The sequence below is a fragment of the Tenacibaculum sp. E3R01 genome (genome assembly GCF_003318185.1).
GTDB lineage: Bacteria > Bacteroidota > Bacteroidia > Flavobacteriales > Flavobacteriaceae > Polaribacter > Polaribacter halocynthiae.
In genome coordinates this window covers 57,672-115,342 of record NZ_QOCC01000018.1, presented here as the reverse complement: position 1 = coordinate 115,342, position 57,671 = coordinate 57,672, and the positions used below count along the sequence as shown (strand labels likewise).

Sequence of the window (57,671 nt, the reverse complement as noted above, 5' to 3'; positions counted from 1 at the left end):
AAAAGCAAAAATGCACATTACAGGAGGTGCTAAAAAAGTAGTTATTTCTGCACCATCTCCAGATGCTCCAATGTTTGTAATGGGGGTGAATAATAAAGAATTAAAAAAAACTGATACTATTTTTTCAAATGCATCATGTACTACAAATTGTTTGTCTCCAGTTGCTAAGGTATTAAATGATAATTTTGGAATAGAAGAAGGGTTAATGACTACGGTACATGCTTCAACTGCTACACAAAGAACAGTTGACGGACCTTCTTTAAAAGATTGGAGAGGTGGAAGAGCTGCAATGCATAATATAATACCTTCGTCTACAGGTGCTGCAAAAGCAGTAGGGAAGGTGATACCAGAACTGTCAGGGAAACTTACAGGAATGGCTTTTAGAGTTCCTACAATGGATGTTTCAGTGGTAGATTTAACTGTTAGGTTAAAAAAAGAAGCAAGTTATAATGATATTAAAAAAACAATGTTAAAAGCATCTGAAAATGAAATGAAAGGTGTTTTAGGGTACACAGAAGAAATGGTGGTTTCTCAAGATTTTGTAGGTGATACTAGAACTTCTATTTTTGACGCAAATGCAGGGATAGCTTTATCAGATAATTTTGTAAAAATAATCTCTTGGTATGATAATGAGATAGGATATTCAACTAAAATAGTTGATTTAGTAGAGTATTCTGCATCTTTATAAAGTATTATTAAATCTTTTATTAAAAACTGATAGGAATTTAACTCCTATCAGTTTTTTTATTTTTATAAGCTTTATATTTGTAATAGTTAAAAGCAAAAGAATTTAAAAAAAACTTTTCACTTTGTTTTTAAGTGAATAGATAAATAAAGTAGAATGATAAAAATTGGAATTAATGGATTCGGAAGAATAGGAAGGTTAGCGTTCCGTTCTGCCGTTCAAAGAGATAATATTCAAGTAGTGGCAATAAATGATTTATTAGATATAGATTATTTAGCATATTTGTTAAAATATGATTCAGTTCATGGTCGTTTTAATGGAACTGTTGAGGTTAAAGACGGTAATTTAATAGTTAATAATAAAGTTATACGTGTAACAGCTGATAGAAACCCTGAAAATTTAAAATGGGATGAAGTAGAGGCTGATTATGTAATTGAATCAACAGGTTTTTTTACAGATAAAGATAAAGCAATGTTGCATATTAAAGGAGGAGCAAAAAAGGTTATTATATCAGCGCCATCCAAAGATGCTAATATGTATGTTATGGGAGTAAATCATGCTGATTTAACCAATGATGAAATTGTTTTTTCAAATGCCTCATGTACTACAAATTGTTTAGCTCCTTTAACAAAAGTAATTAATGATAATTTTGGGTTAAAAGAAGGTTTAATGACTACCGTTCATGCTGCAACATCAACTCAGAATGTTGTTGATGGACCTAATAAAAAATGGCGTAGAGGTAGGTCAGTTGTTAATAATATAATACCAACAACTACTGGAGCAGCAAAAGCAGTAACTAAAGTAATACCAGAATTAAAGGGAAAGTTAACAGGAATGGCAGTAAGAGTTCCTGTAGCTGATGTATCTTTAGTAGATTTAACTTTTAGAACAGAAAAAGCAACCTCATTAAAAGATATTTTAAAAGCTTTAAAAGAAGCTTCTGAAGGAGATTTTAAAGGGATTATCGGTTATACCGAAGATGAAGTAGTTTCTCAAGATTTTGTTTCTGAACCTAGAACTTCTGTTATTGATGCTGATGCATGCTTAGAGTTAAATGAAAACTTTTTTAAAGTGATATCATGGTATGATAATGAATTTGGATACGCTACTAAAATAGTAGATTTATTAGAGTATTCTGCATTACTATAAGTTTTAAAGAAAGTATTAAAATAAAAAAAAATTCCCTTATTTGAAGGGAGTTTTTTTATTTTAACTGTAATTATTTTATAGCAATCATACTGATTTCTACATTTACAAATTTAGGTAAATTAGCTACTTCTACTGTTTCTCTTGCAGGTGCAGTTTTTTCATTGAAATAAGTAGCATACACTTCGTTAATTTTAGAGAAATTGTTCATGTCTGAAATAAAAATTGATGTTTTTACAACATTTTCAAAAGTCATTTCAGCAGCTGTTAACACTTCTCTCATATTTTCCATTACTTGTTTAGTTTCTAGTTCAATAGAATCTAAAACTAGTTCGCCAGTTTCTGGATTGAAAGCTATTTGACCTGATGTATATAAGGTGTTTCCACTTAATACTGCTTGATTGTATGGGCCAATAGGAGCTGGGGCTTTACTTGTTGTTATTATTTTTTTCATGAAATTATATGTGTGTTTGTTTAGTTTTAAAATAATACCCTATCTGGTGGTTTGTTTTTGTCCCATTTTAAGTCTCTTAATACAGATGACTTAACACCAATAAAAAAGTTGTAAGAAGCAAATTGACCGAAAGGAGTCCAAGAAAAATTAAAATTCCAACTATCTAAATCTCTAGCAAATCTTAATGTGGTATTAGTAAAGGCATTTCTTTTTATGTCATAACCAGAATTGATTCCTACTTTCCATTTAGGAGATAATTCCACATTACCGCTAAACATTAATGAATTATTCCCAATACCACTAACTATACCATTATTACTGTAATTAACGGCATATACTATATTAAGATTCCAAGGAATGTTTGCTTTATATAAGTTAGCTTTTTTTGTAGTATTTTCAGAATTTAAATTGTTTTGAGTATTGCTAGGGTTAGAACTGAAATCATTTGTAGCGGGAAGGTTTTCTCCAAAAACATCAGGAGTGTTTTGAGCACCATTTCCAGATTTATTTTCACCTTTTTTTTCTTCTTTTTTGTCAAAATCTCTACTAGAAATAGAATAGTTTGCACTAATTCCAACATTTGTAATTCTAAATATATCAGAATTAAATTTGTCAATTAAATTCCCCTTGCTGTCTACTTGATATGGGTTTAGAGTAGCGTTAAGGTTTACTGCTAATTTATCTTTAAAAAGACGAGTACCTGCACTAGCTTGTACTGGGCTCCAGCGTAAACTATCGGCGGCAATATTATAGCTACTACTAAAATTCAAGTTATTTAAAATAGTAATTTTTTGGTCTTCTTCATCACTGTCAGGATCTTTGGGGGCTACTTTAGCTTCTAATACATTGTTTAAAGAAATACCTATTGAATTTGATACACCGCTTGCTGGAGTTCCATAAATCCCTCCCTCAAAAGGAGAGTAAGTTAATAAGTCGTTAGGGGTGCTACTTTGTTGTACTTGTAGGTTATGATTTCTAGCAAAATCTGGTCGGTAACCATAAGAAATTGAAGGTCTAAACGTATGTCTAATAGCTTTTAATCTTCCTTTTTTAAAGTTAAAAGTACCATATACATTAGTAGAAAGTGAAACTCCAAAATTATAATCATTAAAACGATTAAATCCACTTATAGTATCATTAACAACTGCACCTTGATTACCATTTGAATTACGTATATTAGGGTCAAAACGTTTATTAATTTTTCTAAAATACCAAACATCTTTATAATTTACACTTGGTGATAAAGTAAAATATTTAAAAGCTTTTATATTAGTATTTGCACTTGTGTTATGTTGAATTCCGGCATTTGCTTTTTTAAACATCATAGGTTTAAAAAACTCTGCATCTGTAGTGTTAATTCTATATTCTCCACTCATACTATAACCAATTCCCATTTTTTGAATTGGGTTATCTTTTAAACCACCTTTACCAGTAAAAGGATAAATTCTATCCATGTTTACTTGTAGTGAAGGAAGTGTCATAGTAATAGAATTATTGTTGGTGTTTTGAGAATGTGTAGCTGTAACATTCATATTAAAAGGAGTACCAACAAAGTTTTTAAAATATGATATAGAAGAACTTAAAGTGTTTGTTAATCGTTGAGAGTTATTTAACTCGTTAATAGATTGATTGTAATATTGACTACTACCAACATTAACAGAAGCTGAAAATCGAGAATTTGGACTCGATTTTGAATCTTGACTATGGTTCCATCTAATATTGAAATTAGATCGTTTACTATAGCCGGTTAAACCTCTAACTCCTTCAATAATATTTTCAAATCGAACACTGAAATTACCACTGAATTTGTAGCGTACGTAATAATCAGAGTCACTGCTAAGTCCCCAACTACCATTAGTATATATATCACCTAAAAGAGTTAAGTCAAAATAATCACTTAAAGCAAAATAATATCCTCCATTAGATAAAAAGAACCCTTGGTTAGAACGTTCACCATAAGATGGAATAATAAATCCTGAAGAACGTTTATCTGCTAAAGGGAAATATGCAAAAGGTAAAAATAAAGGAGTTGGAACGTCTGCTATTACTAAATGACTTCCTCCAACTATAATTTTTTTACCAGGTACTAGCTTTGCTTTATTTGTAGCAATATAAAAATCAGGATTTTTCTTTTTAGAAGTTGTAAAGCGAAGTTTACGCATAAAAACCGTTGAATCATTAACCCGTTTGGTTTTTTCACCATAAGTAATTATACCACTTTGAACAGTTTTAACTCCGTAAACTAAAGCCTTTTTTGTTTTAAAATTAAAAAGGATAGAGTCTTGTTCACTTTCTTGATCTCCTTGTTTAAAAACAGGTCTTTGATGGTAGCCTAAACTATCTTTTATACCTTTAGCATACAAAGTGTTTTTCTTGTAATCTAAAATAATAATACCAGCTTTTAAATCTATATCGGTGTATGTAACTCTAGCTTTATTGTATAAAGTTACAGTTCTGTTTTTTGCATTTTGTATCGTGTAATCTTCAGCGTCATGGGTAATAATACCATCAATAACCTCTTTGGGTTTTATTGAATCAGTAACGGTTGAGTCTTTGATTTTTTTTAATTTACTTTCTTTTTTGACATTAAAAAGAGTGTCTTTAGAAATTTTTAACTCCTTTTTTTGTTGAGGTTTCTGAGAGCTAATCCCTTTTTTACCAAATTCTTGAGCGTTACTTAATTGAAAACAAAAAAGGTAGAAAGCTAAAAGTATGTAAGTTAGATTTGTTTTCAATATATTAAATACTATTTTTGTGTTTAATTAAATATATGGCTTACTATTTGCGTTAACAAATTTTAAATGTCAAAATTACTTAAAATTTATTGATGAAAATCTTAAAATTCACCAAAAATAATATCAAAAATTTAACTTTTATATTTTTTATAGGAATTACTTTTTTTACGTGCGTTACATCGGTAAACGCTCAAAAGAAGTATGTTGTTGTTCTTGATGCTGGGCATGGAGGGAAAGATCCAGGTAATCTAGGTAACGGATATAGAGAAAAAAATATAGCACTGCGTGTTGCGTTAGATGTAGGTAAAGAATTACTAACATCTAGAGATATAAAAGTTGTTTTTACTCGAAAAAAAGACGTTTTTGTAGAATTACATAACAGGGCGAAAATAGCAAATAACAAAAAAGCAGATTTATTTGTTTCTATTCATTGTGATTCATATTCTAAAGATAGAGCACATGGAGCAGGAACTTTTGTTTTAGGATTAAGAGGTAATAGCGGAAATTTAGAAATAGCAAAAAGAGAAAATGCTTCTATTTTATACGAAGATAATTACGAACAAAATTATGACTATAATCCAAACTCTCCTGAATCACTAATCGGTTTATCAGTGTTACAAGAAAAAAACTTAGATAATAGTTTAGCGATAGCTGGTCATATTCAATCTAATTTTTCTAATTTAAAAAGGTTTGACAGGAAAGTAAAACAAGATAACTTTTTAGTATTAAGAGAAACGATTATGCCTAGTGTTTTGGTAGAACTTGGTTTTTTAACTAATAAAGCTGAAGGCCGTTTTTTAAATACTAGAAGAGGTCAAATAAAAATGGCAAAAGCCATTGCTGATGCAATAAAGAAGTATGTTAATCAATTAAAAATTAATACAGTTGGGGGTAGTCTACCTGTAATTGTTGAAAAAACTAAAAAAGAAATTGTAGCTAAAAAGAAGCCAGCACCAAAAGAAATAGTTACTGAAAAAATAGTTACACCAAAAAAGAAAGTTAAAAAAGATAAAAAGAAAACTCAAAATATTGTTGTAAAAAAGCAAAAGATAAATAAATCTTTAATAGAGTTTAAAGTTCAAATTGCAGCTTCTAAAAGAAGTCTAACAAAAAATAATTTTAATTTAAAAGGATTGAAAAACGTAAAATCATTATTTATTGATGGGTATTATAAATATTATTATGGTAATACTGTTGTTTTTCAAGAGATTAAAAAGTTTTTGTCTGAAGCAAGAAAGGCAGGACATAAAGATGCTTTTGTTGTAGCCTTTAAAGGAGGAAAAAAGATTTCAATAAAAGAAGCATTAAAAACAAAGTAAATTAAATACTAACTGCCCAATAACTCCAAAATAATTGTTATTTTCGCTTGTAATAATTTTTTTAGATGTCTAAGGAGTTAAAAACAGGAATTGTAGCAGTTGTAATCATAGCATTATTTGTATGGGGGTATAATTTTTTAAAAGGACAAGATCTTTTTAGCCCAAATGCAAGACATTTTTATGTTGAATATGATAATATAAATGGACTAAATCAAGCTAGTTTAGTAACCATAAATGGATTAAAAGTAGGTAAAGTTGCAGAAATAAACTTTAGCTCTAATCCTGAAAGAAAAGGAAAAATAGTTGTTAAAATTTTTCTTGAAAATAAATTTAAATTTTCTAAAAATAGTATCGCCAAGATTTATTCAGCTGGTTTAATGGGGGGGCAAAATTTAGCTATTGTACCATTTTATGATGGCGAAGAAGCAAAAACTGGAGATTTTCTAAAAGGAAAAGTAGAGTCAGACCTTATAGCTTCTTTAAGTGAAAAGTTAAGCCCTAAAATAGAAAGTACATTGGTTGGTGTTGATACCTTGGTAAATGCTTTAAATCAAGTTCTTAATACTAAGTCAAGAGAAAGTTTAAATAGAAGTATTTTAGGACTTGAAGGAACTATTTCTGATGTTCGAAAAACTTTAGCATCAGTAAATCATTTAGTAACTAGTAATAGATCAAATTTAGATTCTACTCTAAATAATGCTAAAAAAATAACAGATAATTTTTCTAAAGTGTCTGAAGAATTAGCTAAAGCTAATCTTTCACAAACGGTAAAGAAGCTTGAAACGGTATTAGCCAGTGCTAATGTTATATTATCAAATGTTAAAAGTGGTAAAGGAACTCTTGGTAAATTAATGACAGATGAAAAAATGTATACTAACTTAACAAACGCTTCTAAAGAAATGGAAGAGTTGTTACGTGAGTTAAAATTAAATCCAAAACGATTTGTACATTTTTCATTATTTGGAAAAAAAGCTAAGCCATTTAATAAAGAAAAAAATAAGAAAAATATAAGTAATACTAAATAAATATTATCTTTTTAATGAGTTGGATTAAAATAATTTCGTTTAATGAAGCGCAAGGAAAATTAAAAAGGTTATATTCAAAAGTAACTGGACCTAATAATAATGTAGACAACATTATGTTAATTCATGGCTTAAGACCACATACAATGGTAGGTCATATGTCATTGTATAAAAACGTACTACATAATAGTAATAATACACTTCCTAAATGGTATTTAGAAACACTAGGAGTTTATGTTAGTATATTAAATAAGTGTGATTACTGTATTGAGCATCATTTTTTAGGATTGAAAAAGTTATTAAAGGACGACGAAAAATCTGACTCTATAAGAAAACAACTTGAGTTAAATAGTTATGAGTCTATTCTAGATCATAAGTATATTGAAGGATTAAAGTATGCTAAGAAATTGACTTTAGAACCTAATAAGTTAATAGAAGAACATATAGAAAAACTGAGAAATAAAGGATTAACTGATGGAGAAATTCTTGAAATAAATCAAGTGGTTAGCTATTTTAATTATGCTAACAGAACGGTTTTAGGACTAGGAGTTTCTACAAAAGGAGATGTTTTAGGTTTATCACCTAACAGCTCTGAAGACGATAATTGGAATCATCAATAAAACTAACAAATAATACATGGAAAATTACGTACCAAACATCTTTTTTGCAATTATTTTAATAGCAGGTATAGGATATTTTGTAATGAATGTTCGAAAGCTGATCAGAAATATTAAATTAGGTAAAGATATTGACAGAACTGATAGAAAACCAGAGCGATGGAAAAATATGGCTAAAATAGCTTTAGGTCAATATAAAATGGTTCGCCGACCTGTATCAGGAATTCTACACGTAGTAGTTTATGTAGGGTTTATTCTGATTAACATTGAAATGCTTGAAATAGTTATCGATGGATTATTTGGAACGCATCGTGTTTTTCAACCAATATTGGGTGATACTGTATATGGTTTTTTAATTGGGAATTTTGAGGTTTTAGCACTTTTAGTTTTTGTTGCTGTTATTGTTTTTTGGTTCCGTAGAAATATTGAAAAGGTAAAGCGTTTCTGGAGTAAGGAAATGAAAGGATGGCCAAAGAATGATGGGAATATCATTCTATATTTTGAAATGGTTTTAATGTCATTATTTTTAATAATGAACGCAACTGATGTTGCTTTTCAAGAAGCAGGAACCGGAAATGTTATTTCACAATTTATAGCACCTTGGTTTAATGGTTTTTCACATGAAGAATTACACACTATAGAAAAAGTTTCATGGTGGTTGCATATTGTAGGGATTTTAATATTCTTAAACTACTTGTACTATTCAAAGCACTTGCACATATTATTAGCATTTCCAAATACATTTTTTGCTAATTTAAAACCTAAAGGACAGTTTACAAATGTAGAATCTGTTACTAAAGAGGTTAAAATGATGATGGATCCTGATGCAGACCCTTATGCAATGCCAGAAGAAGGAGAAGAAGAAGGTGAGCCTGAAAAGTTTGGAGCATCAGATGTTACTGATTTAAATTGGGTACAATTAATGAATGCTTATACTTGTACCGAATGTGGTAGATGTACTTCGTCTTGTCCAGCTAACTTAACAGGAAAAAAATTATCTCCTCGTAAAATAATGATGGATACTCGTGATCGATTAGAAGAGGTTGGAAAAAACATAGATGCGAATGGAGGTACATTTAAAGATGATGGAAAACAATTATTAAACGATTATATTTCCCCTGAAGAATTATGGGCTTGTACAAGTTGTAATGCATGTGTACAAGAATGTCCTATAGGAATTGATCCATTGTCAATTATTATGGAAATGCGTCGTTATTTAGTTATGGAAGAGTCAGCGGCTCCTCAAGAGTTGAATATGATGATGACCAATATTGAGAATAATGGAGCACCTTGGCAGTATAGTCAAATGGATAGACTTAATTGGAAAGATGAGTAAAGTTTTAACTTAATTAAAAACTTTATAATAATGAAAAGGAGCATTTAAAATTAATAATAAAAACTAATAATTTACAATATGAACGTACCAACAATGGCAGATATGATGGCTCAAGGGAAACAACCAGAAGTGTTGTTTTGGGTAGGAGCAGCTGGAAGTTACGATGATAGAGCAAAGAAAATAACAAAAGCTTTTGTAAAAATATTACACCAAGCTAATGTTGATTTTGCAGTATTAGGTACAGAAGAGAGTTCAACTGGTGACGCTGCTAAACGAGCTGGAAATGAGTTTTTGTTTCAAATGCAAGCAATGACTAATATAGAAGTGTTGAATGCTTATGAAGTTAAAACTATTGTAACATGTGATCCTCATTCATTTAATACCTTAAAAAATGAATATACAAGCTTAGGAGGCAATTATGAGGTTTTTCATCATACTCAATATATAAGTAAATTAATAAAAGATGGTCGCTTATCAATAGAAGATGAGATTTTAAAAAATAAACGTTTAACATATCATGATCCTTGTTATTTAGGAAGAGCAAATGATGTTTATGAAAGCCCTCGTGAATTAATTCGTCGTTTAGGAGTTAAAATGACTGAAATGAAGCGTCATAAATCTACAGCATTATGCTGTGGTGCAGGTGGAGCACAAATGTTTAAAGAGCCAGAAAAAGGTGATAAAGACATTAATATTCTAAGAACAGAAGACGCATTAGAAACTAAACCACAAATAATAGCTACTGGATGTCCTTATTGTAACACAATGATGACTGATGGAGTTAAGTTTAAGGAAAAAGAAAACCAAATAGAGGTTAAAGACATTGCAGAGTTAATTGCTGAAGCAAATAAATTATAAAAATATATAACCGTTAATATAAAAAAGGCTGTCTTATAAATGAAGACAGCCTTTTTTCTTGGGGGACTTTTAGAAATTTAATAGCTATAAACTTTTGAATCTTGTAATATTAAAAAATCAGATAAGTTTGATTTAATAAAATTTTTAAGTTTATTAGAAAATTCATAAGTAGGAACAATATCAAACTTCTTGAGTTTTGTGATATAACAAAAAGTAAGTGCAATATCTTTATCTTTTAATAAGGTGTTACTTCTCGATCTAAAAACTTTAATTAGCATGTCATCTATGCTCCCTTTTTTAATAATACTATCTTGATTAATTGTAATGTTTGCCATATAATAAAATTTGGTTAATACTTATGTTAAAAAAATATATATCTAATTTACTGATAATTAAGCGTTTGTAAAATAGGTGTATGCCCCTTAATTCATTTAAGGGGTTTCCCGTAGATTTTTAAGGGAAATCCATTAAGTGTCTGTTAATCTAGTGTTTACCTTTTTTTGTTTTTTTATAAATCAGTAAAACTTAAAACAAAATACTCTTGAAAAGAATATTTTGTGAGTATTTTTAAGTTACAAACTTATGTATGTTTTTGAAATACTATTTAAATAGATTTGGTAGCTTGAAAATTTATAGAGTCTAACTTTCCTATTAAAAATAACTCTTTTTTTGTTAAAAAATAAGTTCTACGATACTAATATTTAGTGTGAGAATAATTGTAAATAAATTGATTTTTAAATAATTAGCACAATGTTTTTTTGCTAATTACTTTATTTTAAGTATATTCATAATATTAAAGTTATATATTTTATGTTTAGAATAATTGATTTATAGGGGGACGTTCGGTTTGTTTTATTATTAACCAAATGCTTATAAATAATTTATGAAACTAGCAATTATAACTGCTTATCCACCAAGTAAGGTAACTTTAAATGAATATGGTTACTATTTGGTGAAAAATTTTAGAGTAAAAAAAGAAATAACGGAGCTTATTTTGCTAACAGATGTTACCAAAGAAGCTAAGATTATTGATTTTAAAGAAAAAGGATGTAAGATATCTGTAGTAGAATGTTGGAAGTTTAATAAAATTTCTAATTTTTTAACTATATCTAAAGCTATTGAAAAAACTAAACCAGATGCTATACTGCTTAATTTGCAGTTCATGAAATTTGGTGATAAAAAAATACCTGCTGCATTAGGCTTAACGCTACCTTATATTTTTAAATTAAAAAAAATACCTACTATAGTATTATTACATAATATTTTAGAAAAGGTAGATTTGAATAAAGCCGGTTTTACTGGTAATAAAACACTTGCTTCTATATATAATTATATTGGTACAGTTTTAACAAAGCTCATTTTAAAAGCTAATGTCGTTACGGTAACTATTAATAAATACGTTGGAATAATAGAAGATAAATATAAAGCTACTAATATTAAGTGTATACCACATGGAACTTTTGAAGAACTAACTGAGCCTTCTTATAGCATTCCTAAAGGACCAAAAAAAATAATGACCTTCGGAAAATTTGGCACATATAAAAAGGTAGAAGTATTAATTGAAGCTGTTGAGAAATTAAGAGCAACAGAAGAAATAGATTTAGAAATTATTATAGCTGGTACTGATAACCCAAATGTTCCCGGATATTTAAAAAAGGTAAAAGAAACATTTAAGCATGTACCTAAGCTTGTTTTTACAGGTTATGTTGAAGAAAGTGCTGTTCCTAAGTTATTTGAAGAAAGTAGTGTTGTTGTTTTTCCTTATACTTCTACAACTGGCAGTTCAGGGGTATTGCATCAAGCGGGTAGTTATGGACGAGCAGTTGTGATGCCAAACATTGATGATTTAGCAACGTTATCTGAACAAGAAGGATATAAAGCTGAATATTTTGAAACTGAAGATGCAAGTAGTTTAGCTACGGCTTTAAATAAAATAATTAAAGATGATACTTACAGAATGTCATTAGGAAAAGCCAATTATGAAGCAGCTACCAAATACCCAATGTCTAAAATAGCACAAATGTATTTAGATACGTTTAATACTATTATTAGTGAAGTAGATTTAAAATAAAAACTTGATTAGTAAAAATAACTTATTTCTTATATAATAAGTTATAAAAATAAATATAACCCGTCCCTATAAAAAAAGAAACATGAAAATACTTATTATTGATGACCAAGAATTAGTTTTATTACCAATTGAAAAGAGATTAAAAAAATTAGGCTATGAAGTGAAAACGGAAACAAATGGATTTAATGGAATTAAATTATTTGATTCGTTTAGTCCAGATCTTGTAATATTAGATATTAATATGCCTATAATTTCTGGATTTGACATTCTTAAACATATTAAAAAAAATAAAAAATCAACATCAAAAATAATGATATTATCGGGAAGTACTGATAATAATGATGTAGTTAAAGGTTTTGATTTAGGAATCCATGATTACATGAAAAAACCAATTAGTTTAAATGAAATCTGCGTAAGAACTAAACGTTTAATTGGAGTACCGGAATTACAAGAAAGCAATACAAATTTTAATGAAAATATAATTATTCAGAAAAGAGTAGTTGGTGTTGTAATTCCCTGTTATAATGAAGAAGATAGATTATTAAAAGATGAATTTTTAAAGGTTTTAGATAATTATTCAGGGTATTATTTATGTTTTGTAAATGACGGAAGTTCTGATAGAACTTTAGAGGTTTTAGAAGAGTTGAAAGTAGGAAGAGAAGATTATATAACAATATATAATTGTGAAAAGAATGGTGGGAAAGCTGAAGCAGTAAGACAGGGAATGCTGTACTTACAACGTTATAAAGCTTTAGATTATGTTGGTTTTTTAGATGCAGATTTATCTACTGATTTTAATGATTTTGAAGATTTAGTGGTAACAATTGAAAATTCAGATTATAAGATAGTAAGTGGTTCTAGAATTCAAAGAATGGGAGCAAATATTGCTAAAGATTCTGCTAGAGGTCTTATAAGTTTAATGATAAACTATATTATAAGAAAAATCTTATCTATGGATATTAAAGATACTCAATGTGGTGCTAAAATATTTAGAAAAGATGTGGTAAGATTACTGTTTAGTGAAAAGTTTTTAACTAAATGGTTGTTTGATGTAGAATTATTTATTCGATTAAGAAAAACTTTTAGTTTAGAGAAAGCTAAAAAAATGATATGTGAACAACCTTTAAAACGATGGATCCATGTTGATGGTTCAAAATTATCAATGAAAGATTCATTTAAGATTATTTTTCAATTAGGACAAATAATATGGAAATATAGAAAAAGGGAAGAAAAAATAGAATATCAACCAAGTTTTAAAGCAAAAATGACTTCATTAGAATAGAGTAATTCTATTTAAGATATAAAACTTTCTTAAAAGTGTATTGTACTCTTATGTATATGTTTTTATGGTATAAACTTTGTTATTAGTGTAAGCTAATAATCAAAATAATATACAAAATGAAATACTTTTACACCCTTCTGTGTTTATTTCTTCTTTCATGTAACGATGTAGATTTCTCGTTAGATGAAAGTGATTTTTCATCAGTTACTTTTAAAGTAAATAGTAATGATACTAATCATCAGGCAAAAATAAGAACAGTATTTATTGAGTCAGGTTTTTTTAAATTTGATGATACGTATGATGTTGGAAGTTTACCTTTTAAAAAATCATACAATGGAGAAATTAATTTTGCTGCTAGTTTAGGTATAGAATATCAAGATAAAACTACCAAAAACTTTGGAAATTACTCAATTGATATACAAATGTTCAGAGATAATATTTTAATTCAAGAAAGAGCTTTTATAATAGATTCTCCAGGAAAAAAGGTTAGTTTCGATGTTATGATAAATAAATAAAAATAGAATAAAAAGGAATGATAAAAAGGAAGATGTAGTCTTCCTTTTTTTAGGTGTAAATATTTATCTTTGAAAATTATATTGGATAAATGAAAAACTACATAAAAGCAGCACGCCTGCGAACTTTGCCATTATCAGTATCAGGAATTATTGTTGGAGCTTCAATAGGATATGAAATGTTTTTTTTGAATAACACTTCATGTGTAAAGAGTTCTTTTTGGTTGACTAGCATTTTCTGGTTAGCAATTTTAACTACCATAGGTTTTCAAGTATTGTCTAATTTTGCTAATGATTATGGAGATGGTATTAAAGGAACTGATAACGATAGAAAAGGTGAAGCAAGAATGGTGTCATCTGGAGTAATTACACCTAAACAAATGAAAAGAGCAATGATTATTACTGCGATTATAACGTTAGTGATCGCTTTATTACTTATTTATGAGGCTTTTGGAAAAGAAAACTTTTTATACTCTGTAATTTTCTTTGCACTTGGAGTTTCATCTATAGTAGCAGCAATAAAATATACAGTAGGTAAATCTGCTTATGGGTATAGCGGATTTGGAGATGTTTTCGTTTTTATTTTCTTCGGTTTATTATCAGTAGTAGGTACTTATTTTTTATATGTAAAAGAGTTAAACTTCGTCATTTTTTTACCAGCTTTTACTGTTGGTTTATTAAGCACTGCAGTGTTGAATTTAAACAATATGCGAGATAGAGTAAATGATGCAAAATCAAATAAAAATACACTAGTTGTTAAATTAGGAGCTGAATCAGCAAAATATTATCACTATAGTTTATTAGTTAGTTCTTTCTTATTTACTTTCTTATACACAGTAATACAATATCAATCACCATTTCAATTTTTATTTATAGTAGCGTATATTCCATTAATAAAGCATTTGATTTTTGTGATGAAAAATAAAGAGGAAGTGTTATTAGATGGAGAATTGAAAAAAGTAGCTTTAAGCACATTTTTATTTGCCATCCTTTTTGGATTAGGACAAGTTTTGTAAATTTAAACAAAAACGAGTTTTGTGAAAACATTTTTAAAATTAATAGTCTTATTTATTTTTATTGTTGGTTGTAAGGATAACGAAAAAATTAGCTATGGTTATTCGGAAATTGCTTTTGATGAAGATTATTCTGTACAAGGAAATCTTTTAAAAGTAGAAAAAAATCATTCTGAAACTCCTTCAGAGGAGCGGAAATTAATTAAAAATGGTTCTATTGAATTTGAAGTAGTTTATTTGAAAAAAACGAGAGCTAAAATTCTTCAAGCTGTAAAAAAGTATAAAGGATATGTTTCAACGGATAATGAATATAATTCATCTGATAGAAAAAGTACAGTGATAAATATAAGGGTTCCGGCCACTAATTTTGATGCTTTATTAAAAGATATTTCTGAAGGAATTGAGAGTTTTGATCAAAAAAATATTAGAATTAAAGATGTTACAGAACAATTTTTAGATGTAGAAGCTCGATTAAAAAACAAAAAAGAGTTAGAGAAAAGATATTTAGAAATTCTTAAAAAGGCTAAAAGCGTAAAAGAAATTTTAGAAGTAGAAAAAGAAATAGGTAAATTAAGAGAAGATATTGAAGTTGCTGAAGGAAAACTAAAATATTTACAAAACCAAGTATCATTCTCTACATTAAATATCACTTTTTATAAAACAATTTCTAGTCAAACTAATTTTGGTAAAAATATTTCTGAAGCTTTTAAAAATGGTTTTAAAAATTTAAAAACATTTTTAATTTTTATAATTAATATTTGGCCATTCATATTATTAATATCTCTAGTTTTTTATTTGTTTAAAAGATGGAGAAATAAAAGAAAAAAATAAAAAAATGAATATTACTTTTTACGGACATGCTTGTTTTGGTATAGAAATAAATGGAACCAATTTACTTGTTGATCCATTCATAACAGGAAACTCTCAAGCAACTCATATAGATATTGAAACAATAAAAGCTGATTATATTTTACTAACACACGCACATCAAGATCATGTATTAGATGTTGAGTTGATAGCGGAAAAAACGGATGCTACTATTGTTTCTAATTATGAAATAGTAATGTATTATAATGCAAAGAATTTAAAAGGGCATCCTGTAAACCATGGAGGTACATTTAAAACTGATAAATTTTCTGCTAAATATGTAAATGCAATACATACTTCATCTTTTGCTGATGGAACTTATGGAGGTCAACCAGGAGGTTTTGTAATTAGTTCAGGGAATAAATCTTTATACATTGCAGGAGACACAGCAGTAACAATGGATATGAAATTAATACCGATGACTACAAAATTAACAGCTTCTATTTTTCCAATAGGTGATAATTTTACAATGGGAGTTGAAGATGCAATTATAGCATGTGATTTAGTAGAATGTAATAAAGTTATTGGATGTCATTTTAATACATTTCCTCCAATAGAAATAAATACAGAAGATGCTAAAAAACAATTTTCAATTAAAGACAAAGAATTAACCTTGTTAGCAATAGGAGAATCTATAACAATATAAATTTATAAATAGTACTATCATGAAAACAGTAAAAATTATTTTAGGAATTATCATAACATTGTCTATTGCTTTTTTTGCTACAGGGTTAATAATTAAAGAATTAAATTATGAATCTAAAGTAACTATTAACAAACCAGTAGAAGAAGTTTTTGCTATTTTTAATAATGATGAAAATTTATCAAAATGGATTCCTGAAATTAAATCTATTAAAGAAATCAATAAAGTTGATGGAATGGTAGGTAGTACCTACGCAGTTACAGTGATAAGTCAAGGGCAAGAAATGACTCTAGAAGAAAAGGTGTTAGCATATGAACCGAATAAAAAAGTAAAGTTAATGTTCAATGGAGGAGGAATGCTTAAAACAGACGACTATATATTTGAAAGTAATGGAGGTAATACTATAATTAAGCTAAAGGCAAACTGTAAAAGTACAGGGTTTATTTTAGGATGTATGTTACCATTTGTGAAAGGGAAGTTACAGGAACAAGACCAACAATATCTTACTAATTTTAAAGAGTTTGTAGAAAAAAACTAATGATAAAAGCAAACTATAAACAGTACCTGTTAAATTTTAAACAAGCAAGTGGAACTTCACGAGGTGTTTTAAGAACTAAAGAAACGTGGTTTATAATTCTTGAAGAAGAGGGAAAGAAAGGCTATGGAGAGTGTGGTTTGTTTAGAGGGTTGAGTATAGATGACACTCTTGATTATGAACAAAAATTAAAGTGGGCATGTGCAAACATTAATTTAGGGGTAGAAAAACTCTTAAATAACTTAATTGAATATCCGTCTATCCAATTTGGACTTGAACAAGCATTTCTATCATTAAATAGTTCTAACCCTTTTGAATTATTTCCATCAAATTTCACTGAAGGAAAAAGTGAAATTTCTATTAACGGTTTAATTTGGATGGGAGACAAAACATTTATGCAACAACAAATTAAAGATAAGTTGCAACAAGGGTTTACTACTATAAAAATGAAAATAGGGGCAATAGATTTTGAAACAGAAATCGCATTGTTAAAATCGATAAGAAAAGAGTTTTCTCCTAATGAAATAGAGCTACGTGTTGATGCTAATGGGGCGTTTAAACCTGAAAATGCATTAGATAAATTGCAAAGATTATCTGAATTAAAAATGCATTCTATTGAACAACCTATTAAACAAGGACAATGGCAAGAAATGGCTAACTTATGTAAAAAAACACCTTTGCCAATTGCTCTAGATGAAGAATTAATTGGCGTTTTTTCAAAAGAAAAAAAGCAAAAATGTATTGAAACTATACAACCACAATACATTATTTTAAAACCAAGTTTGGTAGGTGGTATAAAAGGTAGTAATGAATGGATTAAGATAGCAGAAAAATACAACGCCGGTAACTGGATAACAAGTGCGTTAGAAAGTAATATAGGGTTGAATGCTATAGCTCAATGGACGTTTACATTAAATAATCCATTACCCCAAGGATTAGGAACTGGAAGTTTATTTACGAACAATTTTGAGAGTCCTTTAGAAGTGAAAAATGGAAATTTACAATATGTTACTAACAAAAAATGGAATTTTAAAATATAGAATATGAATTTTATACAGCAGGCATATAAAGGAGAAAATAAATGGTATTTGTATATACTTGTTATTTTTATTGTTTTTTTTGGTTGGCAATTTTTAGGTGTAATGCCTTTAGCGTTAACAGCAATTCTCCATTCAGCTGATGTTGCTGAATTTACCCAAGCAGCTAATGATAATTTTATGACATTAGATATAAATAAAAACTTGTTTTTATTTATGATGATAGTAATGTTTGCTTTGGGATTACTTTTTTTGTTTATAGGAATCAAGTTTGTTCATAAAAGACCTGTAAAAACAATAGTAACAAGTAGAAACAAAATTGATTGGAAACGTTTTTGGTTTGGTTTTTTTACTTGGGGAATTATTTCATCATTAGTAATTGGAGTTGGTATTTTATTAGAACCAGAGAGTTATGTATGGAATTTTAATGCCGTACCTTTTTTTACTTTAGTAGCTATATCCTTTTTGTTTTTACCAATACAAACTAGTTTTGAAGAACTTCTTTTTAGAGGTTATTTTATGCAGGCTTTAGGAATTTTAGTAAAAAATAGATGGCTTCCTTTACTTATAACATCAGTAGCCTTTGGTTTATTACATGGGGCTAACCCTGAAGTTGAAAAATTAGGGGCTGTTTCTATGGTGTTTTATATTGGAACTGGGTTGTTTTTTGGAATAACAACATTAATGGACGAAGGAACTGAGTTGGCTTTAGGGCTACATGCCATTAATAATATCGTAGCAGCATTTTTTGTAACGACAGATTGGACAGTTTTTCAAACAAATGCATTATTTATAGATACCTCTGAGCCTTCAGTTGGATTGGAGATGTTTCTTCCAGTATTTGTTTTGTATCCTTTAATGTTAATATTCTTTTCTAAAAAATATGGATGGAATAACTGGAAAGATAAACTTGTAGGAAAGATAAGTGCTCCAGCAGGTGATGAAGTATTAGAAGACATAGGTAAAGTAAATTAATATGAATATTGATTTTCAGTTAAATAGTCGAAGTTTTACAGATGTGGAGGAATTATTAGAGTATTCTAAAAGTTTATCTGTTGATAGTTATCATTTTTTCTCTAATTGGTTTAATGATGAAGATTTTATTGTAGTACAAACTTCTGGATCAACAGGTACTCCTAAATCTATACAATTAAAGAAAGAGCATATGCGTAATTCAGCTATAGCTACTGGAACTTTTTTTAATTTAAAAGAAAAAACTACAGCGCTTTTATGCATGTCTACTAACTATATAGCAGGAAAAATGATGTTGGTAAGAGCATTAACTTTAGGTTGGCATATTAATGTGGTTGAGCCAAAATCTAATCCACTTGATGGTATTGATAAAGTTTATGATTTTTCTGCAATGGTACCTTTACAGTTACAGGCATCTTTGAATGAAATATATAGAGTGAAGAAATTAATAGTTGGTGGTGGTGTAGTTTCAACTGATTTAGTAGAAAAAATACAAGGAATCTCTACAGAGGTTTTTGCTACTTATGGTATGACTGAAACTATCACGCATATTGCTGTTAAAAAGTTAAATAATTTTTCTTCATCGAAAAATAGACCTGAGCAATCTTTTTATAAAACATTACCTAATGTATTTGTACAAAAAGATGAAAGGCAATGTTTAGTAATTAAAGCATCCAAAGTATCAGAAGAAATAATAATAACGAATGATGTTATAAAATTAATATCTGAAACTGAATTTGAATGGTTAGGACGGTATGATAATGTTATTAATTCTGGAGGAATAAAATTACATCCTGAAGTAATAGAAGAAAAACTTTCGAATATTTTATCACAGCGTTTTTTTGTAGCTGGAGTTTCAGATACTGTTTTAGGAGAAAAGTTAATTTTAATTGTTGAGGGGAAGAAATGTAGGTTAGATTTAGATAAAAACATTTTATTATCTAAATATGAGTACCCAAAAGAAGTGTATTTTATTTCTGAATTTATAGAAACAGAAACAAAAAAAATCCAACGTAAAAAAACATTGGATTTACTATTTTAAGGATAAGTTTTTTACTTTTTAATAAAAGGGTAATCAGTGTACCCTCTTGCATCTCCACCGCCAAATAATGTGTGATTATCAATTATTTCGTTCATTTTTAAATTCATTTCAACTCTTTTTGGGTAATCAGGATTGGTTAAAAAACTTCTACCAAAACCAACTAAATCAACTAAGTTTTCTTGTAATAACTCATCAGCTTCTTCTGGAGTTTTATTTCCAGTAGCTATAATAGTTTTACTAAATGTATTTCTTAATTCTTTTCTAAAGTTGATTGGAATTAGAGGAGCATCATCCCAATCAGCTTCACATAAATGAATATAAGTTATACCTATTTCTTCTAGCTTTTTAACAGCTAACATTATTGTTTCTAAAATCTCCGGATCATTCATATCTTTAAAACTTATAAAAGGTGATAAGCGAACACCAGTTTTATCAGTTCCAATTTCATTTACCACTGCGTGAGTTATTTCACTTAAAATACGAATCCTATTTTCTTTACTTCCCCCATATTTATCTTTTCTAATGTTAGAGTTACTTCTTAAAAATTGGTCTATTAAATACCCATTAGCTCCATGGATTTCAACACCGTCAAATCCAGCGTCTATAGCATTTTTAGCAGCTATTTTAAACTCTTCAATAACTTGTTTAATATCATTTGGGTTCATTTCTTTTGGTTCTTCAACAGGAATAAAAGTTGCGTCACCATTAGGAGCACCATCAAAAATGTAGACATTGGTTTCTTTGGCTATTTTTGAAGATGGGCCAATAGGTTGTAATCCATTTACTCTTGAACTTGATACTCTACCTACGTGCCATAATTGTAAAAATATTTTACTTCCTTTTTTGTGTACTTCTTCAGTAATTAATTTCCATCCTTTAATTTGTTCAGGGGTATAAATCCCTGGAGTTTTAGCATATCCCTTTGCTTGTAAGGAAATTTGAGTAGCTTCAGTAATAATAATACCAGCAGAAGTTCGCTGTCCATAATAAGTAGCCATTAATTTATTAGGAATGTCACCAGGTTGGGCAGCTCTTGAACGAGTCATAGGTGCCATTAAAAAACGATTTTTTAATGAGATTCCATTCATATTATATGGTGTAAATAAAGTAGTTTTCATTTTTGTATTAGGATTTGTTAGTACAAAGTTATGTCGTGTAATTAGTGGTATTGATGTATAAATTCATTATATATTTGTATAAATATGTGAATAGCTTATGGCAACAAGATTTAATCTAGAAAAATCATTAGATGTACTAGAGTTTACTTCAATTAATGAGTGGGGACACCCTAAGCATAAACATAATTTTTTTGAGCTTACCTTTATTTTAAAGGGAAAAGGGAAACATGTACTAAATGAAAGTATAATTAATTATAAAGAAGGAGATTTGTTTTTTTTAACACCTAAAGATGAGCACGAGTTTTTAATTTCTGAAACGACTAAATTTGGAATTATAAAGTTTACTGAGCAACTATTTATTGAAAAAACAGAATTCTTTTCTAATACTAGTTGGAAGAATCGAGTTGAGAGTGTAATTTTTCATACCAATACAATTACTGGAAATATTGTAAAAAATGATGTTGATAGAAAACAATTGTTTGCTTTATATGAACTAATTAAAACAGAAATAAAAAATACGTCTGTTTATAGTAGAAATGTATTACTTGAATTATTTGGTGCTTTACTTATTATTGTTTCAAGGAATATAAAGGCAAGCTTTGATTTATCTGATAACATAATCCTTTCAAAGAAAGAAAGAATAGAAAATATATTAAGTTACATACGTCAAAACATACTTGATAAAGAAAAAATTAAAATAAAAACAATAGCAAAAGAGTTTAATATGTCTCCTAATTATGTAAGTGCATTTATAAAAAAAGAAGCTGGTATTTCCATTCAGAACTATGTAACGAATTCGAAGATGAAAATAGCTGAGCGTTTATTAAAACAAACAAACTTAAATATGTCAGAAATAGCAGAAAAAATAGGGTTTGTTGATTCGAGTCATTTTAATAAAATTTTTAAAAAATATTTTGGTAAAAACCCTAGTGAGTATAATTAATTAAAGTTTTAAAAAACTTCAAAACGATATTCATTTTCATAGGTTTTATTTACAGAAAGTTCTTGAATTCCCTCTTTAGTTGAATAAACTTGATCTGTATTTTCATTATCCGCAATACCCATCCATGGTTCAAAACAAATGAAAGGAGTGTTTGTTTTTTTTGTCCAGAAGGCTAAATATCTCCAATTAGGAATATGTAAATGTATTCCATGATTATGTTTTTTAGACTTTAAAGAAACCTTTTTTGATTCAATTCCTTCAAACATTAAAGCATCATTTTTGAATAAATCATAAGATAGATCTATTTGTTTTTCAAGATTTATTGTTTTAGAAATATTATTTCTGAATCCAGTTTGTGGGTTTAAAAACAATTGGGTAGGTTTCTCTGCTTTTTCAAATTCAAGGTAATAATCGTTAAAAGAAGTTCCTTTAACAAGAGGACAATTAAAAGCTGGATGTGCGCCAATAGAAAAAAATATTGTTGTATCGTCAACATTAATGACTTTGTAATTAACTAACACTTGATTTTTTTTCAATTCATAACTAACTTGTAGGGTAAATTTAAATGGGTAGTTAATTAGTGTTTCTTTTGAATAAGTAAGTTCAAAAGTAATTTTAGAAGTAGTTTTATTAACAATAGAAAACTCTAAGTCTCTAGCAAACCCATGTTGAGGTAATTCATAAAATTCACCATTTATTTTATAGGTATTACCTTTTAATTTACCAACAATTGGAAATAAAATAGGAGCATGACGTTTCCAAAAAGTTGCATCACCATTCCATAAATAATTTAACTTAGTTTCTTTAGAGTATATTTTAGTTAGCTCTGCGCCTAATTTTTTAAATTGAATAGTTAGATATTCGTTTTCTAATGTAATCATTATTTTAATAAACAGATTTTAATTAAAGGTATAAAATAAAAACATAAACACCTTAGTAATGTTTGGTGTTTATGTTTTTAACACATATTAATATTGAATTGTGCATACTTTATAAAGTAAAGATAGTGGTATAAATAAGTTGATTAAGTTTTTATTCCAATTTAAACTTCCCTATATGATTAGCAATATCTCCACCAATGTATATGTAACCATTATGTTCTTCAATTGAACTGGCTTCAGCTACAAATTTACCTGTAGTATCATAATATGTTTTTAATATATCTCCTTTTTTACTTACGTGCATAATCATTCCAAAAGAAGCTACTTTAGGTTGTAACCAAAGAGGAAGGCCATAAACAATTTTCTTAAGTAGTGGGCTAGGCTGTATCTTATCTAACATATCATCTCTTTTAGTAGAAAAACCAAGCCAAAAACTACCATCTTTCCTTCTTGAAATTCCGTTTGGAAATCCAGGTAAATTTTCTAAAAAGATATCTGTTTTCCCTTTATTATCACCTTTCAGCCAGTATCTAATTATACGATATTTAGTTAAGTCTACCATTAAAACAAACTCATCATTTTCAGATACAGCAACCCCATTACCAAAATAAGAGCCATCAATTAAAGTCTTAACATTTTTTGTAATTGGATTAAAACTATAAAGACCACCATCTGGCTTAACTTCCATTAAGATTTTCCAAATATGTTTTCTGCTAAAGGATATTTTTGATGATGTATTTGAAAAATAAATGATTCCATCGCTTGCAATATCTACATCATTAGGGATTAAAAATTTATTACCTTTTTCATCTTCTTTGGCTAAAGTTGTTATTTGGCCTTTTTTATCAATACTTATTAGTCCTCTTTTTAAATCGCAGGCTATGAGGTTTTCATTTTTATCAAAATGTAATCCAGCTACCCAAGATTGAGTATTACAAAAAACGGATATTTTTCCTGTAGTGTCAATTTTTAAAATTCTCCCATCTGTGAAATCTGTTTCTGTAATATGAACACCACAATATAGATTTCCTTGGCTATCTATTGCTATGTCTTCAGGTCCGTACCAACCATTTAAATTTACTTTTTTTGTTGTTTTTAGTAATTCGTTTTTTGAGAAAACACCGTTAAATTTAGGGTTTACTGGTGGCTTCCAAGCAGAAGGTTTTAGAGAACAAGCTTTAAATAAAATACTAGTTATAAAAAAAACTATTGCGGTGGTAATTGATACTTTAATTATAGAAGTAAATTTCATTGTATTTTTGTTTTAGATTTATTAAAACAAAGAAACAATAGGTATAAAGTACCTGCATTGATATTTGTTAAGAAATAGTAATTTCCTTTCTAACTCTACTAAGGGATTCAGGCGCAATTCCAAGAAAACTTGCTATTTGATGTTGCGGTACTCTTTGGACAATTTTTTTATTATACTTTTTTATAAAATCTAAGTATTTCTCTTTAGCGGTTTTTGTTTGCATAGTAGAAGTTCTCTCAAGAGCACACAAATAATTTTTTTCAGCTAAAATTCTACCTAACTTTTCAAAATTTGCTGATTTGGTATATAATTCCGACAAAGAATAATATGATAATTCATAAATGCAACTATCTTCAATAGTTTCTAAAATTTCTAAAGAAGGAGTTTGATTTATAAAGCTAGAAAATATAGATATGAATTGGTTATCACATGAAAAATAAGAATTGATTTCTTTGCCATCTAGAAAATAATAAGACCTTAGTAATCCAGAATCAATAAAATATAAGTTTTTAGCAATACTTCCTTCTTTAATGATTAATGTTTTAGCTTTTACGTCTCTCTTTTTTAAAAGAGATTTAAAAACCCCCCACTCATTATCTGTTAAACCAATAAGTTCTTCTAGTATTTTATGTAATTCATTCATTTTTGAATAAAATCTAGTTTGTTAATAACAATGCAATTTTCTTTATAAAGAATAGCTACTATTAAAACTATTACTTTAATAGTAGCTATCCTATTCTGGTTCCGTTTTTAATATTTCGTTCAGGAGCTATAAGAGTTACTTCCTTATTCTCACCAATTCCACCTAAAACTAAACATTCACTCATCATAGTTGCTATTTGTTTTTTAGGAAAATTAATAACAGCAATTACTTGATTACCAATTAATTCTTCAGGCGTATATAGTTTTGTTATTTGAGCTGACGTTTTCTTGATTCCATATTCACCAAAATCTATTTGCATTTTGTAAGCAGGATTTTTAACTTCTTTAAATATTTCTGCAGTTATAATAGTACCAATTCGCATTTCAACTTTTGTGAAATCACTCCATGTTAATTCGTTATTTTGAATGTTATTCATTGTTTGTGTTTTAAGCTATTTTATTAGTACAAGTATTTATAGTTTATATATTTAATAATCTTTTAGCAGCGCTAAACGGTGATGTTTTTCCATTTTCTAATTTTGAAATTTCAGTACTTAGTAATTTTGAAACTTCTGGGTTGTTGTAAAAATTTGCTTTTAATTGTTGGTTAATGGTTTCTAATAACCAATATTTATTTTGAATATTTCTTTTTGAATTAAAAAAAGAAGTGCTTTTAGCCTCAGAAATATAATCATTGATCATTTTATAAATATTATCAATTCCTTGATGTTTAAGAGCACTTGCTACTAAAACTTTAGGAACCCATCCATTTTCTTTAGGAGGGTATAAATGAAGTGCTCTAGTAAACTCAACTTTGGCAATTTTAGCAATTTTAGCATTATCTCCATCGGCCTTATTAATAACAATTGCATCTGCCATTTCAATAATACCACGTTTTATTCCTTGAAGTTCATCACCAGCACCAGCTAATTTTAAAAGTAAAAAGAAATCTACCATAGAATGTACAGCAGTTTCTGATTGTCCAACACCAACAGTTTCTATAATTATACTATCAAAACCAGCAGCTTCACATAAAATAATACTTTCTCGAGTTTTTTGAGCCACACCACCCAATGAAGTTCCAGAAGGAGAAGGGCGTATAAAAGCGTTTTTATCGGTAACTAACTCTTCCATTCTAGTTTTATCTCCTAAAATACTACCTTTATTTATAGAACTGCTTGGATCTACAGCTAATACAGCAACCTTTTTACCTAAGGAAGTTAAATGTTTTCCAAATGACTCAATAAAAGTACTTTTCCCTACACCTGGAACCCCAGTAATACCAATCCTAACAGAGTTATTGGCATGAGGTAAACAAGCATCTAAAATTTCATTGGCTTTTTTTTGGTGCTTTGGATTAGTGCTTTCAATCAAGGTAATGGCTCTACTTAAAAAAGTAATATCACCAGCTAAAATGTTTTTTATAAATTCATTAGCAGAAGTTTGTTTTCTTCTGTTTAATTTAATTTTTTGAGCAGATTTTTTACTGGTGGTTTCAGGTTGAGAAACTCCATCTTTTTCAGAGAGTGCCGATTTGTTTTTTTTAATCATTAAAGTAAAAACGAATTATTAATGTAAATTTAAAAATAAATTTTTAGCTAAAATGCAACACTCCTAAAAAAGAATCGTCTTTAGGGCAAGAAATTAAAAATGAAACCAACTAAACAGCTACATCAATCTATTATTGAGGCTTGTAAGCAAAATAATGCAAAGGCACAAATGCAGTTGTATGATTTGTATTATAAAGCTATGTATACAGTAGCGTTGAGGTATGTAAAAGATTCTTTTGAAGCAGAAGATATAATGCAAGATGCCTTTATCAAAGCTTTTAGAAAAATATATTTATATAAAGAAGAAGTAGCTTTTGGAGCTTGGTTAAAAAGAATTGTAATTAATCAAAGTATTGATTGGTTAAAAAAAAGGAAGCTAACTCTAGTTTCTATAAATGAAGAAGTAACTTCGATAGAAGAAAATGATGATTGGAACGTAGGGATGAATATATCGTATAATGATATTGTTAGTAGTATAGATAAATTAAAAGAAAAATATAGAGTTGTGTTAAGTTTATATTTATTAGAAGGATATGATCATAAAGAAATTTCTCAGATTTTAGAAATATCAGAAGTTACTTCTAGAACACATTTAATGAGAGGAAAGAAAAAGGTGCAAGAACAATTAAAAAACGTGTATTATGGATAAAGATATTAGAGATATATTAAAAAATAATACAAATAATAATGTTAAAATATCATCGAAACATCGTGTACGATTTCAACAAAAATTATTGAGTGAATTACACGAAAAACCAAGTAAGATAAAAAAATATAAGTGGTTATATGTTGCAGCATCAATTGTTTTGTTAGTAGGAGTAGGAATCAAATTTTCTAAAACAAACATTGAAGGAGAATCTTTACCAAAAATAACAAATTCAGTAGAGTTAAATAATGATTCACAAATTAGTTTAGGAAGCATCTCTCCTGAATTAAAAACAATAGAATCATATTACATAAATACAATTAATTACGAATTAAGTCAGTTAGAATTAACAAAAGAAAATAAAGAATTATTTGATGGTTATTTAACCCAATTAGGGTTGTTAACTAAAGAATATAAGTCGTTAACCCAAGAGCTCAACAAAAAAGGAATTAACGATGATACTATCAATGCATTGATTGGAAACCTGCAAATGCGTTTACAGCTGTTAAAACGTATGCAAAAACAATTACATGAATTTAAAAATCCAAATCAAAATGACACTCAAACCATTTAAAATAAGTGTATTTTTATTACTGATAACAAGTTCCTTGTTGGCTCAGAAAGTAGAAAAAAAGTTTAATGAAAAATTTTATACTAATAAAAATGTAGAAATAGATATTAATGCTTCAAATGCTGAAATAGAGGTGACTACATGGAATAAAAATGAAGTTGCTGTAGAGGCTACAATTGAAATAGAAGGTATAGATAAAAAAGAAGCAGAAAAGTATTTGAAAAGATGGAACTTTGAAGCTTTAGGTAATAAAAGTACTGTTAAGATAAAAGCAAATAGTAATAGCTTTCACTCAATAGGGAATGATAATATATTTTTTTATAATTCATCAGGGAATACTAATTTTCCTAAAGGAACAGTATACAACTTAAGCAATAATAATGATCATAATTTATTTGTGCTTCCTGAAATAGAACTGGAAGATTTTAACATTGACATTGATGATGCTATGAAGGGGCTAGAGAATATTGAATTTGATTTTGATAAATATTCAAAAGATGGAGATACTTATTTTTTTCAATGGAAAGACGGAGTGAATAATGTTACTATAAAATCAAAAAAGGAATGGGAAAAGTTTAAAAAAACAAAAGAATATAAAAAGTTTAAGAAACAGCAAGAAAAAAGAAAAAAAACATTAAAAAAACGTTCAAAAGCATTAAAAAAGAAACGCTTAGAAAAAAGAGAAGCGTTAGCAAAAGCAAGGAAAGAGCTTAGAAAGATTAATAGGGTTGAAGTGAAAAAAGCATTAGAATTAGCGAGGAAACAGCTTAAAAACACTCAATTAAGTTACTCATACATTACTAATAGTAAAGGAAATGATTTAATGATTAATGGAAAGAAAGTTAAAATAGTAAAAAAAATAAAAGTAAAGGTTCCTAAGAATGCCACATTTAATTTAAATACTCGCCATTGCAAGGTTAAATTACCTAAAACAAAGGTAAACGGAAAAGTAAGTTATGGTAACTTCAAAGCAGATGCTTTAAACGGAGGTAAATTGAATATTTCGTTTTCACCAGTTAAAATTAATTCATTAAATACAAGTACACTATTTTTAAATAATGTAACCGATGCTAAAATAGCATCGGTTACTAACACAGTTGTAAATTCAAAATCTTCTGATATTACAATAGTTGATGTGTATAAAAATGTTAAGTTAGTTCATAAATTTGGAGATTTAAAGATAGATAAAATTCATCCAGATTATGGTCAGTTTAAAATGTTTTTAAGTTCAGCAAATGCTTCTGTAAACCTTTCAGGAATCAATCAACAATTTAATTTTGAAATAAAAGAAAACCCTTCATTGTATTCCATAAGAAAGCCGATTACTGTCACGCTTAAAGAAATGGGAAGTAAAAATATTAACGGAACTTTTTTAATAGAATCTAAAAATAAAAAAATTTACATAGAGGGTAAATATTCTCAGTTAGCAATTACTGAATAACTTTTGTTTATTCTTAACATTTTTTTTAAAACTTCACTAAAATTCCATTTCGCCATTCTTCATAAAGTGCCTATCTTTAGCATTTGTAAATAGTCACTTTTTCTATGGAATTATATAAAGAAAATCAACTTAAAGTATACAACTCATTATCAAAAAGCAAAGAGCTTTTTAAACCTGTAATTGAAGGAAGGGTAGGGATGTATGTTTGTGGTCCCACCGTTTACAGTAATGCTCATTTAGGAAACGTAAGAACTTTTATGTTCTTTGATGTAGTATATCGTTATATGTTACATTTAGGATATAAAGTACGTTATGTACGTAATATTACTGATGCAGGTCATTTAGAAAATGATGCTGATGAAGGAGAAGATAGAATTGCTAAAAAAGCACGTTTAGAAGAGATAGAACCAATGGAAGTGGTTCAACGTTATACAGTTGACTTCCATGATGTGTTAAAAAATTATAATTTTTTACCTCCAAGTATTGAACCAACAGCTACTGGTCATATAGTTGAACAAATTGAAATGATTAAAGAAATCATGGATAAAGGATTTGCTTATGAGGTAAATGGATCTGTATATTTTGATGTGTTGAAATACAACAAAACAGGTAATTATGGAATCTTATCTGGAAGGAAAATTGAAGATGCAATACATAATACTAGAACTTTAGATGGACAGTCTGATAAAAGAAATCCTCAAGATTTTGCTCTGTGGAAAAAAGCAGATGAACGTCATATTATGCGTTGGCCATCTCCTTGGAGTGATGGATTTCCTGGTTGGCATTTAGAATGTTCTGTTATGAGTAAAAAATATTTAGGAGAACAATTTGATATTCACGGAGGTGGAATGGATTTAAAGTTTCCGCATCATGAATGTGAAATTGCGCAATCTCAAACATGTAGTGGTAAAGCACCTGTTAACTATTGGATGCATACAAATATGTTGTTGTTAAATAGCCAAAAAATGGCTAAGTCTACAGGGAATTATATTTTGCCTAATGAAATTTTAACAGGAGAAAACGATGTTTTAAGTAAAGCATTTATGCCAAGTGTTGTTCGTTTTTTTAATTTACAAGCTAATTACCGTAGTATATTAGATTTTTCAAGTGATGCATTAGAAGCTTCTGAAAAAGGTCATGGAAAGCTAATGGATGCTGTTAATTATTTAGATAAAATTGAAGCAGGAAGTGAGTCAACTTTTAATGTTCAAGACTGGAAAAAAGAATGTTATGCTGCTATGAATGATGATTTTAATACTCCAATTTTAATTTCTCACTTATTTGAAGCAGTTAAAATAATCAATTTAATTCGTGAGCAAAAGGCTAGTTTAACTGAGGAAGATTTATTAGAGTTAAAGAAAACCATGAATGCGTTTGTTTTTGACGTATTAGGTTTAATGAATGAGGTAACTCAAGGAAGTTCTGATAAAGTTAATGGAGTTGTAGAATTGCTAATTAAATTACGTAAAGAAGCAAGAGAAAATAAAGACTGGGCACTGTCTGATCAAATTAGAGATGAATTATTAGAATTAGGTATTCAGTTGAAAGATGGTAGAGAAGGAACTAGTTTTTCAATAAATTAGAAGCTATGGTTTTTCAATCTGAAAGGCTCATCGTTAAAGCGATACAAAAGATTCATAAAAAAGAATTTGTTGAGTTATTAACGGCTGAAGAAATAATAAAAGCTATTCCTCAAAATAAACCCTCAGAAGATAATATTGAAAACAAATTTCAATTAGCACTTTCTTTTAATGGAGATATAGTAGGAAATAGTTTAAGTCTTTTAGGTGTTTTTGAAAAAAATAAAGAAGATTTAATTGGGTTGATAGGTTTTCTAACAAATGAAGAAAAAAATAGAGAATTAGGATATCGTTTTAGAAAAGATTTTTGGGGTAGAGGATATGCTACTGAAATAGCTAAAAAAATGATAGAATATTCTTTCAATGTTTTAAAATTTGAAAAAATTACTGCTGATGTATGGGTTGAAAATATAGCATCAAATAAAATTTTAGCTAAGTTTTTTAAGCCAGTAAAAGAGTTTTATAATGAATATGATAATTGTACTGATAGAAGGTATGAATTATTAAAAAATGATTGGAATTAATTTGAAAAAAATACTAACATATCCGTTTGTTTTATTAGTACGTTTTTATCAAACAGCAATATCACCATTTACACCTGCTACCTGTAGATATTCACCTACATGTTCACATTATACAATAGAGGCATTACAAAAGCACGGGTTGTTTTACGGTGGGTGGTTGGCTTTAAAAAGAATCTTTAGTTGTCATCCTTGGGGTGGAAGTGGGTATGATCCAGTGCCAGAAAAAAAAAATAAATAATCGTTATTGCAAGAGAAATAAAAAAGTAATTTTATTCAACTTGTAGTAATATAAAAATTAAATTTAAAATACATGAGTTTTTTATCTATCGTATGGGATTGGAATCCTGAGATTATTAAAATAGGAGGTTTTGGTATTAGATGGTATAGTTTAATGTTCGTAGCTGCTTTTATTTTAGGATTGCATTTAATGAAGAAAATTTATATAAATGATAAGGTTCCTGTTGAAAAACTAGATCCTTTATTTATGTATGTTTTTGTATCGATGTTAATAGGTATGCGTTTAGGAGAAGTATTTTTCTATAATTGGGGTTATTACCAAAATAATTTATTAGAAATATTTTTACCTTTTAAAAAACAAGATGGAGCTACTGCTTTATTTGGTTTTTTAAAAGATTGGAAATTTACTGGTTTTACAGGATTTGCTAGTCATGGTGCAGCAGTAGGAATTCCTTTAGCTTTATACTTTTATGCGAAAAAACATCTGCAAAAACCGTGGTTATTTATTTTAGATAGATTAGGTATTATGGTTGCCTTAGCAGGTTTTTTTATTCGCTTAGGAAACTTTTTTAACTCAGAAATTTATGGGAAAGCTACAGGTTCAAGTTTTGGTGTAATATTTAAAAGAGCTGGTGAATCAGAACCACGCTATCCAACTCAATTGTATGAAGCGTTTAGTTATTTAGCCTTGTTTTTTGCGTTATGGTATTTTTATTGGAAAACTGATAAAAAGAAGCAAACTGGGTTTTTATTCGGGTTGTTCATGGTTGTGTTGTGGTCTTTACGATTTTTCATAGAGTTCTTAAAAGAAGCACAAATTGAAGGAAGAGAAGATTGGGTGTTTAATACATTAAATACAGGTCAAGTGCTAAGTATTCCTTTAGTAATGATAGGGATTTGGTTAATGTTTAGAAAAACAAAAATACTTCAAGAGGATTAAAAAATATAAACAGCATAAAAAAAGACTTAGTTTTAACTAAGTCTTTTTTTATGCTGTAACTAAAAGTTTTTATGAAGAAAATTTTTGAGCTACCTTTTGAGTAATTCCAACAATAACTTCACTTGCTTTTACAATACTTTCAGCAGGAACATATTCATATCTTCCGTGAAAATTATGTCCACCAGCAAAAATATTAGGGCAAGGTAATCCTTTATATGATAATTGAGAACCATCTGTACCACCTCTAATAGCTTTAATTAAAGGAGTAATTCCCATGTCATTCATCACTTCTTCAGCAATATCAACTATATGCATAACAGGAGTAACCTTCTCTTTCATATTATAGTATTGATCCTTCATTTCAATTTCAATTAAGTCTTTGCCCAGTTTTTGATTCATAACATCAACTAAATCAAGCATTGCTTGTTTTCGGTTTTTAAATAAATCCATGTCATGATCTCTTATAATATAGTGTAAAGTAGTTTTTTCTACTTCACCTTCCATATTATGTAAATGAAAAAAACCTTCATACCCAGTAGTTTTTTCAGGAACTTCATTTTCAGGTAAAGCATTAATAAACTCACTAGCAATTGTCATTGAGTTGATCATTTTTCCTTTGGCATAACCAGGGTGAACAATTTTACCGTTAATTTTAATTTTGGCCCCAGCTGCATTGAAGTTTTCGTATTCTAATTCACCAATTTGACTACCATCCATAGTGTATGCCCATTCAGCCCCGAATTTTTCAACATCAAATAGGTGAGCACCCTTACCAACTTCTTCATCAGGTGTAAAACAAATACGTATTTTACCGTGTTTTAATTCAGGGTTTTGAATTAAATATTCCATGGCAGAAACGATTTCAGTAACTCCAGCTTTATCATCGGCACCAAGTAAAGTAGTACCGTCAGTTGTAATTATAGTTTGACCTTTATATTGTAATAAATCTTCAAAATAATTAGGAGATAAAACAATGTTTTCTTTTTCATTTAAAAGAATATCTTTTCCGTCATAATTTTCATGAATTTGTGGTTTTACATTTGCTCCAGTAAAATCAGGACTTGTATCTATATGTGCAACAAAACCGATAGTTGGTACATCATAGTCTAAATTACTAGGTAATGTTGCCATTAAATAACAATTACTATCTAATTCAACATCAATCATACCAATTTCTTTTAATTCTTTTTCAAGAACTTTAGCAAGGTCCCATTGTTTTTCAGTACTAGGGAAAGCAGGGTTGTTAGGATCACTTTCGGTATCAATTGTAACGTACTTTATAAATCGATCAATTATATGTTGTTTGTTCATTGTTTTAATTTTAAAATCCAAAAATACTTATTTCAACTGTATTTCGTTAATTAAATTTATGGCTTTGCAAATACGTTCATCAACTAAATCATCACCATAAACTTCTGTTTTTACATGTAAAAAATTATCACTATTTACTTTCGTGAAAACATTTAAAATATGATAGGGATATTTTCCTTTTTTTCCTTTAGCTAAACTATAATAGGAGTCTTTATTAAATAACTTGAAATCTTTTGTTTTTACTTCTTGTAATTTCATTTTAGTATTATCAGCTGAAACCTTTTGCTTAAATGTAGCATCAATAAATGTAGGGGAATGAATTATAGAAGCATCTAATAAAGTAGTTTTGGTTAGACTTAATGTGGTGTCAGCTGCATAAATAGAAGTTTGTCCGTTATCATAATATAGATTAACCTTCCATTTTTTTGGTAGTTTTATAGCAAATAAATTTCTAAAATCATCAAATTTTTTTAAACCAGAATAATTTGAGCCTACTGAGCAGTTAAAATCTTTTTTTAATTCAGAAGAATTACAAGATATAAATAGTGAAAAAAGGAAAAGAGCAATAAGTTTTTTCATAATACTGAATTTGTCAATATTTTTAGATAGTTTCTAATTGTTTTTAAAATAAGCAATAAGCAAATCTACTACATAACTGTAAGATTTAATCCCATTAGCTTGATTGTTTGCTTTTAAATATGAATTATAGCCTTTCTTTAAATAAGGTTCAATAGGGTTGTCAAATTGTTTCCAATGTAAATAACTGTTTTTATAATCTTTAAAAACACCTTTATTTACTGTTTTTTTAAGAGTATTGGCAAGCTTTTTATCTCGTTTGTTTAGCTCATTTATACAGTAACGAAAAGCCATTCTATAACCAGCATATTTAAAATAAATATCATTATTGTTTATGCAAGCTAAAAAACCTACAAAGTTAGCATCGTTTTCAGCAGACCATCCAATTTGATGTGCCATCTCATGGCAAGTAGTAGAGGCATATCCTGTTTTAGGAATTTGATTGTTTACTTGAGCTTCCCCTGTTATTGGATTAATGTATCCAGAAGTGCCATTATATGATTGTAACAAACTAACTAATGAACTTTTTACAGACGATGTTTTATAGGAAAGTTGTGGATAAATCTTAGCTAATTCATCAAAACCATTAGGAGCTAATTGGTATATTTTTTTTGAAGAATACGGTACAATAACTTCTAGCGTGTCATTTTGAGTAATTTGAAAATGAATTTTTGTTAATTGAGTAGCTATTTTTTCAGTAGCATTATAAAGCTGACTAGTGGTGTATTCAGATTGTTGTAATCCTAAGTTTTTTGCCAAAGGTTCTCTAAAATAATTCAAGCCCCAAAAAGTATAAAAGCAAAAATAAATTACTGAAAAAAACGAAAGAAGTTTTAGTAATTGAGGAATGAAAGTTGTAAATTTAGTTTTGATTAATTTATAAAGTCCTTTTATAAAAAGAAGTATTAAAAGAAGTCCTATAATATCACCAAAAGAAAAAGGAATCCATCCTAAAATTGCACGAAGTGTTTTTGATATTATTTTATAAATCCCGTTGCTATAATACTGCTCAATCCAAATTGGTTTTTGGCTTAAAAATTGCACTAATAGTACTTGAATAGGTAATAATATTGCTAATAAAATGTTTGTTTTAGAGTATTTCATTGCCATCAAAAATAATAAAGATAGAACGTTATCAACAAGTTAATAACAATTTTGTTTACAAAAAATGTGTAAAAAGAAAGTTGAGGTTAGCTCCTACAAATATCATCATAAAAAATTACATTTGTCGTCATGGAGAAAATGCAATCAGTTAGAGGTACAAAAATAGATAAAGCACGTATTGTTAGTTTAGAAAAGGGGAAGCTTCCACCACAAGCTTTAGACCTTGAAGAAGCTGTTTTGGGTGCTATGATGATTGATAAAAAAGGAATTGATACCGTAATTGATATTTTACATCCTGAAGCGTTTTACGACAAACGTCATCAAGAAATTTACACTGCTATATATGCACTTTTCCAAAATTCTGAACCTATTGATTTATTATCTGTATCGAATCAGCTAAGGAAAAATGCAAAATTAGAACTAGTAGGTGGCGACTTTTATATTATAGGTTTAACACAAAAAGTAGCTTCATCTGCACATATTGAATTTCACTCAAGAATTATTCTTGAAAAATATATTCAACGTAAGTTGATTACTATTTCTTCTGAAATCATTGAAAATGCATATGATGAAACTGTTGATGTTTTTGATTTATTAGATGATGCTGAAGGGAAATTATTTGAGGTAACACAAGGTAACCTTAAGAAAGGGGCAGAAAAAGCAGATTCATTAGTACAACAATCTATAACAAAGATTCAGGAAATTTCTACCAAAGAAGGAATGAGTGGTTTGGCAACAGGTTTTACAAAATTAGATGCATTAACTTCTGGTTGGCAACCTTCCGATTTAATTATTATTGCAGCTCGTCCTGGTATGGGAAAAACTGCCTTCGTAATATCGATGGCCAAAAATATGGCTATTGATTTTAATCATGCAGTAGCTGTGTTTTCATTAGAGATGTCATCTGTACAATTAATAACCCGTATGATTTCTTCGGAAACAGGATTAACATCTGAGAAATTACGTAAAGGAAATCTAGAGCCTCATGAATGGGAACAATTAAATGTTAAGGTTAAAAAACTATCTGATGCTCCAATTTTTATTGATGATACTCCAGCATTATCAATTTTTGATTTACGTGCAAAAGCACGACGTTTAGTATCGCAACATGATGTTAAAATATTAGTTATTGATTATTTACAGTTAATGACAGCTGGTGGGTCAGGTGGTAATCGTGAACAGGAAATTTCTACTATTTCACGAAATTTAAAAGCTCTTGGTAAAGAATTAAATATTCCAGTTATTGCTTTATCACAATTATCACGTTCGGTAGAAACTCGTGGAGGTAGTAAACGACCATTATTATCCGATCTTCGTGAATCTGGAGCAATTGAGCAGGATGCAGATATTGTATCGTTTATTTTTAGACCTGAGTATTATGGAATGACTGAGTGGGATGATGATGATCATTCTCCATGTGAAGGACAAGGAGAATTTATTGTTGCAAAACATCGTAATGGTGGATTGGATAATATACGTTTGAAATTTACTGGTCACTTAGCAAAGTTCTCAGATTTAGAAGAAGGATTTAGTAGTGAATTCCAATCAAGTATGAATTCAAGTTTTAATGATGAAGTTGCATCAAACAATTTTACTTCTCCTGAAGATGCTTTTGGCCCTTCTGATAATGGTGGAATGGATGACGTTCCTTTTTAAAATAATAAACAAATTATAAAGTTATATAAATACACAGTTACATAAATGTAATTGTGTATTTTAGTTTTTGAAATGAAAAAAACGATATACACATTAATTTTTATATTCTTATCAAATACTATTTGGGCATCATTTATTTATGTACCAATGAGCCACGATAATCAAAAAAATCATTTAAAAGCATACGGAATTGTTTATTTTGCGCTGCAAAACGGTTTAAAAGCAAAATGGTTATTAAATTATGATGGAGGTGCTTTTTTAATTGAAAACAACGAAGCTATAGAGAAGGAGTGTAAAATTCGAGGGGTTTCATATAAGATAATAAGTGATGCAAAATCACAACTAATTTTAGAAGGAATTTCCTCACCCTCAAAAAATCAAGAGGCGGTAACATTAGAAAAGGCTCCAAAAATAGCAGTATATTCTCCAAAAAATAAAATGCCTTGGGATGATGCGGTTACAATGGTTTTAACCTATGCTGAAATTCCTTTTGATGTTGTATATGATGATGATGTATTAGGAGATGAATTATTATTGTATGAATGGTTACATCTTCATCATGAGGATTTTACAGGGCAATATGGACGTTTTTATGGAGCTTTCAGAACAGCGCCTTGGTATATTCAACAAAAGAAAGATGCTGAAGCCTTAGCTAAAAAATTAGGCTATAATAAGGTATCTGAAGAAAAAGCAGCAGTAGCTAAAAAAATAAGAGACTATGTAATTGGTGGAGGTTTTATGTTTGCTATGTGTTCTGCTACCGATAGTTTTGATATCGCTTTAGCTGCAGATGGAGTTGATATTTGCGAAGGAATGTTTGATGGAGATCCTTCGGAACCAAGTTATCAATCAAAAATAGATTTTACTAAAACTTTTGCATTTAAAAATTTTGAATTAATTAGAAACCCAACTACTTACGAGTTTTCTTCAATTGATATGACTAGAAAACGTAGAATTAATAAAGAGACTGATTATTTTACATTGAAAGAATTTTCTGCAAAGTGGGATCAAGTACCAACAATGCTTACTCAAAGCCATACGCAATTAGTAAAAGGTTTTATGGGGCAAACTACTTCATTTGACAGAAAGTTGATAAAATCTACAGTGATGGTGTTGGGAGATAGTAAAACCAACGGAGAAGCTCGATATATTCATGGTACGAAAGGAAAGGGGATGTTTACTTTTTATGGAGGTCACGATCCAGAAGATTACCAACATAGAGTTGGAGACCCTAAAACTGAATTAGATTTGCACCCAACATCACCTGGGTATCGCTTAATTTTAAATAATGTGTTGTTTCCTGCCGCTAAAAAGAAGAAACAAAAAACCTAAGTAATTTGTTACTGTGTTTTATTGGATAGTAAATTATAATATAGATTAATGCGATTTTTATATTTCTAAAACTAAAATAAATTAAGCCTTAATTAGAAAAAAATATCATACAGTACAGCAATGAAAAAAGGTTAAAGTATACTATACTTTAACCTTTTTTCAGTTTTTTTATGTAAGAAATTACTTGATGTCTTTCAGCATTTCAGATACAGATCGTTCTAATTGTTGATCACGACCGTTATCAATAATACCTGGCATATTTTTTACTTTAATCATAGGCATCGTTTGATTGTTTTCCATCCATCTTCCCGACTTATCTTTAGCACTTACAGGAACAACTCCCCAGTAGCTTCCGTTTGGTAAACCTTCCCATCCTGCAAAGCTACAAGTACCAGGAACTGGCATACCTACAGTTTTTCCAATTTTAAGATCTGTATATCCAGCAGCATAACAATGTCCGTCAGAATACATGCTTTCATTAAAAATAGATAGTGTTGGTTTAGTCCAACGAGAAGTAGGTTCACCTCCAACTACTTTAGCTTCTGTTTCATAAGAAATAAAAGGAACACCTGTAAAGAACATAGCTAAATCTGCTACTAGATCACCACCACCATTAAAACGTGTATCGATAATAATTCCTTTACGTTCTGAAAATTTCCCCATGATGTCTTTATAAATACTTCTATAAGGGCCATCGCTCATTCCTGGAATATGAACATAACCTAATTTACCATTACTTAATTTGTTTACCTCTTTTTCATTGATGTTAACCCATCTTTTATATAGTAAACGACCTTCTTGACCTAAAGAGATAGGTTTAACAGTTATTGATTGTTCTTTTTTTGTTTTTGGATCTTTAATATCAAGTAATACAAATTTCCCTGCTTTTCTATTTAAATATTTGGCAACATCTTCATTTTTATTAATGGTAACACCGTCAATTTTTTCTATTATCATACCAGCTTTGACATTGAAAGATGATTTATCAAGTGGTCCATCTTTGATAATTTCATCAATTAAAATACCATTATCTTTATGATTGTAATTCATAAAAATACCTAATGAAGCAGTTGCATCTGCATTTCTAATACTTGTTCTGTAACCAGCCCCAGCATGAGATACGTTTAATTCACCTAACATTTCAGAAAGCATTTCAGAGAATTCAAAAGAATTACCAATAGAAGGTAAGTATTTTTTATATTCTCTTTTCATTTTATTCCAGTCAGTTCCATGAAAATCAGGATGGTAAAAAATCGCATTGGTTCTTATCCATACGTGATTAAACATTGCTTCTCTTTCAGCATCGGTATTCAGCATCATTTCACCTTTTATTTTCACTGACTTTTTACTCTTTTTAGCTGGACTAATTTTAGAAATTCTACCACCACTTAAAAGGTATAAGTTTTTCATTTGCTTATCCCATTGTAAAGAACCGAAATTGGCATTTAATCGCATCACCATTTTTGTTTCTTTGGTTCGTAAATTTGTACTCCAAAGATTCATTTTACCTTCAAAACGTGCTAAATAATATAAAACATCACCTTTTTTAGATAAAACAGCATCACCAAGACTAGAAGAATGTATGGTTAATCTTTTAGTTCTATCTTTCATGCTATCCCAATCAAAAGTAAGTGGTTTTACTTCTTTTTTGTCTTTAGCTTTCTTTTTATCTTTTTTCTTGTCTTTTTTATCTTTCTTGTCAGTAGCTTTTTTCTTCTCTTTCTTTTTTTGTTCAGCCTTAATAGCTTTAATGGCCTTCATTAATTTAAACTCCTCATCGCTAAGATTAAATTCGTCCCAAGCTTCTTGAGTAAAAAACATACTGTGAACATCAGTTTGTGATCGTCCACTTGTAGCATAAGATTTTAATCCGTTTCTATTACTAAACCATAACATTTGTTTTCCTCCATTAACCCATTTCGGATAATAATCTCTATAACCACTTTCAGTTAGGTTTATACGTTTAGTTCCGTCAGCAGCCATTAATAACACTTCGCTATTGCTTAATGTTTTGCTCCATCCAACTAATAGCCATTTACTATCAGGGCTCCAAGTAAAATATTTATCTCCATCACTCATGTGAAATAAATCTTTAGGAGTTAATAAAGTTACTTGCTTTTTAGTTTTTAAGTCCATTACCTTTAATGTACGCCTTCCTTCAACAAATGCTATTTTAGAACTGTCAGGTGAAAACTCAGGTAAATAATTATCTAATTTGTTTTCTATAATTGGAGATTCTTTAACTAGAGTAGAAGCAAAAAAGAAAGGTTCTTCTTTTCTAACTTTTTCTGTTTTATAAATACTCCATTTCCCATTTCTTTCACTACTATATACAACTGATTTTCCATCAGCAGACCAAGTTACAAAGCGTTCTCTTTCTGGTGTGTTAGTTAATCTTTTAGTAAAAGATTCGTTTACAGAAGTAACAAAAACCTCACCTCTAGAAATAAAAGCTATTTCTTTTCCATTTGGAGATATTGCCATTTCGTTAACACCACCATTGATTGATATGAATTTATCACTATTATCTTTAACTTGAGTTCTAATAATAACTGATACTTTTGAAGGTTTTTTACCTTCTTTCATTGTATATAACTCACCATCGTATCCAAAACTTAAAATTCCACTACCAATACTTAAAAAACGTACTGGATGTAATTTGAAGTTTGTTAATTGTTGATCTTGATTCGAATTGTTAATATTCATTTTATGAACATTAAAAGAGCCACTTTTCTCGCTTAAATAATACATACTCTTTTCATCTTCAGAGAAAAAAGGATGCCTGTCTTCTCCAGCAAAAGAAGTAATCATTTTATGAGTATTATTTTTGGTATCATACTTCCATATATCTCTAGTAATAGAAGATTTATGATGCTTACGCCATTCGTTTTCACCACCTTTTTTATCGTGGTATAACATGGTGTTACCGTTTTTAGAAACCTGAACATATTCAGCAGGTACGGTGAACAGTTGGCTAACTCGTCCAGCAATTGTAGGTACACTATATAATTCTGGTTGAGAGCCTGTAGGATATTGTCTATGATTTACTAGATCTTGACGTTGCGCTCCGAAAATAACATCTTTATTGTTTGCAGAAAAAGTAAAAGGAACTTCATCACCAGAGTGAAAAGTTAACCTTTTTGCTTCACCACCTCTGGCATCCATAATAAAAATGTCAAAATTTCCATATCTATTAGAAGAAAATGCAATTTTTTTACTGTCTTTACTCCAAATAGCCTTGTAATCGTGTGCTTTATGAAAAGTTAATTGAATTGCATTACCACCGGTTGAAGGAACTTTATATAAATCGCCTTTATAAGTAAAAACAATCTCTTTTCCATCTGGGGATATTGAAGAGTGTCTTAACCAATTGGGGGTCTCTTGTGAGAAGAGTTGTAGTGTTAAAAATGTAAATAGTAGTGAAAGGTGTTTCATTTGAAAAATTTTTCATGCAATCTACTAAATTGTAACACCTAATTATGTTAATTTAAGTTAAAATGAGAGGGATGTTTATTTTTCTAAATTTTTAATGAAATAAGAAGGTTTGAGTTCAGTAAATTTAACAAAAGCTTTTGAAAACGATTCTGCATTTTTAAACCCAACTTCACTAGCAATAGCTTTAATAGTGTATTTTCTCCACAAAGGGTCAGTTTTCAATCTTTTTACAGAATATTCAATTCTTAATTTATTAATATAGTTTGAAAATGTGGTGTTTTTATGTTGATTTATCACTTTAGATAAATAATTGGCATTAGTATTTAATTTACTGGCTAAATTTTGTAGACTATTATCACTTTGTAAATACACTTCTTCTTTCTCAAAAGTATCAAGTTCTTTTAAAATAGCTGTAACTATTGAATTTGAAAGCTTTGGTTTATTACCTGTAGTTTTTTCTTTGGGTGAAAGTTTTGGGTTAATAAAATTCTCTTGGTTTACAATTGCTAAGAAACGTTTTTTATAAACTTTCTTTTTTCTTATTTGGTAGAATACTAATATGATACTGGCAAAAATAATTAGTATAGCTATAATTATATTTCGTTTAGATTTTTTAACGTTATTTTCTAATTCTAATATTATTTTTTTCTTTTCAGCAAGTAAATTAGGAATGTCATATTCTTCTGTGAATGTTTTTTCTATTTTGTTTTTTTCAGTTAATTCAAATTCTTTTAGTTCAAGGAGTTTATTTATATATACAAGTTGTTTTTCAATATTACTAGTTTGTTTGTAGTAGTTTATTAGAAATAGAAAACTATATTTTATATTAAAATTTTTGATTCTTGTTTTATTGTATAATGAGTCTACTTTTAAGTGGTGTATGCAGGCTAGATCTTTGTTACTTAATTCGTAACATCTAGCGATTTTACTGTAACTACTAATTAATAAAGGGACATTTTCATCACTTATGAAAGAAGGTATTGATTTTTGGATAGATTTAATAGATTCTTTAAATTTTTTTTGATTAAATTCTATCATTCCTTTTATGTAGTATGACGACCCTAGGTATTCTTCATCTTTTAGTTTTTTATATAATTTAATACCTTTTATGTTATAATAAGATGCTGAATCAAACATATTTAATTTATTATATCTTATGGCTATATTAACAGGTAAGGAAATTAAATCTTTATTAGATTGGTAATTTTTGTTTTTATTAAACAAAGAATATGATTTCTTTAAATAGAAAAAGGGTTCCTTATTTTTTTTTATTACAGATTTCATTAAGCCTAAAAATAAATAGTTTATTGTTCTTAAGCTATCATTTTTATTAATTCTTAACTGTTTACTAACTAATGTAAATTGATTTAAAGCATCACTGTTTTTTTTATTGTGAAAATAATATTTTCCCTTACGTAAATATATTGCTGAGGGAAAATTTTTAGTTGGTTTTTTAGAGTAAACTTTTATTAAAGAGTCACAAAAGTTTAAAAAAATGTTACTGTTGTTTTTAATATCAGCTAAAATATATTTAGAACTTATCATCTCCATAGTATCTTTTTCTTGTATGGCTTTTAAATAATTAGCATTCGCATATTGAATAGCTTTGACTGTGTCGTTTTTACTAGCATAAAATAAATCAGTTAATTCTTGAAAACTCTTTTTGGTTAAAGAGTCAAGTGAATTTGATTGTTGAGCACTAATTTTTAAAGAAAGGATTAGTATAATTATGAAAAAGAATAGGTTTTTCGTTGTAAAAATAAGCATAGAATGATTTTAAAAATCAAATCTACTATTTTAATGATAAAACCTATTTGTTTTTATTTCGTTGAAAATGAGTGATTTGGTTTTTGGGTGAATCGTTTTTCATGAAAGTAGACTGCAATGTTTTGTCAGATACTCTTAGAATTAGGTTCTTTGAAGTACGTAAACTAAAGGGTTCAAATCATTATATAATTACACGGGGAAAATTACACGAAAAAGAAAATTTACTCATGAACCCTTTTTTCTTATTAATAAATAAAAAAAGTAATTGGCAATTCTTTTTTAAACAATTACTTTTGTCAGCATAAAACAAAACGATAATGCCAACAACACAACAACTTCAAGATTTTACACAACAAGTTAGAAGAGATATAGTTCGCATGGTTCATGCGGTTAGTTCTGGGCATCCAGGTGGTTCATTAGGATGTGCTGAATTCTTTACTTGTTTGTATCAAGAAATCATGGATTATTCTACTGATTTTAAAATGGATGGTGAAAATGAAGATTTATTCTTTTTGTCAAACGGACACATATCACCTGTTTACTATAGTGTGTTAGCACGTAGTGGTTTTTTTCCTGTTGCTGAGTTAGCAACATTTAGAAAATTAGATACACGTTTACAAGGGCATCCTACAACTCATGATCATTTACCAGGTATCCGTATTGCTTCAGGATCATTAGGACAAGGAATGAGTGTTGCTATTGGAGCAGCTCAAGCTAAAAAGTTAAACGGAGATGATAAAATTATATACACATTACATGGTGATGGTGAATTACAAGAAGGTCAAATTTGGGAAGCTGCAATGTATGCATCAGCTAAAAAGGTAGATAATTTAATTTCTACAGTTGATGTAAATGAAAAGCAAATTGACGGAACAACTGACCAAGTATTAGCAATGGGAAGTTTGAAAGCTAAGTTCGAAGCTTTTGGTTGGGATGTACTTGAGGTTAAAGAAGGAAATAATGTAGAAGCTATTTTAAGTGGAATGGCAGATGCAAAATCAAGAACAGGTAAAGGAAAACCAGTTTGTGTGTTATTATATACAGAAATGGGGAATGGTATTGATTTTATGATGAATACACATGCATGGCATGGTAAAGCACCTAATGACGAGCAGTTAGAGGCTTCATTAGCACAAAATCCTGAAACTTTAGGAGACTACTAAGAATAAATAATATAACATTATATAGAAACGTCATTACTGAGTTAGTAATGACGTTTTTTTTGTGAAAATCTTTGCAGAAATAAGTAAGCAATAACGTAAATTTACGTCATAAACCATATTTAAAATTAATAGCGATATAATATGAAGATAGGAATTGTGTGTTATCCAACTTTTGGTGGTAGTGGAGTAGTAGCAACTGAGTTAGGAATGGCACTTGCTGATAAAGGCCATGAAGTACATTTTATAACATACAATCAACCCGTTCGCTTAGATTTTTTTTCACATAGATTGCATTTTCATGAAGTAATGTTAGAAGAATATCCATTATTTCAATACCAACCTTATGAATTAGCTTTATCAAGTAAAATGGTTGAAGTAGTAGAAAAAAATCAATTAGAAGTATTGCATGTACACTATGCTATACCACATGCATATGCTGCTTATATGGCTAAAAAAATGTTGTTAGATAAAGGTATAAATGTTAAAGTAGTAACAACATTACATGGTACAGATATCACTTTAGTAGGAAGTCATCCTACTTATAAAACAGCTGTTGAGTTTAGTATTAATAAATCTGATGAAGTAACAACAGTTTCTCAGAGTTTAAAAGATGATACACTACGACTATTTAATATAGATAAAGATATAAAGGTTGTTTATAATTTTATTGATGGAGAAAAATACGATAAAGCTCATCAAACAGAATGTCAAAGAAGTGCTTTAGCGAATGAAAATGAGCGTATTTTAACTCATATTAGTAATTTTAGACCAGTAAAGCGTACAGATGATGTTATTAAAATTTTTAATAAAGTACAAAAAGAAATTCCTTCTAAGTTATTAATGGTTGGAGATGGTCCTGAACGTATAAAAGCTGAAAATTTAGTAAATGAATTAGGACTCCAAGATAAAGTACTTTTTTTAGGGAATAGCAATGAAGTAGCCAAAATTTTGTGTTATTCAGATGTGTTTTTACTACCTTCAGAAACTGAAAGTTTTGGATTGGCAGCTTTAGAAGCAATGGCAGCAAGTACTGTTGTGGTGTCAACCAATTCTGGTGGACTTCCAGAAGTTAATATTCATAATAAAACTGGTTTTTTAAGTAATGTAGGTGATGTTGCTGATATGGCTAAAAATGCAATTTATGTTTTAAAAGAAGATGATGTATTAAATGAATTTAAAATAAATGCAAAGAAGCACATTGAATTGTTTTCATTAGAGCATGTATTACCACAATATGAAAGCATTTATAAAAAGTGTTATATAGGAGTTTAAAAAAAGAAATTTTCAAATGGAATTTAATACAATTTGGAATACATATAATAGTCACTTATTAAATTTTGTAAAGTCAAAAATTGAAGATAAGATTCATGCAGAAGATATTTTGCAAGAAATAGGACTTAAATTGTATGCAGTATTAAATAAAAAAGAAAAGATAAATAATTATAAATCGTGGCTTTTTCAGGTAGCAAGGAACTTGATAATTGATTATTATAGAAAAGAAAAAACTAAAAAGAATAGAGAAAGTACCTATTCTGAAATAAACGAAGAAGGAACTTGCGTTTGTGACTTGTCAAGTTTTGTCATTCAAAATTACTTACCTAGAAAGTATGGAATTCCTTTGTATAAGAGTGATATTGAAAAAAAATCACAAAAAGTAATTGCTGATGAATTAAATGTATCATTGCCAGCAATCAAATCAAGAATACAAAGAGCTAGAGTAAAACTTAAAGAGTTGATTGAAGAGTGTGTAACAATAACGTACAATAAAAACGGTACAATTGTAGATTATCAATTAAAGAATACTTGCGAAATACCTAAAGAACTTCAAGAAGAAATAACAAGAATAAACTTAACCTTATAAGCTAAGTTTTTTTCTATAGGTTAATTAGAGGGGGTTAACTAATAATTTATTTTTAAAATAAAAACCTCCTAATTTTTAAATTAGGAGGTTTTCGGGGGAGAATTGAAATAAACTATTTCTTTATAACAACTAAAGTTTCTGTTTTTTTGCTTGTTTGAACTCTAATAAAATAAGTTCCAGAAGCTTTAATTTGATCTCCTAATACTATTTGCTTAGGGTTGTTTTGATAATTTTTATGTATTAACTCTTTTCCTAAAATAGTATAAACGCTTAATGTAAAGTCATTATCACCAATTGATGAAACGTTTATAGTTATATTTTCTTCAAAAGGATTTGGATATGATGTTATTGGACTAAAAGGTGTTTTAACTTTATTAGCTTTACTAACAGTTGGTCGCTTAGTAGTTAAACCTTTACCAGCTTCGCTATTGTAAGCGTAGTCTTTAAAAGTAATAGACTTACCATCATTCGAAACCGTTGCATATAGCCATCCATAATGTGTGTTTCCGCTAATTTTAAAGTTGAAACCTATGTATCCAGATTTTCCATTCCAATTGGTATAAGAAGAAGAAGCTACAATAAATGAGTTAGCTTGTGATTTAAAAGTACTTGATACTCCAACAATTGTTCCTTCTGAAAGAATTGAAGCATTATTGGTATTTCCTTCACAAATTACTTCTTTATTATAGTTTACTAGATTAATAGCATTTGAAGAAAACCAAGGGCCAAAATATCTTTGATCTCCTTTTTCAATTTGGAAAGGAGCCCAGCTATTACTAGAATTTACTGTAACGTCTGCCATATCTACGTATACAACAGTTCCATCATTAGGAGGAGTTGATGTTTCTTCAGTAGTTATGTTTATTGTATTACTAGTAGCTTCGTTTCCAGCTGCATCTTTCGCTTTTATAGAAAAATTATAAGCGGTAGCAGCAGTTAAAGATGTAACTTCAAATGATGTAGTATTTGTTGTTGCTACATTGTTACCATCTTGATACACTTCATATTCAGTAACAGCTACGTTATCGGTTGAAGCAGCCCAGGTTAAAGTTAACGATGATTGAGTTATATTTGAAGCTACTACATTACTAGGTGCAGAAGGAGCTTGAGTGTCTGTACCAGTTCCATCATTGGTTATATTTACGGTAAAATCTTGAACTGATCCGTCACCAATGTTTCCACAAGAACTAGCAGGTGCGCCATTATATTTCATAGAAACTCTCATTCTAGTTTCACCTAATTTAGCCGATGAAGGAACGGTAATAGTGCCTGTTTGAGCATTGTTTTTGGCAGTACCAGAATCAAAAGCTACCTCATTAGTGTCAAATTCACCATTTTGATTGTAATCAATCCAAACTTTAAAATATTCAGGAGTAGGGTTTCCTGGGTATCCAGGTGTTAAGGTTGTTGAGGTTGCAACACCTATAGATAATGGTATCGTATTACTTGTTAAATCAATATAAGTTGCAGCGGTAGATGTTTTACTAAATGCACCTACTTGAACTCCTTCGATCCATTCGTAAGTTACTCTTGTACCTGAAGAAGCACAATAGGTAATTGGGGTAGTATCAGGTTCTTTAACAGTTATGTATCCAGTTTTTGATTCAGAATCGCTTCCAGCTGTATTAGTAGCTGTTAAAGTTACTTGGTATACACCAGGTGTATTATACGTAATTGAAGGATTTTGAACTGAAGAACTTGATGGGGTTCCACCAGTAAAAGACCATGACCATGAAGTAGGTGAGTTTGTTGATTGATCAGTAAATGAAATAGAAGCTCCTTTGTCTACTGATGTTGAATTTGCAATAAACTCTGCAACTGGAGCGGTAACAACATATCCGTCATTAGTAATATCTACATTAAAATCTTGAACAGATCCGTCACCGATATTTCCACATGAACTAGCAGGTGCGCCATTATATTTCATAGACACTCTCATTCTAGTTACTCCTAATTTTGCACTAGAAGGGACAGTAATAGTTCCAGTTTGTGCATTCTTTTTTGCAGTTCCTGAATCAAAAGCAACTTCATTGGTGTCAAAAGTTCCATTTTGATTGTAATCAATCCACACTTTGAAATATTCATTGGTTGGGGTTCCTGGATATCCAGGCGTTAGTGTGGTACTAGTAGCTGTGCCTATGTTTAAAGGTATAGTTTTAGATGTTAAATCTGTGTAGGTTGCAGCAACAGAAGTATTAGAGAATGTTCCAATTGTTACTTCAGCAATCCATTCGTATTGAACTCTTGTTCCAGCAGATTCACAATAGGTTAATCCTCCAGAAGTATCTTCTTTAGTAGTGATATTTAAAATAGTACTAGCTACTGATTCATTTGCTTTTGCATCTTTTGCTTTTATAGAAAAAGAATATAATGTATTAGCTGTTAAATTAATTACATTATATGTTGTAGTTGTAATAGATGCTATTTTTATTCCTCCTTGATATATATCATATCCGGTAACTGCTACATTGTCTGTAGACGCCAACCAGTTTAAAGTTAAAGAGGTTTGTGTAATGTTAGAAGCAGTAAGGTTACTAGGAGTAGAAGGAGCCTCTGTGTCTGCAGGTATATCTTCTATTCTTGTAACGGTAATGAAATTATTAGATACATCAAAATCACCAGTTGCTAATCCAATATCTGAAATGTTTTTATTGGTAACCTGTAAATTTCCTTCAAAAGTAATTCCATACACTTTACATATTCCTATTGTTGCTCCTTCAAAATCATGTGAAGATGTTTCAAAAGTTAAAATTTTACCAACTTCATCAGTAATTAAATAAGAATAATTAGTATTAGAGGTGCTTGTATTTTTGAAAGCGATAACATCAGCAATGCCATCTCCAGTTGTAGTTGTTATTTGCGTTTTATCGTCAGTAGTAGAAACTGTTCCTGCATCAATTGGGTCAGGAGTAGTAATAACTCCGTCAAATTTAACTTCAAAAGTAATAGTTTGTACAGCATTTGCATTACAAGTAGTAGTATTAGTAACTGTAGCAGTATAAATTCCAGCATGAAGGTTTGAATCTGCATTTTCTGTAATTTTTGCAGTACTTAATTTCGAACTGAAATTATTAGGGCCTGTCCAATTAATTGTTCCGTTAAAAGAAGTACTAGGTAATCTTAAGCTAATTTCATCACCTGTTTTTATAGTAACTTGATTATTTGTAGTACTAGTAAAGTTAGCACTATTAATTTTATGTTCTATTTTATTGGTTAAATCTTCAATGCCAACTTTAAGAGTAATTGTTGTTGAAGAATAACATTGTCCGTTATTAAATTCTAACTTGTATACTCCTTCGTGTGATTTTTGAATATTATTAATATCCCAGGCAGTAGCTGAATCTGGTGTTGTATCAACAGTACCATCAGGGTATGTGATTTTCATATTTTCAACACCATATTTTGTGTTAGTACCTAAGGCAATATTATCTCCTTCACATGCAAATAAAGTTCTACTTTTTGTCCATTTGTTAGCATTGTCTTTTACCCAACCATCTAAAGCTTCTCTTCTCGGTCTTATTTCAAGTTCTACTGATCCAGAACAAGAAGCAGGGTCATTCCATGTAATAGTATATGTTCCATAGTTTTGATCAGTAATACTTGTGAATTCAAATCCAGTTCCAACATCAGGAGTGTTATCAGAAAAATTATTAGGTCCAGTAATAGTAACATTTTCTAAACCAATATTTTTTATTCCTAAATGAACCTTTTCACCAACACATGCTTCAACAAAAGATCGTTGTACCCATTTTCCGTTTAAAGCTACCCAAGGAGTAATATTGTTCTCGGTTATTAATTCTACTTGAGTAGAATATGTACAGCCTCCCATGTCATATAATATGGTATATACACCTGCATCTTGAGTAGTGATGTTATTAAATTTCCAAACCCCATTGTCAGCAGCAACTGTGTGTAAATTACCGTTTGGTAGTCTTAAGGTTGAGGTTCCTGGTCTATTAGCTTGCATACCTATGCTAATATTAGAGCCAGGACAAGCTTTAAGTTTATTTAAGTTGAACCAGTTTGTAGTAGTATTATCGTATTGTACCCATGGTCTAACTTTAAATCCAACATAAAGTCTAACTGTACCAAAACCAAAATTTCCGTTAGCATCTGTATATTTAATTAGGTAAGTTCCAGCATCACTTTCTTGAACATTATTAATGTTCCAATAGGTGCTAGCGTCAGGAGTGGTATCTATTTCTCCATTTGGTTTTAAAATTTCTACATTATTTAATCCTACATTTTGTATTCCTATTTTAACATTAGTGCCAGGACATACTTCAATCCAAGATGCATTTTCTTTCCATTTTGACCCATCATGCATTCTAGTAGTTACAGCAAGACTACCACCAGTACCAGTGGCAACTAGATTAGCATTTTGCCATAAAGGAAATCTAGCTTCATGATTTAAAGCAGCATACATCCTATCTGTTTGTCCTTTTGTAAACATTTTTGCACATCCACCTGTAGAATCATACCCCATGTAATTTTCATAGTTAATTAATGAATCACCACAATCAGTAGCTCCTGCTAAACAAAAATCATCAGCTGAAGCTACGTCTTCTTGTGGAGTGTCTTCTACATAGTCTTGGTTTATACTAGAACATCCACCTTCAAAAGTATGTAATAGGTTTAACCAATGTCCAAATTCATGGGTTAATATAGAAGCAAATTCATCATCAGTATTTCCTTTTAAGTAACGACCGTTATAAGTTACACGAGCACGCTTGGCGTCAGAATGTGTTTTGTTAGGGTACCAAGCAATACCGCTATTAGTTGTTACACCATCATCATGAATGTCGGCAGTTATATATACATTCATATATTTATAGTTGTCCCAAGCATCAGCAGCAACGATAGGGCTGTCATAATTTCCTTGGCCTCCAGCTACAGGATGATCTACAATTCCTGAAGTTGGGTTGCCATTTGGATCAATAGTAGCTAGTTTAAAAGTAATATTTGTTGTAGATCGTCTATCTTTAAATAATGGATCAACTGTATGGAAATCTGGATTTAATCCATGAAAATCATCGTTAACCATTTGTAGAGAATTTAGAATTTTTTCATCCGTAACTGTTGCTCCGTTTTGTTCTCTTCCGTAAATGTGAAAGACAACAGGAATAATAATGTTTCCAGAAATACCTTTTGCTGAGGTTTTTAATTTGTTAGCACTTCGCTTTTTTGTGTAATCATTGAATTTTAGGAACTCTGCGTATTCTTTAGGGTTCTCTTTGTAGTATTTATTCATTGCTCTTGAAGTACCACAACCTATCTCTTGAGCTAGAGAGGAAAGTGTAAAGCATAAAAATAAAAATAAAGTAATTGGTTTTTTCATATTTCAGGGTGTTATTATATGGTAAAATCACAATTATCATACTCTCAATTAATTTTATTAAAACTTATGAATATGTTAATTATTTGACGATATTAATGAAAAAAAACAATCAAAAATAACTTATGGTAATATGATATGTTATTTGGATAGTATTTGAGTAGTATGAAGTTAACTTTAAGATAATGTGAGTTTTTTGGAATAGAAAACTATATTTCTTTAGTTTTCTATTCACTTATGAAATATTGTTTAGGATTTGATTAAGAAAATAAACTTAAAGCATAGAAAAAAAACTTATACGGTTAGTATAAGTTTTTTTAATAAGATTATTATAATCAGAGGTTTTGAAGAACTGATTCAGTAAAGAAATTTTATTTGTTTTTATAAGTTATAAAACTCAAGGCTATCTTTAATTAGTTGATTTTGAACTTTACAATCAATTTTAAAATTTTGGTAATCGTTTAATAAAACAAAGTTAATTTCACCACCAACATTCTTTTTATCGTGCTTCATTAAATCAAAAATAGGAATAAAATCATCTTCTAATAAATTAGTTTTACCGTATATGGCAATAATAGCTTTTTTAATATCCGTAAGTTTCTCTTTCGGAAAGCCTAAAAGTTTATGAGAAATATACGCTTCACAAACCATACCTATGGCAATAGCTTCACCATGAGTTAAGTTTTCTTTTGCATCGCTTTCTAAAAAATAAGACTCAATACCATGACCAATTGTATGACCCCAGTTTAAGACTTTTCGAACACTCTTTTCTTTAGGATCTTCTAAAACTACTTCATTTTTTATTTCAATAGAACGATGAATTAAGTCTACAATATTTAGCTCAGGATTATCTTTAATTTGGTTGAATAAATTAATATCATGAGTCATTCCATATTTAATAATTTCAGCAGTACCTGATCTAATTTCTCTTGGAGTTACAGTATGTAAGTATTCAGGGTCAATTACAATCATTTCTGGATTAGCAAAAACTCCAATCTGATTCTTTAAAACACCTAAATCTACTCCTGTTTTACCTCCAACAGAAGCATCAACCATACTTAGTAAAGTTGTAGGGATGTTTATAAAATCAATACCACGTTTAAAAGTAGAAGCAACAAAACCACCTAAATCAGTAATAACACCACCACCTAAGGTAATTAATAAACTACGTCTATCAGCACCTAATTCAGTCATAGCATTCCATACACCAACACAAGTTTCAATATTTTTATAAACTTCTCCAGGAGTTATTTGGATAACTTCTATAGGTTTATTGGTATTCAATAATTGCATAAATCGAGGATAACAATATTCTAGTGTGTTATCATCTACTAAAATAAAAATAGACGAGTAATTTTTAGTAGCTATTATTTTAGCCAATTCATCGTATGCTTTTTCTTCAAAATGGATAGGATATGTTACTGCCTGAATTGATGTCATTTTCTATTATTTTATAAAGGTGCAAATTAAATAGAAAAAATTGATATATGTCATACTAGTCGGTTATATTTGTTTTTCAAATTAAACAATAATAGTACTTAGTTGATGAAACTATTTGACAACACACAAACAGCATTTAAACTAAAATCTGACTCAGAGTTAGAAAGAGCGTATTTTTTATTTAGAATGATACAAAATCAACCAATGGTTCGTATCGGTACAGCAGTAACAAACTTTGCTTTAAAAGCACATTTACCAGTAGAAGGATTAATTAGGTCAACAGTATTTGATCATTTTTGTGGAGGAGTAACAGAAGAAGACTGTATTCCAACAATAGAAGAAATGTACAATAAAGGTGGAGTATCTAGTGTTTTAGATTATTCAGTTGAAGGTAAAGCTGAAGAAGCTAGTTTTGACGAAGCTTTAAATAAAATTTTAAAGATAATTCAGTTTTCTGAAGAAAAACAATCAATTCCATTTGCTGTATTTAAGCCTACAGGTTTTGGACGTTTTGCTTTGTACCAAAAATTAACGGAAGGAAAAGAGTTAACAACTAATGAAAAAAGCGAATGGGATAGAGTTGTAAATCGTTTTCATACTGTATGTAAAGCCGCAGTTAAAAAAGATGTTCCTTTATTAATTGATGCTGAAGAAAGTTGGATGCAAGATGCCGCAGATGATTTGATAGAAGAATTAATGGAAATTTACAATAAAGAAAAAGCTATTGTGTTTAATACATTACAAATGTATCGTCATGATAGAATGGAGTATTTACGTAATTTACACCAAAGAGCACACCAAAAAGGTTATCACATTGGAATGAAAGTGGTAAGAGGAGCTTACATGGAAAAAGAAAGAGCTAGAGCTGAAGAAAAAGAATATGAGTCTCCAATTTGTGTAAACAAACAAGCAACAGACACCAATTATGATGAAGCAGTTCGTTATATGATGGAGCATAAAAACATGGCTATTTTTGCAGGAACACATAATGAGGAAAGTTCTTTTTTACTAATGGAGTTAGCAAAAAAACATAATATAGCTGTAAGTGATAAACGTATGTGGTTTGGTCAATTATATGGTATGAGTGATCATATTAGTTTTAATTTAGCAGAAGAAGGTTATAATGTAGCTAAGTATGTTCCGTTTGGACCTGTAAGAGATGTGATGCCGTACCTAATTCGTAGAGCAGAAGAAAATACCTCAGTAGCAGGGCAAACCTCAAGAGAATTAAATTTATTAAAAACAGAAAAAGCACGTCGTAAACTTTAATGAATACTGTTGACGAAATAAAAGAAGCTATTCAAAAAAATAAAAAAAGATTAGCTAAAGAACTTAAAGAAAGCAAAGAGTTGGTTTCTTTAATAAAAAAGTCAATAACTACTTCTTTAACAAGTGAAGAAAGAAATAAGGTAAAAGAACAAATGTTAGACATTTGTAAGGCTGTTCCTGCGTTTACAATTTTTATGTTGCCAGGAGGAGCCTTATTGCTACCTTTATTAATAAAACTTATACCAGATATTCTTCCAAGTGCCTTTAGAGAAGATGATGATTCAACAGAAAAAAAGGAAGAATAAATTAATAGCAAATAGAAAAATATATTGATTTAATAGCTAGTTAATTAACCTTTCGGGCACATTTTTAAAATTCGTATTTCAAAATTCATATTTTTTTAATAATAATACACTACTTTTGCGCCAAATTTAACGTAGCAAAATGCAATCAATTAGAAACATCGCTATTATAGCACACGTTGACCACGGAAAAACTACCTTGGTTGATAAAATTATAGATCAAGCTAAAATTTTAGATGACCGTAAAGAACGTACTGACTTATTATTAGATAATAATGATTTAGAGCGTGAACGTGGTATTACTATTTTATCTAAAAATGTATCTGTAAATTATAAAGATGTAAAAATCAATGTAATTGACACACCTGGGCATGCCGATTTTGGAGGAGAAGTAGAGCGTGTATTAAAAATGGCCGATGGTGTTTTATTATTGGTTGATGCTTTTGAAGGTCCTATGCCTCAAACTCGCTTTGTATTAGGAAAAGCAATAGAGTTAGGATTAACACCTATCGTTGTTGTAAATAAAGTAGATAAAGAAAACTGTACACCAGATTTAGTACATGAAAAAGTATTTGATTTAATGTTTGCTTTAGAAGCAACAGAAGATCAATTAGACTTTAAAACAATTTACGGTTCAGCTAAAAATGGATGGATGAGTACAGACTGGAAAGATGAAAAAACAGATATTATCGATTTATTAGATGCGGTAATTGAAACAATTCCTGAAGCTCCTTACCGTGAAGGAAGTCCACAAATGCAAATTACTTCATTAGATTATTCTTCTTTTAAAGGGAGAATTGCTATTGGACGTGTATTTAGAGGAGATTTAGAAAAGAACAAAGATTATATGCTTTGTAAGGCTGATGGTACAAATAAAAAAGTACGTATTAAAGAATTACACGTTTTTGAAGGAATGGGTAAGGTTGAAACAGATAAAGTACGTAGTGGAGATATTTGTGCTGTAACAGGTATTGATGATTTTGAAATTGGTGATACTATTGCTGATATTGAAGCGCCAGAAGCATTACCTAGAATTGAAGTAGATCAACCTACAATGAGTATGTTGTTTACTATTAATAATTCACCATTCTTTGGTAAAGAAGGAAAATTTGTTACTTCTCGTCACTTACGTGATCGTTTATTTAAAGAAATGGAAAAAAACTTAGCATTACGTGTTGATACTACTGATTCTGAAGACAAATTTAATGTTTTTGGTCGTGGAGTACTACATTTATCTGTATTGATAGAAACAATGCGTCGTGAAGGGTATGAATTACAAGTAGGTCGTCCTCAAGTAATTTTAAAAGAAATTGATGGTGTTAAATGTGAGCCTTATGAAACATTATCTATTGATGTTCCTGAAGATGTTGCATCTAAAGCTATTAATTTAGTATCTCTTAGAAAAGGTGATTTATTAGTAATGGAGCCTAAAGGAGATTTACAACACTTAGAATTTACTATTCCTTCAAGAGGATTAATAGGTTTACGTAATAAAATATTAACTGCTACTGCTGGTCAGGCTATTATTAACCATAGATTTAGTGAGTATGGACCTTTTAAAGGTGATTTTACTGAAGATATAAAAGGAGCGATAGTTTCTTCTGCAGCAGGTAAAGCAACTGCATATGCAATTGATAGATTACAAGATAGAGGTAGATTTTTTATTGATCCTAACCAAGAAATATATATTGGTCAGGTAGTAGGAGAGAATGCTAAGTCTGATGATATGGGAGTGAATTTAATTAAAGGGAAAAAATTAACAAACGTACGTTCTTCTGGAACTGACGATAGTGTTAAAATTGCTCCAAAAATTGATTTCTCTTTAGAAGAATGTATGGAGTATATTAAGGGAGATGAATATTTAGAGGTTACTCCTGAGAGCTTACGTATGCGTAAAATAACATATAGACCATAATTTGGTTTTTAAATAGTTTAAAAAAGCTCAAGTTATTAACTTGAGCTTTTTTTATGCTTTTATATGATAAAGTATAAGGTGTTATTTTTCAGGTTTTGAATCAATTTCATCAATCATTTTAATAGCTTCTGCTCTTGGAGGAAATATTTTTGATACAATAATACCAATAATCATTGAAACTAGAAAAGAAGGAGCAAGTACGTCAAGAGCAACAAAGTACTCACCTATATTTTCTAATTCTTTAAAAACAAAATTAAATAGTATTACAGCTATAAAGCCTGATACCATGGAAGCAATAGCCCCTTTTTCTGAATAACCTTTCCAAAAAAGAGAGAGAATAATAACTGGGCAAAAAGTAGCTGCTATACCAGACCAACCGAAAATGATTACCCAGAATATTTGTCTGTCAGGCGATAGGTAATTCATTATAATAGCAATTATTAATGCTGTAAATGCCATTATAATAGTTGAAGTTCTTGATATTTTTGTAAGATTTTCATCTTTTATATCTGGACGAAATATTTTTTGATAAAAATCTCTTGTAATAGCACTTGATGCTAAAATTAAAAGCGAATCGATAGTAGACATTATTGCAGATAAAACGATTGCGATAAAAACAGCAACCAGTATTGTGGGTAAAAAGCTTTCAGTAATCATGCTTAATACATCTTCACCGTTATTTCCTAGAATGGCTTCAGGATCTTGTCCTTCCTTTGTAAAATAAATACGAGCAA

50 protein-coding genes (2 of these 50 cut by a window edge) are annotated in these 57,671 nt (G+C 29.3%); 33 read left to right on the top strand and 17 right to left on the bottom strand.

The genetic code is table 11. The features are described from left to right. Both gap (DS884_RS05000) and gap (DS884_RS04995) read left to right on the top strand, forming a co-directional pair. On the top strand, positions 1 to 688 hold the 3' portion of the coding sequence (gap, locus tag DS884_RS05000) for a type I glyceraldehyde-3-phosphate dehydrogenase (RefSeq protein WP_113786005.1). It extends 311 nt beyond the left edge of the window; 688 of the gene's 999 nt are visible here — the last part of the coding sequence; its start codon lies off the left edge, out of view; its stop codon occupies positions 686 to 688. Between the two features lie 153 nt (positions 689 to 841). Next, positions 842 to 1,834 carry a type I glyceraldehyde-3-phosphate dehydrogenase gene (gap, locus tag DS884_RS04995; protein WP_093870752.1) on the top strand — a complete coding sequence of 331 codons (993 nt, stop codon included), beginning with the start codon at positions 842 to 844 and terminating at the stop codon, positions 1,832 to 1,834. Positions 1,835 to 1,904: 70 nt separating this feature from the next. Here gap (DS884_RS04995) and DS884_RS04990 read toward each other — a convergent pair whose 3' ends face one another. Further along, positions 1,905 to 2,285 (bottom strand): Rid family detoxifying hydrolase, encoded by a 381-nt coding sequence (locus DS884_RS04990; RefSeq protein ID WP_113786004.1) that lies wholly within the window; start codon positions 2,283 to 2,285, stop codon positions 1,905 to 1,907. A 26-nt stretch (positions 2,286 to 2,311) separates the two neighbouring features. Further along, positions 2,312 to 5,020 (bottom strand): putative LPS assembly protein LptD, encoded by a 2,709-nt coding sequence (locus DS884_RS04985; protein WP_199488186.1) that lies wholly within the window; start codon positions 5,018 to 5,020, stop codon positions 2,312 to 2,314. A 92-nt stretch (positions 5,021 to 5,112) separates the two neighbouring features. Here DS884_RS04985 and DS884_RS04980 point away from each other — a divergent pair, with 92 nt between their 5' ends. The 5 genes from DS884_RS04980 to DS884_RS04960 all read left to right on the top strand — a co-directional run bounded on the left by DS884_RS04980 (position 5,113) and on the right by DS884_RS04960 (position 10,172). After that, on the top strand, positions 5,113 to 6,339 hold the full coding sequence (locus DS884_RS04980; RefSeq protein WP_113786003.1) for an N-acetylmuramoyl-L-alanine amidase: 1,227 nt from the start codon (positions 5,113 to 5,115) through the stop codon (positions 6,337 to 6,339). A 65-nt stretch (positions 6,340 to 6,404) separates the two neighbouring features. After that, positions 6,405 to 7,364, top strand: coding sequence for an MlaD family protein (locus DS884_RS04975; RefSeq protein ID WP_093870755.1), 960 nt, complete (start codon positions 6,405 to 6,407; stop codon positions 7,362 to 7,364). A gap of 14 nt (positions 7,365 to 7,378) precedes the next feature. After that, on the top strand, positions 7,379 to 7,981 hold the full coding sequence (locus DS884_RS04970) for a carboxymuconolactone decarboxylase family protein (RefSeq protein ID WP_113786002.1): 603 nt from the start codon (positions 7,379 to 7,381) through the stop codon (positions 7,979 to 7,981). A 16-nt stretch (positions 7,982 to 7,997) separates the two neighbouring features. Then, positions 7,998 to 9,314 (top strand): 4Fe-4S dicluster domain-containing protein, encoded by a 1,317-nt coding sequence (locus DS884_RS04965; protein WP_113786001.1) that lies wholly within the window; start codon positions 7,998 to 8,000, stop codon positions 9,312 to 9,314. Between the two features lie 78 nt (positions 9,315 to 9,392). Further along, the gene (locus DS884_RS04960) at positions 9,393 to 10,172 is read left to right on the top strand and encodes a (Fe-S)-binding protein (RefSeq protein WP_093870758.1); all 780 of its coding nucleotides are present in this window, start codon (positions 9,393 to 9,395) and stop codon (positions 10,170 to 10,172) included. A 77-nt stretch (positions 10,173 to 10,249) separates the two neighbouring features. Here DS884_RS04960 and DS884_RS04955 read toward each other — a convergent pair whose 3' ends face one another. Beyond that, positions 10,250 to 10,507, bottom strand: a complete 258-nt coding sequence (locus tag DS884_RS04955) for a hypothetical protein (RefSeq protein ID WP_093870759.1) — start codon at positions 10,505 to 10,507, stop codon at positions 10,250 to 10,252. 548 nt (positions 10,508 to 11,055) lie between these two features. Here DS884_RS04955 and DS884_RS04950 point away from each other — a divergent pair. From DS884_RS04950 to DS884_RS04905, 10 genes are all read left to right on the top strand, one after another. After that, positions 11,056 to 12,243: a glycosyltransferase gene (locus tag DS884_RS04950; protein ID WP_093870760.1), complete on the top strand. Its 1,188-nt coding sequence runs from the start codon at positions 11,056 to 11,058 to the stop codon at positions 12,241 to 12,243. Positions 12,244 to 12,325: 82 nt separating this feature from the next. Continuing rightward, on the top strand, positions 12,326 to 13,525 hold the full coding sequence (locus tag DS884_RS04945; protein ID WP_113786000.1) for a response regulator: 1,200 nt from the start codon (positions 12,326 to 12,328) through the stop codon (positions 13,523 to 13,525). A 116-nt stretch (positions 13,526 to 13,641) separates the two neighbouring features. Beyond that, the gene (locus tag DS884_RS04940; protein WP_113785999.1) at positions 13,642 to 14,040 is read left to right on the top strand and encodes a hypothetical protein; all 399 of its coding nucleotides are present in this window, start codon (positions 13,642 to 13,644) and stop codon (positions 14,038 to 14,040) included. 89 nt (positions 14,041 to 14,129) lie between these two features. Further along, complete coding sequence (menA, locus tag DS884_RS04935) at positions 14,130 to 15,053, top strand: 1,4-dihydroxy-2-naphthoate octaprenyltransferase (protein WP_113785998.1); 924 nt, start codon at positions 14,130 to 14,132, stop codon at positions 15,051 to 15,053. 21 nt (positions 15,054 to 15,074) lie between these two features. Next, positions 15,075 to 15,881 carry a DUF4349 domain-containing protein gene (locus tag DS884_RS04930; RefSeq protein WP_113785997.1) on the top strand — a complete coding sequence of 269 codons (807 nt, stop codon included), beginning with the start codon at positions 15,075 to 15,077 and terminating at the stop codon, positions 15,879 to 15,881. Between the two features lie 4 nt (positions 15,882 to 15,885). Next, positions 15,886 to 16,563: a metal-dependent hydrolase gene (locus DS884_RS04925; protein ID WP_093870765.1), complete on the top strand. Its 678-nt coding sequence runs from the start codon at positions 15,886 to 15,888 to the stop codon at positions 16,561 to 16,563. Between the two features lie 19 nt (positions 16,564 to 16,582). Beyond that, complete coding sequence (locus DS884_RS04920; protein WP_093870766.1) at positions 16,583 to 17,098, top strand: SRPBCC family protein; 516 nt, start codon at positions 16,583 to 16,585, stop codon at positions 17,096 to 17,098. Then, a complete protein-coding gene (locus DS884_RS04915; RefSeq protein WP_113785996.1) occupies positions 17,098 to 18,135 on the top strand; it encodes an o-succinylbenzoate synthase in 1,038 nt (345 codons plus the stop codon). Before DS884_RS04920 ends, DS884_RS04915 begins: the two co-directional genes overlap by 1 nt. Before the next feature lie 3 nt (positions 18,136 to 18,138). After that, on the top strand, positions 18,139 to 19,107 hold the full coding sequence (locus DS884_RS04910) for a CPBP family intramembrane glutamic endopeptidase (protein ID WP_093870768.1): 969 nt from the start codon (positions 18,139 to 18,141) through the stop codon (positions 19,105 to 19,107). 1 nt (position 19,108) lies between these two features. Next, complete coding sequence (locus DS884_RS04905; RefSeq protein WP_113785995.1) at positions 19,109 to 20,146, top strand: AMP-binding protein; 1,038 nt, start codon at positions 19,109 to 19,111, stop codon at positions 20,144 to 20,146. 11 nt (positions 20,147 to 20,157) lie between these two features. Here the strand turns inward: DS884_RS04905 and DS884_RS04900 are convergent, their stop codons facing one another. Continuing rightward, a complete protein-coding gene (locus tag DS884_RS04900) occupies positions 20,158 to 21,264 on the bottom strand; it encodes an alkene reductase (protein WP_113785994.1) in 1,107 nt (368 codons plus the stop codon). A 97-nt stretch (positions 21,265 to 21,361) separates the two neighbouring features. On the opposite strand from DS884_RS04900, the gene DS884_RS04895 reads away from it, so the two are divergent. Next, positions 21,362 to 22,207 carry an AraC family transcriptional regulator gene (locus DS884_RS04895; protein WP_113785993.1) on the top strand — a complete coding sequence of 282 codons (846 nt, stop codon included), beginning with the start codon at positions 21,362 to 21,364 and terminating at the stop codon, positions 22,205 to 22,207. A gap of 8 nt (positions 22,208 to 22,215) precedes the next feature. Here the strand turns inward: DS884_RS04895 and DS884_RS04890 are convergent, their stop codons facing one another. From DS884_RS04890 to meaB, 5 genes are all read right to left on the bottom strand, one after another. Then, positions 22,216 to 23,088, bottom strand: coding sequence for an aldose 1-epimerase family protein (locus DS884_RS04890; RefSeq protein ID WP_113785992.1), 873 nt, complete (start codon positions 23,086 to 23,088; stop codon positions 22,216 to 22,218). Between the two features lie 151 nt (positions 23,089 to 23,239). Then, positions 23,240 to 24,340, bottom strand: coding sequence for an SMP-30/gluconolactonase/LRE family protein (locus DS884_RS04885; RefSeq protein ID WP_113785991.1), 1,101 nt, complete (start codon positions 24,338 to 24,340; stop codon positions 23,240 to 23,242). Between the two features lie 67 nt (positions 24,341 to 24,407). Further along, the gene (locus DS884_RS04880) at positions 24,408 to 24,983 is read right to left on the bottom strand and encodes a Crp/Fnr family transcriptional regulator (RefSeq protein ID WP_113785990.1); all 576 of its coding nucleotides are present in this window, start codon (positions 24,981 to 24,983) and stop codon (positions 24,408 to 24,410) included. An 85-nt stretch (positions 24,984 to 25,068) separates the two neighbouring features. Further along, positions 25,069 to 25,419: a tRNA-binding protein gene (locus DS884_RS04875; protein WP_093870775.1), complete on the bottom strand. Its 351-nt coding sequence runs from the start codon at positions 25,417 to 25,419 to the stop codon at positions 25,069 to 25,071. A 43-nt stretch (positions 25,420 to 25,462) separates the two neighbouring features. Then, complete coding sequence (meaB, locus tag DS884_RS04870; RefSeq protein ID WP_199488185.1) at positions 25,463 to 26,533, bottom strand: methylmalonyl Co-A mutase-associated GTPase MeaB; 1,071 nt, start codon at positions 26,531 to 26,533, stop codon at positions 25,463 to 25,465. Positions 26,534 to 26,632: 99 nt separating this feature from the next. Between meaB and DS884_RS04865 the strand changes: the two genes are divergently transcribed. From DS884_RS04865 to lgt, 7 genes are all read left to right on the top strand, one after another. Next, entirely contained in the window at positions 26,633 to 27,181 is a 549-nt protein-coding gene (locus tag DS884_RS04865) for an RNA polymerase sigma factor (RefSeq protein ID WP_113785989.1), read from the top strand. Then, positions 27,174 to 27,752, top strand: coding sequence for a hypothetical protein (locus tag DS884_RS04860; RefSeq protein ID WP_113785988.1), 579 nt, complete (start codon positions 27,174 to 27,176; stop codon positions 27,750 to 27,752). Before DS884_RS04865 ends, DS884_RS04860 begins: the two co-directional genes overlap by 8 nt. Continuing rightward, positions 27,733 to 29,190, top strand: a complete 1,458-nt coding sequence (locus DS884_RS04855; protein ID WP_147239374.1) for a hypothetical protein — start codon at positions 27,733 to 27,735, stop codon at positions 29,188 to 29,190. The genes DS884_RS04860 and DS884_RS04855 overlap by 20 nt, the downstream gene beginning before the upstream one ends. A 104-nt stretch (positions 29,191 to 29,294) precedes the next feature. Further along, positions 29,295 to 30,773 carry a cysteine--tRNA ligase gene (cysS, locus tag DS884_RS04850; RefSeq protein WP_093870779.1) on the top strand — a complete coding sequence of 493 codons (1,479 nt, stop codon included), beginning with the start codon at positions 29,295 to 29,297 and terminating at the stop codon, positions 30,771 to 30,773. Positions 30,774 to 30,778: 5 nt separating this feature from the next. Continuing rightward, positions 30,779 to 31,294 carry a GNAT family N-acetyltransferase gene (locus DS884_RS04845; protein ID WP_093870780.1) on the top strand — a complete coding sequence of 172 codons (516 nt, stop codon included), beginning with the start codon at positions 30,779 to 30,781 and terminating at the stop codon, positions 31,292 to 31,294. Next, positions 31,281 to 31,532, top strand: a complete 252-nt coding sequence (gene yidD, locus DS884_RS04840) for a membrane protein insertion efficiency factor YidD (protein ID WP_176974397.1) — start codon at positions 31,281 to 31,283, stop codon at positions 31,530 to 31,532. Before DS884_RS04845 ends, yidD begins: the two co-directional genes overlap by 14 nt. 72 nt (positions 31,533 to 31,604) lie before the next feature. Further along, on the top strand, positions 31,605 to 32,471 hold the full coding sequence (gene lgt / locus DS884_RS04835; RefSeq protein WP_113785986.1) for a prolipoprotein diacylglyceryl transferase: 867 nt from the start codon (positions 31,605 to 31,607) through the stop codon (positions 32,469 to 32,471). A 69-nt stretch (positions 32,472 to 32,540) separates the two neighbouring features. On the opposite strand, the gene pepT is transcribed toward lgt, so the two are convergent. From pepT to DS884_RS04820, 3 genes are read right to left on the bottom strand one after another with little or no spacing between them, the layout of a single operon-like run. Continuing rightward, positions 32,541 to 33,782: a peptidase T gene (pepT, locus tag DS884_RS04830; RefSeq protein ID WP_113785985.1), complete on the bottom strand. Its 1,242-nt coding sequence runs from the start codon at positions 33,780 to 33,782 to the stop codon at positions 32,541 to 32,543. 27 nt (positions 33,783 to 33,809) lie between these two features. Beyond that, positions 33,810 to 34,361 (bottom strand): hypothetical protein, encoded by a 552-nt coding sequence (locus tag DS884_RS04825; protein ID WP_093870783.1) that lies wholly within the window; start codon positions 34,359 to 34,361, stop codon positions 33,810 to 33,812. 33 nt (positions 34,362 to 34,394) lie between these two features. Then, positions 34,395 to 35,462: a DUF3810 domain-containing protein gene (locus DS884_RS04820; RefSeq protein ID WP_113786019.1), complete on the bottom strand. Its 1,068-nt coding sequence runs from the start codon at positions 35,460 to 35,462 to the stop codon at positions 34,395 to 34,397. A gap of 129 nt (positions 35,463 to 35,591) precedes the next feature. On the opposite strand from DS884_RS04820, the gene dnaB reads away from it, so the two are divergent. Beyond that, complete coding sequence (dnaB, locus tag DS884_RS04815) at positions 35,592 to 37,118, top strand: replicative DNA helicase (protein WP_093870785.1); 1,527 nt, start codon at positions 35,592 to 35,594, stop codon at positions 37,116 to 37,118. Between the two features lie 72 nt (positions 37,119 to 37,190). After that, complete coding sequence (locus DS884_RS04810) at positions 37,191 to 38,450, top strand: asparagine synthetase B (protein WP_199488184.1); 1,260 nt, start codon at positions 37,191 to 37,193, stop codon at positions 38,448 to 38,450. A 180-nt stretch (positions 38,451 to 38,630) separates the two neighbouring features. On the opposite strand, the gene DS884_RS04805 is transcribed toward DS884_RS04810, so the two are convergent. Together DS884_RS04805 and DS884_RS04800 are read right to left on the bottom strand one after the other, a co-directional pair. Continuing rightward, entirely contained in the window at positions 38,631 to 41,885 is a 3,255-nt protein-coding gene (locus DS884_RS04805) for a S41 family peptidase (RefSeq protein ID WP_113785984.1), read from the bottom strand. Between the two features lie 75 nt (positions 41,886 to 41,960). Next, complete coding sequence (locus DS884_RS04800) at positions 41,961 to 43,652, bottom strand: helix-turn-helix domain-containing protein (protein ID WP_113785983.1); 1,692 nt, start codon at positions 43,650 to 43,652, stop codon at positions 41,961 to 41,963. Between the two features lie 317 nt (positions 43,653 to 43,969). Between DS884_RS04800 and DS884_RS04795 the strand changes: the two genes are divergently transcribed. The 3 genes from DS884_RS04795 (at position 43,970) to DS884_RS04785 (ending at position 46,676) form a co-directional block, all read left to right on the top strand. Beyond that, positions 43,970 to 44,815: a transketolase gene (locus tag DS884_RS04795; RefSeq protein ID WP_113785982.1), complete on the top strand. Its 846-nt coding sequence runs from the start codon at positions 43,970 to 43,972 to the stop codon at positions 44,813 to 44,815. Between the two features lie 141 nt (positions 44,816 to 44,956). Next, positions 44,957 to 46,087: an N-acetyl-alpha-D-glucosaminyl L-malate synthase BshA gene (gene bshA, locus DS884_RS04790; protein ID WP_113785981.1), complete on the top strand. Its 1,131-nt coding sequence runs from the start codon at positions 44,957 to 44,959 to the stop codon at positions 46,085 to 46,087. 16 nt (positions 46,088 to 46,103) lie between these two features. Then, complete coding sequence (locus tag DS884_RS04785) at positions 46,104 to 46,676, top strand: sigma-70 family RNA polymerase sigma factor (RefSeq protein WP_113785980.1); 573 nt, start codon at positions 46,104 to 46,106, stop codon at positions 46,674 to 46,676. A 112-nt stretch (positions 46,677 to 46,788) separates the two neighbouring features. Here the strand turns inward: DS884_RS04785 and DS884_RS04780 are convergent, their stop codons facing one another. Both DS884_RS04780 and aroB read right to left on the bottom strand, forming a co-directional pair. Beyond that, a complete protein-coding gene (locus tag DS884_RS04780; protein ID WP_113785979.1) occupies positions 46,789 to 52,014 on the bottom strand; it encodes a M43 family zinc metalloprotease in 5,226 nt (1,741 codons plus the stop codon). A 378-nt stretch (positions 52,015 to 52,392) separates the two neighbouring features. Then, positions 52,393 to 53,451, bottom strand: coding sequence for a 3-dehydroquinate synthase (gene aroB / locus DS884_RS04775; RefSeq protein WP_113785978.1), 1,059 nt, complete (start codon positions 53,449 to 53,451; stop codon positions 52,393 to 52,395). Positions 53,452 to 53,556: 105 nt separating this feature from the next. On the opposite strand from aroB, the gene DS884_RS04770 reads away from it, so the two are divergent. The 3 genes from DS884_RS04770 to typA all read left to right on the top strand — a co-directional run bounded on the left by DS884_RS04770 (position 53,557) and on the right by typA (position 56,937). Then, positions 53,557 to 54,720, top strand: a complete 1,164-nt coding sequence (locus DS884_RS04770) for a proline dehydrogenase family protein (protein ID WP_093870793.1) — start codon at positions 53,557 to 53,559, stop codon at positions 54,718 to 54,720. After that, positions 54,720 to 55,025, top strand: a complete 306-nt coding sequence (locus DS884_RS04765; protein ID WP_113785977.1) for an LETM1 domain-containing protein — start codon at positions 54,720 to 54,722, stop codon at positions 55,023 to 55,025. Before DS884_RS04770 ends, DS884_RS04765 begins: the two co-directional genes overlap by 1 nt. Before the next feature lie 139 nt (positions 55,026 to 55,164). After that, complete coding sequence (typA, locus tag DS884_RS04760; protein WP_093870795.1) at positions 55,165 to 56,937, top strand: translational GTPase TypA; 1,773 nt, start codon at positions 55,165 to 55,167, stop codon at positions 56,935 to 56,937. 81 nt (positions 56,938 to 57,018) lie between these two features. Here typA and DS884_RS04755 read toward each other — a convergent pair whose 3' ends face one another. Beyond that, positions 57,019 to 57,671, bottom strand: the 3' end of a protein-coding gene (locus tag DS884_RS04755) for a sodium/proline symporter (protein ID WP_113785976.1). It continues 889 nt past the right edge of the window; 653 of the gene's 1,542 nt are visible here — the last part of the coding sequence; the start codon falls outside the window, past its right edge — the gene reads right to left on this strand; the stop codon is at positions 57,019 to 57,021.

Bases quoted from the DNA above. Each gene is read 5' to 3' on its own strand.
- DS884_RS04765 (WP_113785977.1), top strand. From the start codon at position 54,720: ATGAATACTGTTGACGAAATAAAAGAAGCTATTCAAAAAAATAAAAAA.
- aroB (WP_113785978.1), bottom strand. From the start codon at position 53,451: ATGACATCAATTCAGGCAGTAACATATCCTATCCATTTTGAAGAAAAA.
- DS884_RS04920 (WP_093870766.1), top strand. From the start codon at position 16,583: ATGAAAACAGTAAAAATTATTTTAGGAATTATCATAACATTGTCTATT.
- DS884_RS04960 (WP_093870758.1), top strand. From the start codon at position 9,393: ATGAACGTACCAACAATGGCAGATATGATGGCTCAAGGGAAACAACCA.
- DS884_RS04875 (WP_093870775.1), bottom strand. From the start codon at position 25,419: ATGAATAACATTCAAAATAACGAATTAACATGGAGTGATTTCACAAAA.
- DS884_RS04820 (WP_113786019.1), bottom strand. From the start codon at position 35,462: ATGAAATACTCTAAAACAAACATTTTATTAGCAATATTATTACCTATT.
- DS884_RS04885 (WP_113785991.1), bottom strand. From the start codon at position 24,340: ATGAAATTTACTTCTATAATTAAAGTATCAATTACCACCGCAATAGTT.
- meaB (WP_199488185.1), bottom strand. From the start codon at position 26,533: ATGATTAAAAAAAACAAATCGGCACTCTCTGAAAAAGATGGAGTTTCT.
- DS884_RS04905 (WP_113785995.1), top strand. From the start codon at position 19,109: ATGAATATTGATTTTCAGTTAAATAGTCGAAGTTTTACAGATGTGGAG.
- DS884_RS04855 (WP_147239374.1), top strand. From the start codon at position 27,733: ATGACACTCAAACCATTTAAAATAAGTGTATTTTTATTACTGATAACA.
- DS884_RS04950 (WP_093870760.1), top strand. From the start codon at position 11,056: ATGAAACTAGCAATTATAACTGCTTATCCACCAAGTAAGGTAACTTTA.
- DS884_RS04800 (WP_113785983.1), bottom strand. From the start codon at position 43,652: ATGCTTATTTTTACAACGAAAAACCTATTCTTTTTCATAATTATACTA.
- DS884_RS04940 (WP_113785999.1), top strand. From the start codon at position 13,642: ATGAAATACTTTTACACCCTTCTGTGTTTATTTCTTCTTTCATGTAAC.
- DS884_RS04805 (WP_113785984.1), bottom strand. From the start codon at position 41,885: ATGAAACACCTTTCACTACTATTTACATTTTTAACACTACAACTCTTC.
- DS884_RS04785 (WP_113785980.1), top strand. From the start codon at position 46,104: ATGGAATTTAATACAATTTGGAATACATATAATAGTCACTTATTAAAT.
- DS884_RS04915 (WP_113785996.1), top strand. From the start codon at position 17,098: ATGATAAAAGCAAACTATAAACAGTACCTGTTAAATTTTAAACAAGCA.
- DS884_RS04845 (WP_093870780.1), top strand. From the start codon at position 30,779: ATGGTTTTTCAATCTGAAAGGCTCATCGTTAAAGCGATACAAAAGATT.
- gap (WP_093870752.1), top strand. From the start codon at position 842: ATGATAAAAATTGGAATTAATGGATTCGGAAGAATAGGAAGGTTAGCG.
- DS884_RS04990 (WP_113786004.1), bottom strand. From the start codon at position 2,285: ATGAAAAAAATAATAACAACAAGTAAAGCCCCAGCTCCTATTGGCCCA.
- cysS (WP_093870779.1), top strand. From the start codon at position 29,295: ATGGAATTATATAAAGAAAATCAACTTAAAGTATACAACTCATTATCA.
- DS884_RS04955 (WP_093870759.1), bottom strand. From the start codon at position 10,507: ATGGCAAACATTACAATTAATCAAGATAGTATTATTAAAAAAGGGAGC.
- lgt (WP_113785986.1), top strand. From the start codon at position 31,605: ATGAGTTTTTTATCTATCGTATGGGATTGGAATCCTGAGATTATTAAA.
- DS884_RS04895 (WP_113785993.1), top strand. From the start codon at position 21,362: ATGGCAACAAGATTTAATCTAGAAAAATCATTAGATGTACTAGAGTTT.
- DS884_RS04980 (WP_113786003.1), top strand. From the start codon at position 5,113: ATGAAAATCTTAAAATTCACCAAAAATAATATCAAAAATTTAACTTTT.
- DS884_RS04965 (WP_113786001.1), top strand. From the start codon at position 7,998: ATGGAAAATTACGTACCAAACATCTTTTTTGCAATTATTTTAATAGCA.
- DS884_RS04900 (WP_113785994.1), bottom strand. From the start codon at position 21,264: ATGAAAACTACTTTATTTACACCATATAATATGAATGGAATCTCATTA.
- bshA (WP_113785981.1), top strand. From the start codon at position 44,957: ATGAAGATAGGAATTGTGTGTTATCCAACTTTTGGTGGTAGTGGAGTA.
- DS884_RS04945 (WP_113786000.1), top strand. From the start codon at position 12,326: ATGAAAATACTTATTATTGATGACCAAGAATTAGTTTTATTACCAATT.
- DS884_RS04865 (WP_113785989.1), top strand. From the start codon at position 26,633: ATGAAACCAACTAAACAGCTACATCAATCTATTATTGAGGCTTGTAAG.
- DS884_RS04925 (WP_093870765.1), top strand. From the start codon at position 15,886: ATGAATATTACTTTTTACGGACATGCTTGTTTTGGTATAGAAATAAAT.
- pepT (WP_113785985.1), bottom strand. From the start codon at position 33,782: ATGAACAAACAACATATAATTGATCGATTTATAAAGTACGTTACAATT.
- dnaB (WP_093870785.1), top strand. From the start codon at position 35,592: ATGGAGAAAATGCAATCAGTTAGAGGTACAAAAATAGATAAAGCACGT.
- DS884_RS04810 (WP_199488184.1), top strand. From the start codon at position 37,191: ATGAAAAAAACGATATACACATTAATTTTTATATTCTTATCAAATACT.
- DS884_RS04890 (WP_113785992.1), bottom strand. From the start codon at position 23,088: ATGATTACATTAGAAAACGAATATCTAACTATTCAATTTAAAAAATTA.
- DS884_RS04910 (WP_093870768.1), top strand. From the start codon at position 18,139: ATGAATTTTATACAGCAGGCATATAAAGGAGAAAATAAATGGTATTTG.
- DS884_RS04770 (WP_093870793.1), top strand. From the start codon at position 53,557: ATGAAACTATTTGACAACACACAAACAGCATTTAAACTAAAATCTGAC.
- DS884_RS04975 (WP_093870755.1), top strand. From the start codon at position 6,405: ATGTCTAAGGAGTTAAAAACAGGAATTGTAGCAGTTGTAATCATAGCA.
- DS884_RS04795 (WP_113785982.1), top strand. From the start codon at position 43,970: ATGCCAACAACACAACAACTTCAAGATTTTACACAACAAGTTAGAAGA.
- DS884_RS04970 (WP_113786002.1), top strand. From the start codon at position 7,379: ATGAGTTGGATTAAAATAATTTCGTTTAATGAAGCGCAAGGAAAATTA.
- DS884_RS04780 (WP_113785979.1), bottom strand. From the start codon at position 52,014: ATGAAAAAACCAATTACTTTATTTTTATTTTTATGCTTTACACTTTCC.
- DS884_RS04825 (WP_093870783.1), bottom strand. From the start codon at position 34,361: ATGAAAAAACTTATTGCTCTTTTCCTTTTTTCACTATTTATATCTTGT.
- DS884_RS04880 (WP_113785990.1), bottom strand. From the start codon at position 24,983: ATGAATGAATTACATAAAATACTAGAAGAACTTATTGGTTTAACAGAT.
- yidD (WP_176974397.1), top strand. From the start codon at position 31,281: ATGATTGGAATTAATTTGAAAAAAATACTAACATATCCGTTTGTTTTA.
- menA (WP_113785998.1), top strand. From the start codon at position 14,130: ATGAAAAACTACATAAAAGCAGCACGCCTGCGAACTTTGCCATTATCA.
- typA (WP_093870795.1), top strand. From the start codon at position 55,165: ATGCAATCAATTAGAAACATCGCTATTATAGCACACGTTGACCACGGA.
- DS884_RS04860 (WP_113785988.1), top strand. From the start codon at position 27,174: ATGGATAAAGATATTAGAGATATATTAAAAAATAATACAAATAATAAT.